50 protein-coding genes and 1 tRNA gene (1 of these 51 running past the window's edge) are annotated in these 57671 nt (G+C 63.6%); 18 read left to right on the forward strand and 33 right to left on the reverse strand.

The window, feature by feature from the left end; genetic code table 11:
• Positions 1-1291 precede the first annotated feature (1291 nt).
• From KBZ19_RS09185 to KBZ19_RS09200, 4 genes are all read right to left on the reverse strand, one after another.
• A complete protein-coding gene (locus tag KBZ19_RS09185) occupies positions 1292-1756 on the reverse strand; it encodes an RNA polymerase subunit sigma-70 (protein ID WP_255100727.1) in 465 nt (154 codons plus the stop codon).
• A gap of 571 nt (positions 1757-2327) precedes the next feature.
• On the reverse strand, positions 2328-5006 hold the full coding sequence (locus KBZ19_RS09190) for a tetratricopeptide repeat protein (RefSeq protein ID WP_255100728.1): 2679 nt from the start codon (positions 5004-5006) through the stop codon (positions 2328-2330).
• A 254-nt stretch (positions 5007-5260) separates the two neighbouring features.
• The gene (locus KBZ19_RS09195) at positions 5261-5869 is read right to left on the reverse strand and encodes a GIY-YIG nuclease family protein (RefSeq protein ID WP_255100729.1); all 609 of its coding nucleotides are present in this window, start codon (positions 5867-5869) and stop codon (positions 5261-5263) included.
• A gap of 1777 nt (positions 5870-7646) precedes the next feature.
• Entirely contained in the window at positions 7647-8705 is a 1059-nt protein-coding gene (locus KBZ19_RS09200; protein ID WP_255100730.1) for a hypothetical protein, read from the reverse strand.
• Between the two features lie 168 nt (positions 8706-8873).
• Here KBZ19_RS09200 and KBZ19_RS09205 point away from each other — a divergent pair, with 168 nt between their 5' ends.
• Complete coding sequence (locus tag KBZ19_RS09205; protein ID WP_255100731.1) at positions 8874-9185, forward strand: EamA family transporter; 312 nt, start codon at positions 8874-8876, stop codon at positions 9183-9185.
• Between the two features lie 36 nt (positions 9186-9221).
• Here KBZ19_RS09205 and KBZ19_RS09210 read toward each other — a convergent pair whose 3' ends face one another.
• The 5 genes from KBZ19_RS09210 to pgmB form a co-directional block, all read right to left on the reverse strand.
• Complete coding sequence (locus KBZ19_RS09210; RefSeq protein ID WP_255100732.1) at positions 9222-10343, reverse strand: ABC transporter permease; 1122 nt, start codon at positions 10341-10343, stop codon at positions 9222-9224.
• Positions 10344-10346: 3 nt separating this feature from the next.
• A complete protein-coding gene (locus KBZ19_RS15110; protein ID WP_399220131.1) occupies positions 10347-10940 on the reverse strand; it encodes an ABC transporter permease in 594 nt (197 codons plus the stop codon).
• A complete protein-coding gene (rbbA, locus tag KBZ19_RS09215; protein WP_315856342.1) occupies positions 10898-13087 on the reverse strand; it encodes a ribosome-associated ATPase/putative transporter RbbA in 2190 nt (729 codons plus the stop codon). Before rbbA ends, KBZ19_RS15110 begins: the two co-directional genes overlap by 43 nt.
• Positions 13084-14127 (reverse strand): HlyD family secretion protein, encoded by a 1044-nt coding sequence (locus KBZ19_RS09220; RefSeq protein WP_255100733.1) that lies wholly within the window; start codon positions 14125-14127, stop codon positions 13084-13086. Before KBZ19_RS09220 ends, rbbA begins: the two co-directional genes overlap by 4 nt.
• A 586-nt stretch (positions 14128-14713) precedes the next feature.
• The gene (gene pgmB / locus KBZ19_RS09225; RefSeq protein WP_255100734.1) at positions 14714-17587 is read right to left on the reverse strand and encodes a beta-phosphoglucomutase; all 2874 of its coding nucleotides are present in this window, start codon (positions 17585-17587) and stop codon (positions 14714-14716) included.
• A gap of 511 nt (positions 17588-18098) precedes the next feature.
• Between pgmB and KBZ19_RS09230 the strand changes: the two genes are divergently transcribed.
• Positions 18099-18329, forward strand: coding sequence for a hypothetical protein (locus KBZ19_RS09230; RefSeq protein WP_255100735.1), 231 nt, complete (start codon positions 18099-18101; stop codon positions 18327-18329).
• Between the two features lie 259 nt (positions 18330-18588).
• Here KBZ19_RS09230 and KBZ19_RS09235 read toward each other — a convergent pair whose 3' ends face one another.
• From KBZ19_RS09235 to KBZ19_RS09265, 7 genes are all read right to left on the reverse strand, one after another.
• On the reverse strand, positions 18589-19005 hold the full coding sequence (locus KBZ19_RS09235; protein WP_255100736.1) for a VOC family protein: 417 nt from the start codon (positions 19003-19005) through the stop codon (positions 18589-18591).
• Positions 19006-19313: 308 nt separating this feature from the next.
• Positions 19314-20084 carry a hypothetical protein gene (locus KBZ19_RS09240; protein WP_255100737.1) on the reverse strand — a complete coding sequence of 257 codons (771 nt, stop codon included), beginning with the start codon at positions 20082-20084 and terminating at the stop codon, positions 19314-19316.
• Positions 20085-20464: 380 nt separating this feature from the next.
• Positions 20465-21040: a hypothetical protein gene (locus KBZ19_RS09245; RefSeq protein WP_255100738.1), complete on the reverse strand. Its 576-nt coding sequence runs from the start codon at positions 21038-21040 to the stop codon at positions 20465-20467.
• A gap of 48 nt (positions 21041-21088) precedes the next feature.
• Entirely contained in the window at positions 21089-22102 is a 1014-nt protein-coding gene (locus KBZ19_RS09250) for a DUF4331 family protein (protein WP_255100739.1), read from the reverse strand.
• Between the two features lie 2800 nt (positions 22103-24902).
• The gene (locus tag KBZ19_RS09255; protein ID WP_255100740.1) at positions 24903-25802 is read right to left on the reverse strand and encodes a DUF4365 domain-containing protein; all 900 of its coding nucleotides are present in this window, start codon (positions 25800-25802) and stop codon (positions 24903-24905) included.
• Positions 25803-25862: 60 nt separating this feature from the next.
• Positions 25863-26642, reverse strand: a complete 780-nt coding sequence (locus KBZ19_RS09260) for a hypothetical protein (RefSeq protein WP_255100741.1) — start codon at positions 26640-26642, stop codon at positions 25863-25865.
• A gap of 592 nt (positions 26643-27234) precedes the next feature.
• A complete protein-coding gene (locus KBZ19_RS09265) occupies positions 27235-27693 on the reverse strand; it encodes a hypothetical protein (RefSeq protein ID WP_255100742.1) in 459 nt (152 codons plus the stop codon).
• A 22-nt stretch (positions 27694-27715) separates the two neighbouring features.
• Here KBZ19_RS09265 and ruvA point away from each other — a divergent pair, with 22 nt between their 5' ends.
• From ruvA to KBZ19_RS09295, 6 genes are all read left to right on the forward strand, one after another.
• Entirely contained in the window at positions 27716-28378 is a 663-nt protein-coding gene (gene ruvA, locus KBZ19_RS09270; RefSeq protein ID WP_255100966.1) for a Holliday junction branch migration protein RuvA, read from the forward strand.
• 71 nt (positions 28379-28449) lie between these two features.
• Entirely contained in the window at positions 28450-28719 is a 270-nt protein-coding gene (rpsO, locus tag KBZ19_RS09275) for a 30S ribosomal protein S15 (protein WP_094513390.1), read from the forward strand.
• An 8-nt stretch (positions 28720-28727) separates the two neighbouring features.
• Positions 28728-29162, forward strand: a complete 435-nt coding sequence (locus tag KBZ19_RS09280; protein WP_255100743.1) for a PAM68 family protein — start codon at positions 28728-28730, stop codon at positions 29160-29162.
• Between the two features lie 246 nt (positions 29163-29408).
• Positions 29409-29657, forward strand: a complete 249-nt coding sequence (locus KBZ19_RS09285) for a CsbD family protein (RefSeq protein ID WP_255100744.1) — start codon at positions 29409-29411, stop codon at positions 29655-29657.
• Positions 29658-30023: 366 nt separating this feature from the next.
• Positions 30024-30170 carry a lmo0937 family membrane protein gene (locus KBZ19_RS09290; RefSeq protein ID WP_144037023.1) on the forward strand — a complete coding sequence of 49 codons (147 nt, stop codon included), beginning with the start codon at positions 30024-30026 and terminating at the stop codon, positions 30168-30170.
• Positions 30171-30219: 49 nt separating this feature from the next.
• On the forward strand, positions 30220-30516 hold the full coding sequence (locus tag KBZ19_RS09295; RefSeq protein ID WP_255100745.1) for a hypothetical protein: 297 nt from the start codon (positions 30220-30222) through the stop codon (positions 30514-30516).
• Positions 30517-30578: 62 nt separating this feature from the next.
• Here KBZ19_RS09295 and KBZ19_RS09300 read toward each other — a convergent pair whose 3' ends face one another.
• The 9 genes from KBZ19_RS09300 to KBZ19_RS09340 all read right to left on the reverse strand — a co-directional run bounded on the left by KBZ19_RS09300 (position 30579) and on the right by KBZ19_RS09340 (position 41830).
• Positions 30579-34121 (reverse strand): DNA polymerase III subunit alpha, encoded by a 3543-nt coding sequence (locus KBZ19_RS09300; RefSeq protein ID WP_255100746.1) that lies wholly within the window; start codon positions 34119-34121, stop codon positions 30579-30581.
• Positions 34122-34214: 93 nt separating this feature from the next.
• Positions 34215-35675: an Asp-tRNA(Asn)/Glu-tRNA(Gln) amidotransferase subunit GatA gene (gatA, locus tag KBZ19_RS09305; RefSeq protein ID WP_255100747.1), complete on the reverse strand. Its 1461-nt coding sequence runs from the start codon at positions 35673-35675 to the stop codon at positions 34215-34217.
• A gap of 30 nt (positions 35676-35705) precedes the next feature.
• Entirely contained in the window at positions 35706-35954 is a 249-nt protein-coding gene (locus tag KBZ19_RS09310) for a DUF1816 domain-containing protein (protein WP_094513405.1), read from the reverse strand.
• An 82-nt stretch (positions 35955-36036) separates the two neighbouring features.
• On the reverse strand, positions 36037-38259 hold the full coding sequence (rlmB, locus tag KBZ19_RS09315; protein ID WP_255100748.1) for a 23S rRNA (guanosine(2251)-2'-O)-methyltransferase RlmB: 2223 nt from the start codon (positions 38257-38259) through the stop codon (positions 36037-36039).
• Positions 38260-38277: 18 nt separating this feature from the next.
• Positions 38278-38658 carry a ribonuclease III domain-containing protein gene (locus KBZ19_RS09320; RefSeq protein WP_255100749.1) on the reverse strand — a complete coding sequence of 127 codons (381 nt, stop codon included), beginning with the start codon at positions 38656-38658 and terminating at the stop codon, positions 38278-38280.
• A 22-nt stretch (positions 38659-38680) separates the two neighbouring features.
• Positions 38681-39031, reverse strand: coding sequence for an STAS domain-containing protein (locus KBZ19_RS09325; RefSeq protein WP_094513062.1), 351 nt, complete (start codon positions 39029-39031; stop codon positions 38681-38683).
• A gap of 115 nt (positions 39032-39146) precedes the next feature.
• Positions 39147-40283, reverse strand: coding sequence for a glutamine-hydrolyzing carbamoyl-phosphate synthase small subunit (carA, locus tag KBZ19_RS09330; protein WP_255100750.1), 1137 nt, complete (start codon positions 40281-40283; stop codon positions 39147-39149).
• Positions 40280-41344 carry an anthranilate phosphoribosyltransferase gene (trpD, locus tag KBZ19_RS09335; protein ID WP_255100751.1) on the reverse strand — a complete coding sequence of 355 codons (1065 nt, stop codon included), beginning with the start codon at positions 41342-41344 and terminating at the stop codon, positions 40280-40282. The genes carA and trpD overlap by 4 nt, the downstream gene beginning before the upstream one ends.
• Positions 41345-41506: 162 nt before the next feature.
• Complete coding sequence (locus KBZ19_RS09340; protein ID WP_094513003.1) at positions 41507-41830, reverse strand: DUF3288 family protein; 324 nt, start codon at positions 41828-41830, stop codon at positions 41507-41509.
• A 149-nt stretch (positions 41831-41979) separates the two neighbouring features.
• Here KBZ19_RS09340 and KBZ19_RS09345 point away from each other — a divergent pair, with 149 nt between their 5' ends.
• The 7 genes from KBZ19_RS09345 to KBZ19_RS09375 all read left to right on the forward strand — a co-directional run bounded on the left by KBZ19_RS09345 (position 41980) and on the right by KBZ19_RS09375 (position 45991).
• On the forward strand, positions 41980-43728 hold the full coding sequence (locus KBZ19_RS09345) for an ABC transporter ATP-binding protein (protein WP_255100752.1): 1749 nt from the start codon (positions 41980-41982) through the stop codon (positions 43726-43728).
• A 123-nt stretch (positions 43729-43851) separates the two neighbouring features.
• Complete coding sequence (locus KBZ19_RS09350) at positions 43852-44115, forward strand: hypothetical protein (protein WP_094513001.1); 264 nt, start codon at positions 43852-43854, stop codon at positions 44113-44115.
• Between the two features lie 25 nt (positions 44116-44140).
• Complete coding sequence (gene msrA, locus KBZ19_RS09355) at positions 44141-44899, forward strand: peptide-methionine (S)-S-oxide reductase MsrA (protein WP_261346436.1); 759 nt, start codon at positions 44141-44143, stop codon at positions 44897-44899.
• 72 nt (positions 44900-44971) lie between these two features.
• A complete protein-coding gene (locus KBZ19_RS09360) occupies positions 44972-45328 on the forward strand; it encodes an MliC family protein (protein WP_233133014.1) in 357 nt (118 codons plus the stop codon).
• A gap of 5 nt (positions 45329-45333) precedes the next feature.
• Entirely contained in the window at positions 45334-45534 is a 201-nt protein-coding gene (locus KBZ19_RS09365) for a hypothetical protein (RefSeq protein WP_094512999.1), read from the forward strand.
• A 2-nt stretch (positions 45535-45536) separates the two neighbouring features.
• On the forward strand, positions 45537-45902 hold the full coding sequence (locus KBZ19_RS09370) for a hypothetical protein (protein WP_255100753.1): 366 nt from the start codon (positions 45537-45539) through the stop codon (positions 45900-45902).
• 15 nt (positions 45903-45917) lie between these two features.
• A tRNA-Pro gene (locus KBZ19_RS09375) sits at positions 45918-45991 on the forward strand.
• A 202-nt stretch (positions 45992-46193) separates the two neighbouring features.
• Here the strand turns inward: KBZ19_RS09375 and KBZ19_RS09380 are convergent.
• From KBZ19_RS09380 to KBZ19_RS09400, 5 genes are all read right to left on the reverse strand, one after another.
• Positions 46194-47267 (reverse strand): CHAD domain-containing protein, encoded by a 1074-nt coding sequence (locus KBZ19_RS09380; RefSeq protein ID WP_255100754.1) that lies wholly within the window; start codon positions 47265-47267, stop codon positions 46194-46196.
• A gap of 21 nt (positions 47268-47288) precedes the next feature.
• Positions 47289-48392 (reverse strand): magnesium/cobalt transporter CorA, encoded by a 1104-nt coding sequence (corA, locus tag KBZ19_RS09385; protein ID WP_255100755.1) that lies wholly within the window; start codon positions 48390-48392, stop codon positions 47289-47291.
• 271 nt (positions 48393-48663) lie between these two features.
• Positions 48664-49695, reverse strand: a complete 1032-nt coding sequence (locus KBZ19_RS09390) for a PstS family phosphate ABC transporter substrate-binding protein (protein ID WP_255100756.1) — start codon at positions 49693-49695, stop codon at positions 48664-48666.
• Positions 49696-49913: 218 nt separating this feature from the next.
• On the reverse strand, positions 49914-50168 hold the full coding sequence (locus KBZ19_RS09395; RefSeq protein ID WP_094512991.1) for a hypothetical protein: 255 nt from the start codon (positions 50166-50168) through the stop codon (positions 49914-49916).
• A gap of 109 nt (positions 50169-50277) precedes the next feature.
• Complete coding sequence (locus KBZ19_RS09400; protein ID WP_399220145.1) at positions 50278-51270, reverse strand: 3'-5' exonuclease; 993 nt, start codon at positions 51268-51270, stop codon at positions 50278-50280.
• Between the two features lie 180 nt (positions 51271-51450).
• Between KBZ19_RS09400 and KBZ19_RS09405 the strand changes: the two genes are divergently transcribed.
• Both KBZ19_RS09405 and KBZ19_RS09410 read left to right on the forward strand, forming a co-directional pair.
• On the forward strand, positions 51451-51918 hold the full coding sequence (locus KBZ19_RS09405) for a peroxiredoxin (RefSeq protein ID WP_094513059.1): 468 nt from the start codon (positions 51451-51453) through the stop codon (positions 51916-51918).
• Positions 51919-51953: 35 nt separating this feature from the next.
• Positions 51954-52763, forward strand: coding sequence for a DUF1350 family protein (locus KBZ19_RS09410; protein ID WP_255100758.1), 810 nt, complete (start codon positions 51954-51956; stop codon positions 52761-52763).
• On the opposite strand, the gene KBZ19_RS09415 is transcribed toward KBZ19_RS09410, so the two are convergent.
• A complete protein-coding gene (locus tag KBZ19_RS09415; RefSeq protein WP_255100759.1) occupies positions 52712-53674 on the reverse strand; it encodes a hypothetical protein in 963 nt (320 codons plus the stop codon). The genes KBZ19_RS09410 and KBZ19_RS09415 overlap by 52 nt on opposite strands.
• A 21-nt stretch (positions 53675-53695) precedes the next feature.
• Positions 53696-55660, reverse strand: coding sequence for an acetate--CoA ligase (acs, locus tag KBZ19_RS09420; RefSeq protein WP_255100760.1), 1965 nt, complete (start codon positions 55658-55660; stop codon positions 53696-53698).
• Positions 55661-56042: 382 nt separating this feature from the next.
• Here acs and KBZ19_RS09425 point away from each other — a divergent pair, with 382 nt between their 5' ends.
• Positions 56043-56693, forward strand: a complete 651-nt coding sequence (locus KBZ19_RS09425) for an HAD family phosphatase (protein WP_255100761.1) — start codon at positions 56043-56045, stop codon at positions 56691-56693.
• Positions 56694-56804: 111 nt separating this feature from the next.
• Here the strand turns inward: KBZ19_RS09425 and KBZ19_RS09430 are convergent, their stop codons facing one another.
• Positions 56805-57671, reverse strand: partial view of a hypothetical protein gene (locus KBZ19_RS09430; protein WP_255100762.1) — the 3' portion only. 360 nt of this gene lie beyond the right edge of the window; only the last 867 of its 1227 coding nucleotides appear in the window; its start codon lies off the right edge, out of view; the stop codon is at positions 56805-56807.

Below are 57671 nucleotides of genomic sequence, written 5' to 3' on the forward strand. Positions count from 1 at the left end.
ATCCAGGCGGACTTGAACCGCCAAACAGCAAGACGCCCCCTGGCAGAGACACAGGGGGACGCTCGCTGCGCCTTGCCTGCTACGCGGTGACCTCCAAGAGGTCTGGAAGGCATGCAGGTGGATTGGGCATTTGGATGGTGTTCGTCGGGTGTTCTTGCCCTTCTTTTCAGTCCCATCCGGAGACTGGAAGCCGGTTTTGCACCGCATCCCTGGTGATCCATCTGGTAGAGATGGGAAGAGGGATAGAGATCGCGCTCGATCTCGCTGCGACGGATACACCTGGCCCCAATGGGCATGGGAAGGGCGTAGCGCGTCAGGGCCGCAAGGCCCCGCAGGAGGAAGACTTGGCGTCTATTGATACTGTCCTGCGCATGTATGGGCGCCTGTTGTGTTTTGGCGCAACGCTGGAGAGACTTAGTCACGGGAAGCCTGTTGACCCGCACAACGGTGCGCACCGGCTCGATCCGTCCTTGGGCATCTGCTGCCCTCGTCCTCCCGCTAAACCCCTCCGTCGTTTGGCCGAACGAGTGTCTCTACGGGGCCGCATGCCCTGCGCTGAACGGATTGAATACCGTCAGGCGTCTCGTTTGCACCTACCGGTTGACGGCACCACAACCAGTAAAGGTTGGATTTCGTACGACCTCGGGGGAGCGTTTCTATGTTGTAGCCGCAGCACAAAATGCCGCTAGCAATCATGCATAGGCTTGATGCGTCAGTTGAACTGTTGCAGTGAAAGGATTAGACTGTTTGGCTCTCAGCTTCAAGGCTGCAAGCCTGACCGGTGAGAGTGAGCGACTGCGGCGCAGTCCTGTCTCATCGGTTGAAAGCAACATAAGGGCAAAGCGAGCAGATCGTCAAGCAATTCAGGAGGACTAGATGACTACCGACTGGGCGGTAGTTGAGACACTGAATGAGGTCTAGAGAGGGTAGATAGACTTCTAGCTACTAGTAAATGTATGTGAATGATGGAGGGATGCTAGATGGACCCGGGCGGGGGCTCTTATTGGTTGGAGAGTTGAATAGAGGATGACACTGACTACCGCGACCCTTCTTCCCTTCTCGATGAATCAGCCATGCGAACTCCCGGACACAGAAGACTGGATCCAGCCATCCCGTCAATCACTAAAGCCAAAGGGAAACTAAGCTGGTCATTGGCATGATCGCAAGATGGCGTCATGTCCGTAATCTACGAAATAGTCAAATGGATATTGTCCTGGCCATTCTCATGATCACTCCTCACAGGACAAAAGGATTGAGAATGTGGTCACAAGAAGCACTGCGCAATGAGCATCTATCCCCGATGAGCAATGCTGTGCGCGTCTATCGCCCTTTCGGCAAGGTCCACGTCATGCGCCGAGGCCATGACCTCGCTGCGTGCCAGACGCTTCTCTAAGCCCTCAATCTGCTCCGATAGCTCTGCCCACCGAGTAGCAGACTCACGACGCTCGACCACATGGTTCATGGTGTTAATAATCAGCTTTGCAGCCCCTAAAGCAATGGATTCGGATTGTGACTGCAACAGCTCTCTGGCTTTCTGAACCGCATCTCCGTAGCCCTGCTGCAACTCCTTCGTTGCCTCGGATTCAATGTGCTGCAAGGCCTCATCAACCGCTCGTACATACGCAGGGTTCCGCCCCCATGACAGAAGGGTCGTGTAGCCAACGCCCAGCTGCTGCGCAATTTGACGCAGCTGCATCCCCTCCGCCGTCATCAAAACGGCCTTCCTTTGCCTGGGTTTCAGGGTTGCTGAGGCCATTGCAGCTTCTGTTCGAGCTGGATTTCGTCAGTTTTAGCGGGCCTTCCAGCAGTGGCGGCATCACCTGCGGCCATCTCGTGCCTGCTGCGTCTGCTCACCGCTCCTGCCTCAGCCCACTGGTCTCCCTGCTTGATGGGTGGGTTGGAGGGTCAATCGAGGCAGACATGCCTTGGCTCCAAGCGCTCACTGAACAACAGACGGGCAAGATTCTGTTGCTTAAGGTTAGCTCCTGCCCTGGCGTGCCGCCCTCGGGATAAAGCTTGAAGAGTCGGGATCAGCCGATCAAATGCCTGATCAGCCAGCTTCCATGTGTGCCGCAGGGATGGCCATAGGGAATTCGGTCCTCGGTGGAGACGTAGGAGAACAGAGGACCGGTCAGTTCCTGCTAGCCTCGCATCCGATCAGTGCCATTCAGCCATTCTCCTGCGGCTGGCCTGGTTTATCAGCAGCCTCCTACAAGCAAGATCAAGAACCACGTCTTCATCTCAAATACCCAACGATGACTTCGCCTGGAAGCCGCAACACAGCGGAATGATGGGAATCTTCTGCTTTGAGATGGAGTGCGATGAATTCAGGCATCCAGGTTCAGCTTATCTTGACACCGCTTCAGGTTCCCTTGTACCTTGATCGTAGTTGGATGATCGACTCCGAGAACGCCTAGTAACGTCTCAAGCGACCGTTCATAAAGAGGGATGGCTTCTTGGAAAATGCCTTGCTCTTCCTTAGATTTCGCCAGATTGTTCAAGCTGATAGCCACGACAGGGTCATCATGGCCGTAGGCCGCTTCATCTAACGCCAGAGCACGGCAGAAGAGCGGCTCGGCTTCCTCATGGCGCCCAAGGATGCGCAGCAAGTTCGCCAGGTAGTTCAAGGTGGAGGTTACCGATAGGTGATCAGGGGCGTAGACCGCCTCAAAGATCGCTAGAGCACGGCGGCAGAGCGGCTCGGCTTCCTCGGTGCGCGCAAGAGTTTCCAGCAATCCAGCCAAGTTGTTCAAGGTGGAGGCCACCAATGGGTGATCACGGCCGTAGGTCGTCTCAAAGATTGCCAGAGCACTGCTGTAGAGCCGCTCGGCCTCCTCGGTGCGTGTAAGGATTTCTAGCAATTTCGCCAGGTTATTTAAGGTAATGGCCACCGATGGGTGATCAGCGCCATAGGCAGCCTCCTCAATTGCCAAGGCACGGCGGAAAAGCGACTCGGCTTCCTCGATACAAGAAAGTGTGGTCAGCAAAGATGCCAGGTTGTTCAAGGTGGTCGCCACCTCCAGTTGATCGTCGGCCTCTTCATTGATCGACAATGCTCGGCGTAGAAGCGGCTCAGCTTGCTCGTTGTGTGAAAGCGTGCGTAGCAAGCTGGCCAGGTTATTCAAGGTAATAGCCACTTCGGGGTGATCAGGACCGTAGGCCGCCTCATGGATCGCCAATGCTCGGCGGAGAAGCAGTTCGGCTTCCTCAGTATGCGAAAGCGTGCGTAGCAATCCTGCCAAGTTGTTCAATGTATTGGCTACCGAAGGGTGATCAGGGCCGTAAGCAGCCTCAAAAATCGCTATAGAACGGCGGAAAAACTGCTCGGCTTCCTCATAGCGCGCAAGAGTGCGCAGCAACCTCGCATGGTTATTCAAGGTGCTGGCTACCTCAGGGTGATCAGGGCCGAACAATTCCTCCGCCCATCGCTGGTGGTCTTCCAACACAGGAAGCAGCACACGCCAGATCGTCCCGTCTGACAGATGTTCGATCCGCTCGTTGAACCAGCCGCACAACTCCTCGGGCTCCTGGATGTGGCGAGCATGGGCCAACGCGCGAAAGAGCCGCTCGCCATCGACTGAAGTGATGTCTTTAACCTTCCGCACTGCCAGAGGCCCATCGAAACGCTCGAATCCCCAGCGGTGCCAGTCACGGAAGGTGTCTGGGCGGGTGCGTCGATCGTGCTGCTGTAGATGCAGCACCATCTCGTTGTGCAGCTGCCACTGGCCCGGCGCTGGTTGTTCGATCGACCAGCCCTGCGCGAAGCGCTCGCAGGCACTGGGGGGATAGCCGGTCCCGAAGTGCTGGATGGCGTCACGGAACAGCGCCGCGTCCCAGGTCCCGAAGCTGGCCATCAGGTGCATGGTTTCGGCTTCTGAGATCTCCAGGTGGCTGAGCAGCCGCTCGATCACCAGCTGATGGGTCCCTCCAAAGGCTTCAGGGAGGCGCTGTTCGGGCGGAAGTTTGTCGTGGAGCTGGGTTTCCAGCTCCAGGTAGAAGGGCACCCCAGCCGCATGCTCAAGGATCGTGGCCACCAGGGCTGGATCGCTGATGCCGCGCTTTGCCAGAAAGGAGGTGGCATCCCCATCGGAGAGGCTGCCCACCAGGTGTTGCTCGCAGCACGCCTCCCAGGCGGGGTCGTAGGGCTGCCAGTTCAGCCGGTTGCGACCGGTGATCACCCACAGCACCTGGGGCAGTTCCCCCACCAGGCTCACCAGCCATTCCTCGCGCAACTGCCGGTGCTCCCCCTGGCGCCCGAGGCCGCCGTGCCACAGGGCCTCGTAGGTATCGAGAAAGATCACCGGAGCAGGCACCCGCCAGGCCATGGAATCGTGATAAAGCCCATCGCTGCTGATGGAAGCCACCAGACCATCACGGAAGTCCTGGGCCCAGAGCTGGGGCAGCAGCTCAATCAGCTCCTGTTGGGTCTTGCCGGATAGATTGCGCAGCAGGGGTTCAGCGCGATGGAGATACCAACTCCTGAGGATCTGCGAGGTATCGGTGACGCTCTTGATGACATTGAGGGTGAGGCCGATCAGCGGCGTATCCTTGGCCACATCGAGAGCCTTTTCAAGCACCTTGTCGAGCACATCGGCGTAGGACCCGGCGCGATCGAGCAGCGGGGCAGGTTGGGTGATGACGGGAGCCTCGGGGTGGAAGCGACCGGCGTAGTGAATCAGCGCAAGGGTGAAGGTGGGGAACGGAATCTCGGGAAAACACTGCCTGAGCCGAAACAGGGCCGTATCGGGTTCGGTTGTGCCAGGAGAGGCAAAGTCGAGCCGGGCACCGGCGTGTTCGCTGTGCTGTTGGCTGAGGAGTTGTTGGAGTTTCTGGGAAAGGGTGGTTTTGCCGATGCCACCTTCCCCATAGAACACGAGAACATTGTTCTCCTGGGGTTGTTTCGCTGCTAGGAGGCGCTCAAACGAATCAATCAAGCCCGTACGATCGGTGAAGACATCCAGGGCATTGGGCCGTGCTGGATCTGGTCGCCTGGAGACCTTGGGCATGGTTCAGGGCGCTGCCGGGCAGCCAGGTGCTCGTGAACCGATGCTAAGTGGCAAAGGCGCATAGAGACTTGGCGGGCTGGAGGTTAGGTAAAGATGTGTATCCAAAGCCAAGGCTTTCCGAAGTACACCATAGGGATTAAGTGATCTGGTATGCCTAACGCTCAAGATCAGCGGCGAGCATTAGTTGTATGTTTGTGCAAAGTGAATATGGCTCCCGTCCGCTGGATCTTGATGTTAGGCGCCGGTTGATGGAACTAGTCCGCCTTGCCATAAGTCTCCTCATAGATCTCGCTGAGCGATCGGCCGTTGAATGTCCAGTGCGGGCATGGTGCTACTTGGTATTCAATTCCGAGTGCCTTGCTGGTTGCGGTCGTAAGGAATAGCTCGTCGTCGCCCGATTGGACCTTTCGGGGAGCGATGACGGTCACAGTAGTTTCGTTGTGGGTGGACTGAAGGATGGAGCCGACCGGAATACCCATCTCGATGAAGTTTATGCTTGGGCGTCGCTTGCGAAGTAGCTCGGTGGCGACGAGAGACTGCTGATCGACGCCGGTGGGTTGCTGGCTGACCTCGTGGGTGGCGTCCTCGGTATGAAGGAGTCGGAGAATCGCGATCGCTTGTTCCGGATCGATGCGGAAAAACTCTCTCTTGGGATTGATTCGGTTGGGGTCGAAGGCGGTGTGAAGGGCTTGTTCGACGTCCTCGGCGTTCTCGACTTTGCATGCGAATTGGAGCTCGAACGGAACTGGAACCCCCGTCGTGTAGAGCTGGCCGATACGCACGTTGGCGTCTTCCTGCGTGGTGTACCCGATCTTCACGAGACCGGGCATTGCCGGGTTGGTCAGGACGTAAACGACTTTCATGACATAGAGGGCGCTGAGGGGTCTAACTCTGATTGGGCGGATCCAGTGAATGGCGCTGTGTGCCTACCCAGTGAAGCCTAAGAGCGGTTGGGCCTGAAGTGAAATTAGCTCAAACCCACGGCAGACCAATGATGTCAGGCTCACCCAGCTAGAGGCCCCACGTTTTTGGCGGACCCGTGGAAGACAGTCCGGTAGATTACAGAAGAACAGGACGGCCGTCCGTTTACTCGCCAATGGGCCATGGATGTTCTGCCGGTCGCGCCTGCAAGATCAAGGCCAACGACCCCTGCACCCCTGAATCAGCAAAACCTGCTGTTTGATCTGCCGTGCCGGTGGCGGGGGGCGCTGAGATGCTAGTAAAGGGTGCGTGTCAGTCGTGTTGAGATTCACATCACATTGCCCCAGCGCACTTGGCCTGCACTGACAATTCACCTCTTGTCAGAGCCAACTGATTGGGCCCTTTGTCACCTCTCCAGCAAACCCTTTCAACTTCCTTGCCCCCCTTTAGACCGACGCCCTTGTTCCAATGCATCCTTGTTCTTACCCCACCATTTGCCCCTAACACTGTTTAAACTTGGAAGCCTGGAAAGTAATCCTTACGTCCACTCCCGCTTCACCACTACATACCACATATTGGCATACCGGTCCATCCACCCCACCAGTTTCCCTCCCATCGCTTGGCCTAAACCGCGTACCCTTGCTCACGTCTCACCACATCCATCCCTCCACAAGCCACAGCCCCACGCCCTGCGCAAACCGCTCAATCGCTGATGTGGCCTCCGTTACTGGTTCAGTGCTTCTGAGCGTTGGCGTTAGATCGTTGTGACAGATTTAGGTTACTGCAGATATCAGCAACTGTCTAGTCCTGATTGATAAGCTACTCAGCGATGCGCTGCGTGCAGATTATCTACTCGGGGTGTGGCGTTTTCATTTTATGAGACTTGTTGGGGCCAAGACTGGCCGGCATGGAATCTCTAACAAGATCTGTTCAGCTTTAGAAGTCTACACCAAGCTAGTCCTGAGCTTAGAGAGTGCGAAGTGTTAGTACTATTTGTCGATTGACTCAGATCAAAAAATCCCGACTATGTCGTGAAGGCGATCGCCTGATCGTGGAGCGTGACGCCGACTTTGCGTACTCGGTGCGGGACTTCACTCCCACCGAGCGCAGGTGCGGTGAAGACGGGGAGGGGAGGCCCACGCCCAACACCATGGCCCTGAGGATCGTCAGAGACGGCTGCAAAGGGCTGTCAGCGGGCTCGGGGGGCAATTACGGCTTCAGACCCCGTTCACGAGCGGCTTGAGGAGGAGCTGGCGGGCCAGGGGCGTGCCCAGGAAATCCCGGTCCTGCGGTCGGTGTAGCGCTGGCTGAACCGGTGGATGGAAGACGGTGTTCTCGCTCTCGGGGGGAAAGTCCAGTTGGAGGGGGTGAAGCAGCCTCTGATCAGCTACTGCATTCCCTCTCTCGTACGCGCACTTGTGCGGGATGTTACCTCCGGTGGTCATTTGTCCATTGCCCCATCAGATCCCTTGGTACGACAGGGAATAGCAATGGACAACCCTTTGGACACTGATGAGGCTTGTCCATTGCTCTATGTGGAACCCCCGAGCACGGAGAGCAATGGACAAGCCCCCGCAGCATCGGACAGCGTGTCCATTGCTCCTTCCTGTCATATCAATGAGTCTCATAGGGCAATGGACAACGGACAGCCCGAGGTGTCACTACGTACACGTGCGCGCGCGCGGGCTTCGAGTGCCGAGAGAGGGTCAGCCCCAACCTCTACAGGTTGGTGAAACGCTCCATAGCCTTGCTGATGCGATCCGCCTCAAGCCACCGCTTGTAGCACTGTTCGTGCATTTGTAGGCTGTGTCCCATGAGTCTTGCTCCCAGTTCAGGGGGCACACCTCTATCCATGAGTCGTAACGCATAGGCGTGACGCAGTGCATATGCTCTAAACGGCACACGGGCTCGTTTCAGCGCAGCGCATAAAACCTGCGCGATGGAGCTTGTTGACTGAGTCGGGCGCGGCAGATCTTTCAGTTTGAATCGTTCGACCCAGTCACCAGGGCAGGCCCGTACACGACGCCCGCCGGTCTTTGTGTTATCCGCCACCTGGACCCAATCATCCGGTAACCACTGCAATTCAACGCACTCGTGGGGTCTGAGTCCGAAGGTCGCGCACATCCCGAAGGTCCAGCGCCAGTGCGGCAGCCGTATCGCCTCCCAGGCCCCCTCGATCGCACCATCGCTGGGGATGTCCCGCTCCGTGAGCTGGGCGGCCCCGTAGCCCCGGCAGGCGGCCTGCAGCGGCGCTGAGTCCATCCCGAGGGATCGGGCCACCTGGGCAAGCAGAGAGCCCTGGTCGTGGCGTGCAGCGCTGCCAGCGGGCATCAGGCAGACCACCCGGAGCAGCACCGCCGAGGTGATCACCCCCGAGGCCGGGAGCTTCCGCAGGGCCGGTGCCCATTTCTTCTCCCAGGCGTTGACGCCGCGCTCGGGGGATCCCCGGTACTTGCTGGCGTGCAAGCGCTGGGCGGCGGCGCGGAACTCGGCTGCGGTGATCTCGGACTGTGTCTCTTGGGTCCAGTCAGCCCAGTCGAAGGTTCCTTGGCGCAGGGTCATCCCCAGGCGGACCGCTGCGGCCTCCGCTGCCGGGAGGGAGGCGTAGTCGGCGGGCAGTCCGAGGGCCAGGCGCTGGCGCTTCCGGGTGCTGGGATCCGATCGGTCCACCAGGGTGGCCCGCAGCACCAGGCTGGCCTTGCGGCGCTCCACGCAGCATCGGTGGTGACCGGCCTTGAGCCTGGCGTTCAGCTCGGAGAGGGCGGCATCGAGGGACATGGGTGGACCGAAAGGTGGACCGAATCTGTCGCCTGTTTGGGCCTACATAGGCCGACTTGCACCTAAACAGGCGAATGCGTCTTCAGTCAAAAGGCTTGCTATGACTGAGATCTGCTGCGGTGACTGCATTTCAGCGGTTTGGCTTTGCCGTAGTTCTAACACCCCCTGGTGGTGGTGTTCTATTTCCCGCTGCTGGCGCTGCCGCTCAGCCTGCCGCTGGTGCTGCTGCATCCGGTGATGCCCACCGTCGCGGAGTGGGGCTGGCTGCTGGGGGTGGGGGTGTTCACGCAGCTGGGCCAGCTGGCCCTGACCCGCGGCCTGATGACGATGCCGGCCGCCCGCGCCACCGCACTCAGCTACGTGCAGGTGCCGCTCGCGGCCCTCTGGGGGCTGCTGTGGTTCGGCGAAACCCTCGACCCCGACATCCTCACCGCCGCCGGCCTCGTGCTCGGCTCCACCCTCCTGAGCCTGGGTCGCTGAGGGGTCACGCCAGCGGCCTTGCTCAGGCCATCACGATCAGGCCATCGCCGTGATCGCGCTGCGGAAGCGGGCGTGGGCCACGCCGAAAAACACCGAACCGATCAGCAGCAGGGCCAGGAACTGGGGCCACACCACCGAGAGCGTGGCCCCACGGAAGAGGATGCCCTGGGCGAGCATCACGAAGTGGGTGTTCGGCGCCGCCAGCATCACGGTGCGCACCAGCTCGGGCATGCTTTCGCGCGGGGTGACCCCACCCGAGAGCATCTGCAGCGGCAGCAGCACCATCATCAGCAACAGGCCGAACTGAGCCATCGAACGGGCGAAGGTGCCCAGGAAGATGCCCAGCGAGGTGGAGGCGAACAGGTAGAGCGTCGCCCCGGCGGTGAACAGCGGCAGCGAACCGGCCAGGGGCACCTTGAGCAGATCCTGCACCACGAACATCAGGGACAGCAGGCCGGACAGAAGCACCACCAGACCCATCGACCACACCTTGCTGGCCATGATCTCGAAGGGCGTCACCGGCATCACCAGCAGGTGCTCGATCGTGCCCCGCTCCCGCTCCCGGATCAACGCGGCGCCGGTTAACACGATTGAAAGCAGAGTGATGTTGTCGATCACCTTGTTCACGGCACCGAACCAGGTCTTGGTGAGCTCGGGGTTGAAGCGCATGCGCGTCACCAGCTGCAGCGCGGGCTCCGCAGTTGCCTGGCTGTTCTGCACAAAGGTCTGCACCTCGGTGCTGATGATCGACTGGACATAGCCGCTGCCCGTGAGCGCCTGGCTGACGCGGGTGGCGTCCACGTTGAGCTGAACAGCCGGTGAACGGCCGGCCAGCACATCGCGCTGGAAGCCGCTGGGAATCACCAGGGCGAAGGTGTCGAGCCCCGCATCCATGCGCTGGTCCATCCGGGCCTGCTGGATCAACTCCGGCAGCTGGAAGTAGGGCGGCTCGAACGCAACGATGATCCGCTCGGAGAGCAGCGAATGGTCTTCATCCACGATCGCGATCGGGGCCGTGTGCAGCGTTTCGGGAAGCAGCGTGGCACCGGTGTAGACCGACACTGTGAAGACGAAGACGATCAGCAGCAGCATGATCGGGTCACGGGCCAGGCTCCACAGCTCCTTGAGACCCAGATGCAGAACATTGGCGGCGCGCATGGTTCAGCCCTCCTGTTTCTTCAGGAAGAGAACGGACAATCCGAGCAGGACGGGCACGGCCAGCAGCAGCGCGGCGAAGGCGCCGGATAGATCTGCGAAGCCCAGGCCCTTGGAGAAGGTGCCGGTGGAGATGGTCAGGTAGTGGGCCGTGGGATAGATCGCTCCGATCACCGCTCCGGCGCCCTGCAGGGACGACACCGGATCGAGCAAGCCGCAGAAGGAGGTGGCCGGCAGGATCGTCAGCACCGCGGTGCCGAACAGGGCGGCGATCTGGGTGCGCACCAGGGTGGAGATCATCAACCCCAGGGAGGTGGCACAGATCACGTAGAGCAGGGCGCCGCTGGCCTGGGCCAGCACGCTGCCGGTGAGAGGCACGGCGAACAGGGTGACCGCCAGCAGGGTGAGCAGCACATAGTTCACCATCGCCAGGGCCACGTAAGGCACTTGCTTGCCCAGTAGGAACTCCAGGCGGGTGACGGGGGTGGCGTAGAAGTTGACGATCGTGCCCAGTTCCTTTTCGCGCACCACCGAGAGCGCCGCCAGGATCGCCGGGATCAGCAGCAGCAGGATCGGAATCGTGGCCGGCACCATGGCCACCAGGCTGCTGATGTCGGGGTTGTAGCGGAAGCGTGTCTCGATGCTGGCGGGGGGAGCGGGCTGGTTTGACCCAACACGCGCCGTGCCCTGTCCTCCTGCCATTGGCCATGCAGGCCCTGCACATAGGCGCGCACCGTCTCGGCCCGCATCGGCATCGATCCGTCGATCCAGGCGCCGATCTGCACGGGGTTGCCGCGCTCGAGATCACGCCCGAAGCCCGGTGGCAGTTCGATCGCCACGCTCAGCTCCCCCGAGCGCATGCGCCGATCGAGGGCGTCATAGCCGTCCAGTGGCGGATGTTCGATGAAATAGCGCGACCCGGCCAGATTGAGGGCGTAGTCGCGGCTTGTTGTGGTGCCGTCGCGGTCGAGCACGGCATAGGGCAGATTCTCCACATCCATGCTCATGCCGAAGGCCATCACCACCATCAGGAACAGGCTGCCGAGCACGGCCGTGCTGATGCGGATCGGGTCGCGGCTCAGTTCCAGGGCCTCGCGCCGGGTGTAGCTCCCCAGCCGTTGCAGGCTGAATCCCTGCTGCTGCCTGGGCGCTCCCTGCCTGGGTGGCGCTGCTGCCGGGGGAGCCTGGAGCGCTGCGGTTGTGGTGGTGGGGTCGCTGTCGCCGCTCGCCTCCTCCAGGTAGCCGATGAACGCCTGCTCGAGCGTGGCCGCGCCGCGCCGCGTCACCAGGCCGGCGGGGGTGTCGCTGACCAGCACCCGGCCGGCATGCATCAGGGAGAGGCGGTCGCAGCGCTGCGCTTCGTTGATGAAATGGGTCGAGAGGAAAATCGTGACCTGTTCCTGGCGCGACAGGTCGATCAAGTTCTGCCAGAACGTGTCCCGCGCGATCGGATCGACGCCCGACGTGGGCTCATCGAGGATGAGCAGGTCGGGCCGATGCACCAGTGCCACCGCCAGTGACAGCCGCTGGCGCACCCCCAGCGGCAGGGCAGCGGGGAGGGCCTCTTCCAGACCCGCCAAGCCGAACTGCTGCACCAGCTCCGCGACACGCCCGGGGATCTCCGCCTCCGGCATCTGAAACAAGCGGGCGTGCAGCACCAGGTTCTGCCGCACCGTCAGCTCGCTGTAGAGCGAGAACGCCTGCGACATGTAGCCCACCCGCCGCCGGGTGCTGAGGTCATCGGCGTCCAGGGGCTGGTGGAAAAGGAGGACCTGGCCGGAGCTGGCCGGCAGCAGCCCGGCCAGCATTTTCATCGTGGTGGTCTTGCCGCAACCGTTGGAGCCGAGGAAGCCGAAGATCTCGCCGCGCTCGATGCGCACGTTGACCCGATCGACCGCCAGAAACGTGCCGAACCGTTTGCTCAGATCCATGGCCTCGATCGCCACCTGGCCGTCGCCCGGCGGGCGCGCTGGAATCGTCACCGGATGGTGCTCCCGTCGCCTCGCCTCGGGCAGCAGGGCGATGAAGGCGTCCTCCGCAGTGCTGGTGCCGGTGCGCCGCCGCAGCTCCGCCGGGCTGCCGGTGCTGAGCACGCGACCGCCATCCATGGCCACCAGCCAGTCGAAGCTGGCGGCCTCGTCCATCGAGGCGGTCGCCACCAGCACGGTCATGGCTGGGTGCTCGCGCCGGATGCTGCTGATCAGGTCCCAGAACTGGCGGCGCGAGAGGGGATCGACCCCGGTGGTGGGTTCATCGAGGATCAGCAGACCGGGGTCGTGGATCAGGGCGCAGCACAGGCCGAGCTTCTGCTTCATGCCCCCCGAGAGCTGGCCGGCCGGGCGAGTGCCGAAGGCCGCGAGTCCGGTGCGCTCCAGCAGCTCGGCGCGGCGGCTACGGCGCTCGGCGCGGCCCTGGCCGAACAGACGCGCGAAGAAGTCGATGTTCTCGATCACCGTGAGCGTGGGCGACAGGTTGTTGCCCAGGCCCTGGGGCATGTAGGCGATGCGGGGGCAGACCTCGCGGCGATGGCGTGGATCGGCCATGTCACCCCCCAGCACCTGCACGCGGCCCTTCTGCCTGCGGCGGATCCCGGCGACCAGGGCCAGCAGGCTGGATTTCCCCACCCCGTCCGGACCGACCAGACCGGTGAGGCCACCGCCGCCCACATCGAGGCTGACGCCGGCGAGGGCACGGGTCGCGCCGAACTGCAGCTGCACATCCCGGAGCTGAACGACCGCTGGCGTCAATCCGGAACCCTCACCGTCAACGCCGCCGGCCAGGCGGCCTTGGGGTCGAGTCGGACGTAGGCCATGCCCGGCAGTCCGGTCTTGACGCTGCGGATGTGGCGTTTCAGCAGGGCGGGATCAATGCGGGCCTTGATCCGGAACATCAGTTTCTGGCGCTCCACGGCCGTCTCCACCGTTTTGGGGGTGAACTGGGCCACATCGGCCACGAAGGTGACCCGCGCCGGAATCACCAGCTGAGGAGCGGCGTCCAGCACCAGGTGCACATCAGCCCCCATGCGCACCTTGCCGGCCTGGGCCGTGGGCAGAAAGAACGTCATCGAAACGTCGGAAAGGTCGACCATGTTCAGCACCTTCCCGCCGGCGCTCAACACTTCGCCGGGCTGGGCCACGCGGTACTGCACCCGCCCATCCCTGGGGGCCTGGAGCTGGCTGTCAGCGATGTTCGCCTTGATCCCCTCGATCCGGGCCTGGGCGGCCGCCACCGAGGCCTTCGCCTCGATCACCAGCGAGCTTGCGGTGGTGATGGCGGCGCGGCTGGCCGCCACGGTGGCCTGGGCGGAGGCGACGATCGCATCAGCGCCATAGAAACCGGCGCGGGCATCGTCGAGGCTCTCCGCTGAAACGGCGCCACTGACGAACAACTGCTCCGTGCGGCGGCGATGGCGGCGGGCGTCTTCACGCTCTGCGCTGTGCTGCAGCACGATGGCTTCCGCAGCCGTTCGCTCACTGCGCCGCTGGGCCACACTGCTCTGCGCCGTCTCCACAGCGTTGCTGGCCTTGCGCAGATCCGCCTGGGCTTCACGGAGTTGGGCGTGAAGCACATCGGTGTCCATGCGGGCCAGCACCTGCCCGCGAACAACGAAGTCCCCCTCCTTTCCCAGCACTTGCTTGAGCCGGCCCGCTGACTTGGCCGCCACATCGATTTCTACGGCCTCAATGCGTCCGTTGCTGCTGGCGAACCCCGGCGCCAAACCCTTCGGCTGGTTGGCGCGCCAGAGCCAGCCTGCCCCTGCACCGGCCACCGCAAGGGCCGTGATCAACAAGAGCCAATGCTGCCGGGTCATGATCTGGCTGCGGTTGGAATCAGCTCGACCCAAGCCCATCCCTGAGCAGCCTGGAGATTGGGGCAGGCGATGGTCAACAGGGCGGCCAGCTTGTTTGTCTGATCGATGTCACACCTGGATGGCAGTTGATTCACCGAAAACAAAGCCGTTCTCGCTTCTCCCTTGCGTTCAAGCCGGGGTTGTTTCGTTCAATGACCCGGACGATCCTGTTCCCCTTGCTGGTAGGCCCGTGGCAGACCCCTGTCTAGCCAGGCCGTTCACCGGCGCCGGCTGAAGGGTGTACCGAATCGGTGGCAGAAGTGCAGCACATCTGTGCGAGATGCGCGGAAGTCTGGCGCATTGCCTTGATCAGTAGAAGGCAGGGGCCTGAAGCGAAAGATGCTCAAGATCACCATGATCTGGGGATAGTGGGTGCCGCCATAGCCGCCTGGAATGGCAGTATCAGGTTGCGGTTGTCCGCAGGGATGATGGTGAGATGATGAACACATTCTTGGCTTCCTTTGTACAGTTGGCCATCCCCCACCTCACCAACAACACGTTCGTGATGAGGAGCGTGGATCGCTCACCATTGCATGCCGAGATCGCTCAGGCGAACACCATCCAGATCTGGGAGCACGATGTTGGCGGCACCAACACGCTCCTGAGGTCCGATGCCAACCGACCACATCCCTGCAGCGATGGCTGCTTCAATGCCAACGGCGGCATCTTCAATCACCACACAGTTGGCAGGAGCAAGGTTTAATTGAGCGGCAGCACATTGAAAGATGTCGGGTGCTGGCTTTGGACGTTGAACGCTGTCGCCGTCTGCGATTGCATCAATGAACGCTCCGATCCCAAGCCTGTCGATGACAGTGCGTGCATTCTTGCTGGCGGAGCCAATCGCGATTTTCATCTTTGCTTGTCTGAGCTCCTGCAAAAACTCAATGGCCCCTGGAAGCATGTCCTGGGGGGTGATGGTTTGGATGTCTTCAAGGTAGTAGCGATTTTTGCGCTCCATCATGTCCTGAAGTGCAGATTCGGAGTATTGTCGCTCGCCGATGATCTGCAGAAGCGATCCGCGTCTGGACACACCACGAAGGGCCTCATTGGCCTTGCGATCGAAGGGTAGCTTTTCCTCATCCGCTAATCTCTGCCAAGCGCGGTAATGAGATTCGGAGGTGTTCGTCAACACCCCATCCACATCGAAGATGAAGCCCTTGATGTCTGGACCTGGACCTGGACCTGGACCTTGAGTTTGAGGTGGACCTTGCGCTGGAGGTGGTGCTGGCTGTGACAGATCAAAACTGTGCCAGGTACCGCGCCATTGCAGCTTGAATCTGAGCCGCTTCCAGGTTGGCGGCAGATGGGGAATCGCCATTGGGCTGTTTCCTTTCATGTGAATACCGGCGAAGCCGAACACCACGGCTTGCCATACGCCACCTGCTGATGCCGCATGAATCCCATCTGCTGTGTTGCCGCGGCTATCTTCGAGATCAACGGTTGCTGCCTGCATGAAGTAGTGATAGGCTTCTTCTTCCTTGCCCAGCTTTGCGGCCAGGATCGAGAGAATGGCAGGGCAGAGCGACGATCCGTACGTGGTGTCCGTGCGGGGAGTGTAGTAGTTCCAGTTCTTTTCGAGAACATCAGGGTAGGAAAGGCATGTGTTGGTGTCTCGCATGAGATAGAGGAGCATCAGGACGTCAGGTTGCTTCAGTACCTGAGACTGATTGGTCATGTCCATTCCCAGAACGTCCTGCATGGAGCGATGTCGGGGCTCGTAGTCATTCAGGTGAATGTCTCGTAATTCGAAGAACTGATCAAACTGTTCAATCAGCCCGGTTTTTGTATCGTATGGGGTGTACAGCTGTGCGATGGCGGCTTGGAGCTGGCGCAGCCTGTCTGCATTGAGTTGTAGCTTTTGAGCGAGCACAGCGGCGTGGCCCGGAAACTGCTGCTGCAGCCATCCGTAAACGGAGACGGCTGTCTCCAGATTCCACTTCGCCATCCAATTGGTATAGGCGTTGTTGTTCACCTGTTCGTGGTATTCATCAGCGCCTATCACTCCATCCAGTTCAAACCGTTCCCGCTCCGGCTTCCACTCCAGCCGGCTCATCCAGAAGATGGCAGTGTCCAGAATGACTTCGGCTCCGTAGTCTCGTAGCCAGATGTCATCGCCTGTTGTCTGCCAGTAGTGCCAGGCCGCATAGGCAATATCGGCACTGATATGAATTTCGCGATCACGGCACCAAATGCGTATCGCTTTCGAGTATGGGTCGGTCTGAATGGACCATCGGGGCGTCATCTCGTCACCCGTGGCTGCACTCTCCCAGGCAAACATCGCACCGTGATAGCCACTATGGGAAGCTTTTCGCCGTGCACCACTCAGGGTGTGATAGCGGTAGGTCAGTAAGCTCTTGGCAATCTCAGGCTGCGTCAAGGTGAACAGTGGCAAGATGAAAATATCCGTATCCCAGAACACGTGTCCTCGATACCCAAATCCCGATAACGTTCTGGCCGGAACGCTGACGCGGCTGCTGTCAGCGCATTCACCTGCGATGTGCGAACAAGCGCCAATAAACAATTGGAAGATGTTGTAGCGCACGGCCACTTGTGCGTTGGTATCTCCTTCAATCTCTATATCGCTTTGCTGCCAAAACTCGTTCCATGCGTTCTGATGCGCCCTCAGCAGAACGGGATAGGCCGGCAGGTTGGCCAGTTTGGCCACAGCCGCCTGGGCGGGATGGTCCACATCTTGTGATGTGATCAAGGTGACAACTTTCTCTACGCCTACGGTTCTTCCCTTGGCCGCGAGAAAGGTGATCGCGATGGTGGGGCAATCAACAGGGCTCGTTGTTCGTATTGGTAGATCGTTGTTGATCGGTGTCATTCTGGCTGCCATGCCGAGTTCAACATGAGAACTGCGGGTGCGAACATGCAGCCAGATGGCTTGATCATTCGTTCCCCGGTCAAGCTGCTGCCAATGATCAAAGCCTTGGTTGTTGGCAAAGTCGTGAAGGCTGGTCTGAATTTCAATCGCTCCAGTGAAATCAACAGGAGTGATCTGGCAGCTCAGCCCGAATACGGGATGATCTGCCAAGCTCGCAAAGCGCTCAAAGCGAAGATCCACGGTGTTCCCCGTTGGGCTCCGCCAGCGCAGTGCACGGCTAAGGATCCCGTTGCGTAGATCCAGTGTTCGTTCGTAGTGGAGGATGGTGCCATGATCCAGTCGGAATCGATCGCCGTTGATCACGATCGCCAGTTCCAGCCAATCTGGACAATTTGCGAGCTCGGTATAGGCTCCAGGAATGTCGTCATAGACACCATGCACCAGTGTGGCTGGCATTGCATTGAAATACCCTTCTTCAAAGCTTCCCCGCGTACCCATGTACCCGTTGCCGATCGTAAATACTGTTTCTCTGGAGCGTATCTTTGCTGGATCGAAGTGATGCTCGCTCACGCTCCAGTCTGTGTATGTCAGTTCATGAGAATCACATGAAGGATGCAGTGAGCTTGTGAGTTCTGTGGAAGTCATCGGCCCTGGTTGTCTGGGGGTGTAAGCGTATGCAGCTATGGTGTCTTCGTTCAGTTAATGCCTGAAACTCAACCTTCAAGTCTGGTTGTACGTCGATGGGGTAGAGGTGATGTTGCCTTGGTTTGGGGCAGCAACCATCCCATTGCTTCGGTGTAATCCTGGACGAGTGACTTCAGCCATCCTTTTGGCTTCAGGGTCGATGCCGTGGCCCATGGGATGGTGTTGCTCCATGTCTTGAGCCAGTGCGGCTGGGGGAAGTGATCAAACGCCAGCCCGTAGCCTGTCTTCATGATGATGCGCACGACTCAGGCGTGGTCGCTGTGCGGCAGATCTGAGGTGCCGCGACCGGTCTTGAGGGGCTGAAGGTGACATGGACCCCGGAACGCCGATCCCAAGGCGTACGTAGCCCGACCGCTCTGCTGCTCTTAGCTCAGGCGTGCTTCTGCGTTGCATTGTCCATCGACTCAGGCTGGCCCGGGGCCAGGACAATGCAACGGCCTGTGCTGGGGAGCTTGGCCTGATCAACCAGAACCAGGTCACCGTTGAAGAGACCAACCCCGCCGATGGCATCACCCACCACGACCAGTGGCTCAGTACTCACCAGGGGAAGCACCAGCTCGCGGTTCAGGTCGCGGCGGACCTCAATGGAGTCGTTGGCAGGTTGTGACGTTGAGCCCATGCAGGCCAAGCTCCCCGGCGCTACTGGCTGTGCTTGAGCCGGAGGCGGTTGCAGCAGCAGGCATGAAGTGGACTGAGCACTCACGGCTTGGTGGATCGGGGCTTCTGAGTAGGGACAGCACCATCTGGCGGCGGGGTTGTTGTGCCAGTGCCCCGACCAACCAGCGGGGGGGCTTGCAAAGGGCGCTGCCAGTGATTCTGCTGCCTCGTGGCGTGGAAAACGCCTGGGAAGAACGATGAATCGCGATCTAGCTTTCCTGCGTGACGGTTAGACCAATCTCTTGGCCGTAGGACAGTTCCAGCGTATGACCGTCAGGATCTCGCAAGAATGCCCAATAGCCAATCGGATAGCCCGAATCCTTGGGCTCTTCAAGCAATAGCCCAGCCTGTCGAGCCTTGTCGCACAACATGTCCACGGCTTCCCGGCTCTTACAGCCAATACCAAGATGGGCTAGGGGAGAGAGAACTGGCTGCACAATGGTGGCTTGAATCAAAACAATCACAAACGGTCGCGTATGGTCAGACAACCAGACAACTTCAGATCCTGTTTCCCTGTCATTGCGCCGATGCACAACTTGCATGTCAGCATAGGTAGCATAGAATTCAACACTGCGTCCAATATCGGAAGCGGGTAAGGCGACGTGGGTAAGTCCAAGATCAAGCATGGTCAGCTCCTCTGGCTGTGTTAATCACAGTGTAATACTGGAAGCAATGATGGGGAAGTTGCCTTTGTCCGGCGCTGACGAATGGTTGTCTTGGGAGGCGGCGGCCTTTGGAGTGTTGGGGTGGGCTGGGATCCCAATACCCAGCAGTTTTTGATGCACCACCCCTCCGGAGAAGCCGATCTGGTGGCAGGAGGGTGTACGCGCTCACAACAGGGAGCTGCCGCATGACCACAGCCACCCACTCTCATCAGCCCTTGACCGATCAAGGGGGTCAGGTCATTGATGTTGGGCTGTCCCTTCCCTCAGTGCTAGGGCCACTCCAAGGTCAGTTCCAGCTTGCGGCTGGCTGTTGCCGAGCTCTTCCTTGAAAAGGGTTGGGCCACTGGGGCCATTGATTCGGTTTGGATCCATGCCTCCAGACTCACCAGTTGTCGCTTAGGGCTGGAGATCAGAAAGCGTTGCGGCAGGAGCCACTTGCCACTCCGGGGACGGAACCAACCTGGACCAATCGTGCGGTGAAGCGCGTCGTCATTGCCGGGATTCCCGACCATCGACACCCAACCTCCGGCGGCATCAGGAATCTGCTCCGAACGGGCAATGGAGAGACGCATGGGGCCGGCAAGATCGTTCCAGGTGAAGGCCGCAGCTGGAGGGGATGAAGGGATTCTGACAAAGCCGAATTGGTCCAGGGACACTGCTATGGGGGTTTTCAGTGTCGTCAGTTGATGACTGGATCCATCGGGCATCACCAGCACAAAGTTGTAATCTTTCTGTGGCAATATACTGATGCCTTCGTGTGCATCATTGGCGATGTAGTAATAGGGGTGGCGATCGTAATAGTTTCCTTGCCAGACCTTGAACTGCATCCTGGTTCCATTGACTTTGATCTGGAGATCTTCCCGTTCAATCACCGTGCCTTCACTGGTGGCAAGCACGGCACGAATGGTATCGCGGGAGACTCGAGTACTGCTGTTCTGTTCAAGCTCTATCGTCACGACTACGTCACTGAGATTCTTCGGCAGCTCACGGCTGGTGCGCGTGCAGCCTGCGATTGCCAGTGAAAGGGTGGAAATGGCCAAGGCTGCTCGTTGCCACATGTCAAAGATCTGTGGTTGAGGGTTGTTACCATTATCCACGCGCCCCTTGTTCCATGATGGCTAGATGCTCAGCCCATGGGTAAAACGACGTGCCGTGTTGGAAGAATCGAGGCGCCTATCTGGCAAATGGATCCCCAGCTTGACGCCTGCCGATCGACTCGTGGTGCTGGGAATGCTGCTCCATGCCATTGACCTCCGTTTGGGGGGATTGAGCCGAACGTAAACGTCACGGGCTGCTGAAGACGGTCCCGTGGGCGTAATGGCAGTTCCTTTTTGTGTGGGTGGTTGAACAAACGTCTGAAGCAGACCCCTTGGATTCAGCGGTCACGCTGCCCAACGCTTGCTGGATGGGGTTGTCGGATTCACAGTCCACAGATCTGCTGATCCGGCGGGATCAGGCCAGATGAACGGGGGACGCCGGCTTCAGAGCGCAAAGCCACGCGCAAACCGCAGCAGCAGCCGTGGGTTTCCCCGCAGGCGGATGCGGCCGGTGAGCAGGGCCAGCAGCAGGTTGCGCGGGAGGGCTCCGCGCCGCTGAACGCGAAGTGGTACGTGGCGGTGAGGTTGCGGGCCTGCCCGGGCTGAAAGGTCATCGACAACCCGTTGCGGAACCCCTCGACCGAGATCGGTGTGAGGCTGCTGCGCACCCGCTTCACCGTCTTGTGGGGGAAATGTTTCGCCACATGGGCCTCGGCATCCGAGCCCGGCACTACAGACACCGTTTCGAGCTTCTCCTGCAGCGGTTGCACCACCTCGCGCACGAAGGCCTTGCGCTCGTCATCCCTGGCCGAGCGGCTTTCGGCGAGGTTCTTCGCCCAGTCGCTGAAGCCCCCCAGGAACTCCCGGTCGTTGTGGGTGTAGCAGGCCGAGACGTTGAAGCGGCCATCGTTGCCGATCGCCATTGGGGCCCGCTCCCGGTGTTGGATGCTCTCGGGCACAACACATGCCCGCTGAGGCCTTATGGATACAGCCGTGTTGGCCTGGCGTTAGCTTGTCTTCTGATGGGGCGTGCCGATGTACGGGAACTCCTTGAGAATGTCAGTGTGCGGGCTGAGGCCGGTTGGGGGAATATCACCCTTAGAAAGGAAGGCGAGGCGATGATTGATGACGTCGTCGGTAAAGACGCGGCCGTTGGGATACGTCGCAGGCTTAGATGGATTGAAACACAGCATGTCGGGCAAAATGCGGTCGGCGTCGATCGCGGCGATGGCTTCTTCTCGGGTGTAATTGCCCGTATGCCCCATCAGGTGGACGAACTGATCCGTCCATCGCTTGCGATCGTTAACTGGCTCGCTGGCATTGTATTCCAACTTGGTGTCATCGGTGTTGAAGAAGCTGCTGACACTCGGGTGGCCGGCGCGATCAACATGAAGCAGTTTGCCGTCCTCACGCACGCTGCATCGCCCCCAGATGCGGATCTCCGGCTCGGCGTCGAGCTCGCTCGTGGGTAGCTCGATCACCATCGAGAAGACGTTGGCTTCCGTGTTTGAATCCACGCCGGTCCACGGAGACTTGCCGCCCAGGTGGGGGGCGGTGAAGTTTCTGCCGCCTGAGGTATCGAAGAGATTCTTGATGCCGTCGAAGTCGAAAAAGAAAGCGTCGCTGCGAGCACCGGCGAAGAACGTGTAGGCGCCGGACTTGATGATGTTGGGTTCGGCACCGAAGGAGACCTCGGCATCGACGATGATCTTTGTTCCAACAGCTTCAACGGAGCGGGATTCCTCGCCTTTTGCAACGAACACGGTTACGGTTTGCTTTCCTTCGTTCGGCGGCGAGAACACGTAGCTGATGGCGATGTCTGTCAGACAATCGCCATCGTTGTCGATGTTAACGCGGTAGATGGCATCGGGATGGAGCGCGTCGGCCGTCGGATTGGCATTGAGGATGATCACGGTCCTCGACGGGTCCTTGGGCGACTGGAACGCATAGAGGTCACAGAGGTCGAGGCGTTGGTCCCCGAGAGGAGGACCGAGGTTCAGTCCAGTGAAATGGTTCGACACTGCTGTTCTCCTTTGAGCCGAGGTTCACAATTATGGACCGGTTGCGGCTCCTGTGGCGGTGCGCACCGAGCCGCGCGCGCAGCCCTCAAGAAACGACAGGAGCCTTCACGGGTGCGACGAGCGCTGCGGGGGGCTGGAACGAGTGGGGTATCTGCGTCATGATCATGAATCAATACAGCGCGGGAGAGCTGCTTACAGGCGAGGACGCCGTGGTACGCCTCGTGGGTCTCCTGGGCCAAGGCGATGCACGTCGTGTGCTGCACTCCCATCTCTAGGGGGTCCCTCGCCCCTGTGGCGCCTAACGCTCAAGATCACCTGCGCACAAGTCTTTTTTGCAATCCTCATCTCTCTTCAGGATGCGTGACAGATGGATCTTGATGTTTGGCTCTCGCTTTTAAAGTTTATCAATCTCTAAAATGCGCCCAGATGTCTGTCCATCAGAGTCCAAGATGCATATGCCGCAAGGACAAGGGAAGTTCTGTGCAACCGCTCAGCGACCCAAGCACTCCCTTGCGACCCCTGCGATTTCTGCGCCCGAGCCGTTCTGTCAGCATGTTTCCAGCGCTTCTTAAGCCTTAATTGAGTTATCGAAATGGTGCAATCAGCAAAAGCACTTATAGGCATTGCCTGCGATGGCTACTTCCGTCCAAACTTGCTCTGCAACAGCAGTTGGTTTGCGATCTCGTCAATTTCCTGCTGATCCAGCAAGCATCTTCCATCCCGAATGTCGCTTTGATCCAGCATAATGTTGATCTATCTATTATTTGTGGGATTGAGAATACCTACCCAGTTCTGCCTATCAAAGTCTTTGCAAATAAAGCGCACGACACAGGTGGGAAAAGTTCTCTTTAAGTGATCAAAAAATGGTTCCAGCGGACTAGGGACATCTCTGGTGCCAAGATTTAAGTACTGCATAGCCAGGAAACTCTTGTTGACAGAAAACTAGTAACTTCCGTCCCATGTCGGAAGTGTCCGTGATGGATTGGGTCCATTGATGATAACCCCAGTACCACTTCGGATTGAACCATCAGGATAGAGATAGCGCTGATTCGTAGGGAGATTGTTTGGCGCTAGCATGCGTGAGGGATTTGGTCCTGACTGGATGACACCATACGAATTGCGAATGCTTCCGTCTGGATAGAGATATTGCGCCTTGAGGCATGGGGTACCAGCAAACGAGGTCACCGCAAAGATCGAAATAAAGCCTAAAGAATTTCGGCTCGGCATTTGATAACCTGTCTAAACTATCTTGAGTGTTATAATTTGTACGTTTCCTGTCAAGCGTCTAGTTGTAATTCGTAAAGACTAATTTTGCGGCTTGAGGAGCCTAGCGCTCCAGATCAAAAGCGGAAGTCAACCTCGGCACAGACATTATTCCTTGCTCCCGTCTTCTGCATCTGGATGTTAGACCGATTTAAGGACAGCTTTAATCATAGAGAATTCAAGAACTACAATCTGCTTGAGAGCCTATCTCTGCCTCAAATGAGCTTATGCAGACACTTACTAGATTCACAATAAATGCTGGCCCGAATCCCAGCCGCAGGTTCAGCGAGTAAACATGACTTAGGTATGATGGCTGTGTCTCGCTTAGATGCAGAGCAAAGCCATGCGTGTGAAGACCACGGCGGCCTTCATGTATATATGGACATCGCAGTATCTTGTATGCTACTGATCCATATCTAGAACGGCTGATCCAAGTGCAAAGCGCTTCAGTTGGTCGACTTGCGAAGTGGCTTATGAGATCATCGCAGATCTGGCTCAAAGTCCGATCCATTGAAATCTGTCGAGTTTGGCGCTCCTCAGGTACTGATGGAGATTTCCAATAATAGGACCGTAGAAAGCTGCATTGTTCCAATGATGGCTGATAACCTTTCTGCTTTTCACTCGCATGGGGTTCTTTGAGAATGCTTTCGCACCTAGCCCACAAGTCCGGAAGGCTAACGAGAGAAAAGACTGAGCCACCATGAGCTGCAAGAAACGTATCAAAGACGCGCCGTTTCTGTTTGCAGAACTGACCGCACTGACTGTAGCCGCTTGTATTCGCCCAGCTCAGGGAAAGAGCCTCTAGCGCAGACCAACATAGAATATTAATCTCATGCTCATGGTCCATGGGAGACAAGCCCATGATAAAGGCTAAACGCAGTTTCCAGTAATCAAAGAAGCTTTTTGGGTCCTGTAGGTGGCTCTGAGATGACATGAAAGCAGAGAATACCTTCTAAGAATGCTACACACTATTCTCGGGCTAGCATGCGACGAGGCATTCCTCAATGTTACGTTTTGCCACAGGTTCATTGCAATGGTGGTTGGGCCATATTTATGGTTTTAATAGCCCTCTTTTAAGTTCCCACAAGTTCCCACGTTGCATCATCAAGGTTAAGCATGAGGAAGCCGTTACCGCTAATGCTTTTCGCTGGGGTCTTGCCATTGATTTTTCTCGTTACGGGCAAAGCGATCGCCCGCGACTGCTCAACTTATGGCAATGATGCAGGAACAACAGCATGGATGGGATGCATCGAGGCGGTCTATATAAACCGTAGCAACAGGTTTAGGAGAACTATCTACTATACTAATAATAACACTCCGGATACTGCAATCATTGATTGCGCCTCTAATAGCGTCCACTGGCCAGATACAGGGAAAACAGGGAGATTTTCTGCTGGAACAATCTTTCGCAAAGCTTGCACTGATTATAACTGATCTAGATTCGGCCTAACGCCCAAGATCAGAAGCGGGTGGCAACCTTGGCAGAGAAAGGCACCTCTGCTCCCGTCTTCTGTATCTTGATGTTAGTTCGCGCTCATTAGTAGGCCGAAAGAGCATCATTTTCCAAAACAGAATTCTCAACCATATTCATCCCGGTCATGCTTTGTGCGAGCATCTCGAAATTATGCTCCTCTGGAGGTTGAGTACCGCGTCCTTCCGGCGTATCAAGGCCAATGATGTACTGGATCAATGCATCAACGCTCTGCCTATTGATGCAGCATTCATTGCGCGTAAGGAGCACATCGAGCCTTCGGGCACGATTTGCACGATTCTTGAGATTTGATATCACATCCTCGTTGACGTCGTGCATGCCAGCGCGAATAGCTCCAATTGTGTTTCCAATATCCCCGTAAATCTCGGAGAACTCCGCAAGCTCCTCCAAGTACTTCGGGCGAAATGCAATTCCTTCAAGTTTATCTATTCCGTCTGATAGCTTATTTTCTGGAGGAATGCGAACTATTATCGATTTTTGCTTGTCCTCACGCCACATCGGCGTCTCTCGGTCCATGACATCCTTGATGTAACGCTGAATCCAAAGGAAATAAATCTTCTGCGGTTCTGCGACGCTCACACGGAACAGGAAGAACGGGATACTGAATTTTTCCACATATGAGAGCGAGTTCTTGTCGATGCAGTAGTTGATTGTTCCCGCTCGGACCGGCTTAAGGGCCTCTTCGGTACCCTTGATCTGAATATGAAACACAGATCCAGTCGCGGCAAAAGCATCTTTGCCCTTCGCATCTTTCAAGCCCGGCGCAAAGATTTCCACTATCAGATCGATGCCATAGTCGCGTTCGGTGAGTTCTCGCACCACCCAGTGATGCGGCAAATGCGCCATGACGGCCTTGACGGCCCTGGAATCAACGATGTGTGTTTGAGTTCTCATAGAAGAAGCTAACGCTGCTCCTGAGTGGCAGGCGAGGAGTGAGCGGTGCACAGCCGATGGATCATGGGGGCCTGGCCACTCAAGGGGCTTGTTGTGCGGTAGCTGTGAGCTCTACTCAGGTATCTTTCCGTCACGCTGAAGTCTCAGAAGGTTCTTCAAGCCCGGCGTCGAATCATAGCGCGTGCTCTTTATCAATAACGGCTTGTTCGGTCTTACTCGAAAGAACTCAATCTCTCTGCCTATCGGTGCATCATTTGTTTGATGAAACCAGCCATATCTGGGGACTCGAAAATGGTAGATTCTTGCCTCATCTATATCGGCGCGCAACGGCGATATCATAACTTCACTAAACGGCCCCTCGTATCTTACGGCCATCACTGGAAATTCTTCGGATGCTCCAGGATTGCCTTCTAGTAGCATCCTCCGAATCTTCTCCTCGCTACCCTGGATGTCAACCTGATCAAAGAACTCTTGCTCAGTTACTGCGGAGCGCCATAGAACCGACAAGAAGAATAGCTTCAGTCGTGAATAGTCGAAACTGTCGACACAGTAGAATGCTGGGATCCGCATAGAGGTTGCGAGCTGCTTAGGAAAGCTGCGAAGGAAAAGTTCTTGAGCATACTTATCCCAAGGTCCAATCACCTTCTGATCACAGTCGGCGCATAACATATTTGAATCAAATATCCCGCTCTGGCACTGTTTTGGCTTCCGGTTGCTTCCAGCAGCATAGATTCTAGGCACGAGTTCGCCGGCACCAAATCCAATGCCACTATTTCGAATTGAATGGTAAAAATGTCTTGGAATGATATGAGCTTCAACGAGATTCTTCTCGGCATGGCATAGGCGGCAGGGCTTTGGCCGCCGTTCTTTCCGTCCCACTTGGTTAAGCATCTCAGCCTTAGGCCATCAAGATAGCGTCCGCACAACGCCGAATGGGCGGATCCGCATAAAACGCCCTTCAGGCCTCTTTTGCAGCATAAGCGGGGAAGCCCCTGACGCAACTTGACCAGACTCCAGTCTTGGACTGGTCTTTCTGATTCCCCTGCAGGCCCTTGTCGACTTAGCCGGGTCCGTATAACCCTGTTCAATGCGATGCAACTTGTGAGACTTCACTCCTCCCTCTGACAACCTGGAATTGTGACCCAATGGTCTTCAAGTGGCCTTGTTGGTCTGCAAACTTCTAGATATGACCTCGTCTTTCCACGCGATTGCCTGGGCGATTGTCCAGAGATGCTCATTGCCACTTGGGGTGGAGGCTCCCTATGCGGCCCGGCAATCTCCATCACATCGTGCTGAGGATGCAGGAGACCACAAACTGCCCTGCCTGGAAACTCCCGAGCCTTCGAACTCCATAATCAGCGGTTCCCAGGCGATGGCGAGGTGCACGTCTCACAGGTCCGCCAGGTAGCGGGAGCGTTGCCACGCGCACCCGATCACCGCCCTCACCGCCCGGCCAGTCAGCACCTCGCCATGCTCAGCGCGCTTACCCCTTCAGCGGCAACGGATCGGTCACCCAGCCGGGACGGTCGCCCTCTGCGCTGGGCCGCGCCAGGCGCCAGCTCTGCCCCTTCTCACCGCGCAGCAGGTACAGCTCGAAGGGGCTGTCCACTCGGTAGGGATCGTTGGCGAGCCGCCAGTCGAACTGGCCGCTGAGGTGAAGCCCCTGGCGATCGCCGATGGGGACCTTCTCCTGATGGCTGACGCGCACCCGGCTCACCTGGGGCGCTCCGGGGGGATCGAGCGCGAGCGCCGACGCGATCGAGCGCTGGGTGAGGGCGATCTGCAGCTCCAGGGCATCGAGCAGCACCTGCTGCGACGGCTGGCCCACCCCCTGGCAGCCGCTGAGCGCCAGCAGCAGCCCGAGCGCCAGGGCGATCAGGCAGGCGCCCAGCGTTGGCAGCGCAGACCGCCCACTGGCGGTGAGAAGGGAACCGGGCAGCATGGGGGCGCCTCAAGATGTGCCCATGATCGGCTGGCTGCAGGGCGCTGTGGCGGAACGGTGGCAGCAGGGACACCGCTGCGGCCTGCTGCTCTGCTGCCAGGGGGTGGGCTACGAGGTGCAGCTCACCCGCCGCCACTGGGAACGGCTGCCGGGTGAAGGCGCCGTGCTCACCCTGCATATCCATCAGTCGATCCGCGAAGACGGCTGGACCCTGTTCGGTTTCGGCGGGCGGCAGGAGCGGGACCTGTTCCGCTTGCTGGTGGCGGTCAGCGGCGTGGGCCCCCAGCTGGCGCTGGCCCTGCTGGGCGCCCATCCGCCCGAGGAACTGGTGCGCGCGATCGTTCAGGCCGATCTGCGCAAGCTCTGCCAGGCGCCGGGCGTGGGCAAGCGCACCGCCGAGCGCCTGGCGGTGGAGCTGCGCGGCAAGCTGGCCGAGACCGACGGCGGGGCGGCCGCGCTGGCTGGCGGGGCCTTCGGCCTCGATGACGCCGGCGTTGACGGCGGCACCACCCCCCTGGCCGCCACCCGCGACGAGGTGCAGATCACGCTGGAGGCGCTCGGCTACGCGCCGCTGGAGATCAACCGGGCCCTGCACGCCGTGGGACGCGGCGGCCTGGAGCCGGCCGAAGGCCCCGACGCCTGGCTGCGCGAAAGCCTGCGCTGGCTGGCCCAGCAGGCCGCCTGACTCCCTCCGGCCCAGGGGGCGCCCACGGGGCGGTAAGTTGTCTGTTTGCACCGTCAGGGCCCGACGCCGGCATGCCGCTCGACACCACCAAGAAACAGGAACTGATCAACAGCCACCAAACCCACGGCACCGATACCGGTTCCGTCGAGGTGCAGGTGGCGATGCTGAGCGAGCGTGTCTCCCAGCTCACCGGTCACCTGCAACAGAACAAGCACGATTTCTCCTCCCGCCAGGGTCTGCTGAAGATGATCGGGCGCCGCAAGCGCCTGCTCGGCTATCTCCGCGCCCAGAGCGAAGACCGCTACGCCCAGCTGATCGCCAAGCTCGGCATCCGGGGCTGAGCGGATCCATGGCGGCCAAGCGCAAGCCCCGCCCGAAGGCCTCCGGTCTTGCCCCCTCTGCCACGGCGGGAGCGGGCAAATCTGGCGGCGACGCTGCCGCCAAGGCCAGTGGGGCGAAAGTGATTCCGCCTGCTGTGGCCAACCGCATGGCACGCCGCATCGCCCTGGCCACGGGGGTTCCCTCCGTGCTGGGCATGTCCGCGTTCGTGGTCAGCTACCTGCTGGTGAGCCGCAACATCTACGACGTCCCCCCGGTGCTCACCCTCGCGGTTTCCGGTGGCCTGTTCCTGCTGGGTGTGCTGGGGCTCAGCTATGGCGTGCTCTCGGCCAGCTGGGAAGAAGCGGCCGGCAGCCTGCTGGGCTTCGAGCAGATCGGTGTGAACATCAGCCGCGTGCGTGCCTCCATCCGGGCGATGCGCCAGGGCAGCAACGCGCCCGGCTGACTCACCGCCACTTCAGCAGTGCTCCTGAAAGTGCTGCAGATCTGCCCTGGAATGAATCCATGCTGGCCCGTTCATGGTGCGTTCGTGGCCGCTTGGGGGAGCGCTGGCTAGCTGTTGGGGGTGCCCATGCAGACCTAGCCAATGAAACGAATGGATCGGAGGTTCCCGATTTCCCTGATTCTCGCCGTGGTCGTGATGATCGCCTCTTGCGTGTTTCAGCCCCCTGCAATGGCCTCGACCAGCTTCGTGACCACCACCCCCTTTGCCGCCAGAATCATGTCCAAAGATCTCTCCGCCTCCGCCAAGCAAGCGGAAGGCCGGCTTGAAGCTGCCCACGGCGAACTCACCGGTGACACCGGCGAAAAGCTCAAAGGGCAGGCCAAACAGGTGCAGGCTGCAGCGATGCAGGCCGGCTCCGACCTCAAACAGAGCGTGAAGTCGACCGCTAACAAGGTGAGCGATGCCACCTCCAAGGCCGCCGACAAGATCAACTGACCAGGACCAAGCGCTCACCGTCCTGATGCTCCCAGGTTGATGGGCAGCATTCACCCTGTGGCCTCCCGGCAGGATTGAAGCAGGGTGTGCTCCGCTCCGCCTGATGGTTGTGCGGGGTTTCCCTTGAAGCACTGCCACTGCGAAACACTGCCACTGCGAAACACTTCCACTGAGGCTTTTGCATGGAACAGTGGTTCTCGCGTGGCGCGTTGAAGCACCGGGTCTATTCTTCCGCCCGCCCGATCAAGGCGTCCTTCCATGTCGCCTGACCAGGCGCACGGATTCAAGGAACATGCCTCCCTTTCGCTCGTTTTTGCCAGCTTTTATCGACGTTAACGACAATTGAGTTGTTCAGGAGAACCTCCCATGCTGGAAACCGTGGCCGTCGTGCTGCTTGTGTTGTGGCTGCTGGGTCTTGTCAGTTCGTTCACCCTGGGTGGGTTGATTCATCTGTTTCTCGTTGTGGCTGTTGTCATTCTTGTGCTGCGGCTGCTTCAACGGACGAGAGTCTGATCGCACCCCGATCCCTTGTTGCAAGGCGGATCCCATTGCTTCTGGCCCCATGACCCGTCTGCTTGCACCCTTCAGGCTTCAGCTGGCCTTGGCATTGGCTTTGCCTGTCGTGGTGCCGGCGCTGCCGGCGGCAGTTAGGGCGCAGAGCCTCAATGCTCGCAATCTGGCCATGCACTTCTGCCAGCTTGCCGTGAGCGATGAAGTGCGGCGTTCGGGTCAGAACGTGCCGGAAGGCTTGACGCAATCCACCTGCCAATGTTTTCTCAGGCAGTTTGATTTCAACAGCAATCTCAAGGCGGCTGAACGCACCTGCCGGCAGGAAACGCTGCGCAGATACGGGCTCTGATGGCGCCCGCGCCACTGCTCCATCTGAGCAATCCAGAGGGGCCCATCGGCATCAGCCAGGCCTCAGGCCAGCTGCAGGGGTGAGTGCAGCCGGGCGGTGAAGGCGGCGGCGTGGAGGGTGTCCACGGCGGCCACGCCATCGCGTACGCAGAACTGGTGGCCGAAGCGCACGTAGCGGGTCTGGTCGTGCAGCTTCACCAGTGCCACCACCGGCACCCGCACCCCCGCTTCATCTTGCTCCGGTCGGTGCCGCACCAGGCACTCGCGCAGCTGATGCTGCACGGCGATGTCGGCGGCCTGCTCGGCCTCCAGTTCCACCAGCAGCAGCTGCAGATCATCGATGGCGCGGCAATCGTCCACGATCAGCTGCACCCGGTCGTCGCGGCGATCCACCGACGCCCAGATCAGCAGCCGTGCATCCACCATCAGGTGATCGCAGAGCCGGGCGAAGGTTTTGGGAAACACCACCGCTTCGGCGGTGCCGGTGAGGTCTTCGATCTGCAGCACCGCCATGCGATCACCTTTGCGGGTGGTGACATTGCGGATCTCCGGCACCATCGCCACCACACTCACGCGCGCCTTGTCGGCCTGCTCCTCGAGCGTGGCCAGGCCGATCGGTGAGAGCAGCCGGATCGGCTGCGCGAGCTGCCGCAGCGGGTGATCGGAGAGATAGAAGCCCACCAGTTCCTTCTCCAGCCGCAACTTTTCCTTCGGCGGATAGTCGGCCACAGGGGCAGCTTTCGGCGCCATGCTGTGATCAGCGCCCCCAGCGCCGCCGCCTGCTTTGCCGCCGCCATCGGCGGGTGGGGCGGCGAACAGATCGAACAGGTTGCCCTGGCCGCTGGCGCGGTCGCGGGCGCGTGAGCCTGCCCAATCCAGCACCAGATCGAGATCAGCCATCAGCTGAGCGCGGTTGGCGTTGGGCTCCAGCGCATCGAGGGCGCCGCAGTGGATCAGCGATTCGAGTGCCCGCCTGTTCATCAGGTTGGTGGGGATGCGATCGCAGAGATCCGCGAGCGAGGCAAAGGGCCCATCCGCCTGGCGGGCCTCCAGCAGCTGACGGATGGCGCCATCGCCGAGATTGCGCACCGCCGAGAGCCCGAACAGGATGCGATCGCCGGTGGGGGTGAAGTCGATGCCCGAGGCATTCACATCGGGCGGCATCACCTCGATGCCCATCGATTGGCAGTTGGCGATGTAACGCTGCACCTTGTCGGTGCTGCTGGCGTTGACGGTGAGCAGGGCGGCCATGTAGGCCACCGGGTAATGCGCTTTGAGATAGGCGGTTTGATACGTCACCGCCCCGTAGGCGGTGGAATGGCTCTTGTTGAAGCAGTATTCAGCGAACAGCACCATCTGCTCGAACAGCTTTTCCGCCACCGCACTGTTCACGCCGCGGGCCGTGGCCCCCTCCACGAACTGGCTGCTGTGCTTCTGCATCTCCGACACCTTCTTCTTGCCCATGGCGCGCCGCAGCAGATCCGCTTCCCCCAGCGAATAGCCGGCCAGATCCTGCGCGATGCGCATGATCTGCTCCTGATACACCATGATCCCGTAGGTTTCCTTCAGGATCGGCTCCAGGGCCGGGCAGGCGAAGTCGATCGCTTCGCGGCCGTGCTTGCGGTTGATGAATTTGGGGATCAGGCCGGCATCCAGCGGGCCGGGGCGGTAGAGCGCCAGGATCGAGGAGATGTCTTCCAGGGAAGAGGGTTTGAGATCGCGCACGATCTGACGCATGCCGCTCGATTCCAGCTGAAAGATGCCTTCCAGATCACCGCGGGCCAGCAGCTCATAGGTGCCGGGGTCATTGGCCGGCAGGGCATCGGGGTCGATGCGTTCACCGCTGCCCCGCTCCACCAGATCCACCGTCTTTTCGATCATGGTGAGGTTCTTGAGGCCGAGGAAGTCCATCTTCAGCAGCCCCATCGCCTCCACGTCTTCCATGAAGTACTGGGTGATCACCTGGCCGTCGTTGTTGCGCTGCAGCGGCACCAGCGAATCAAGCGGTTCGGCGGCGATCACCACACCGGCGGCATGCACACCGAAGGTTTTGTTGGTGCCTTCGATGCGGCGGGCCATGTCCACCCAGCGGCGCACATTGGCGTCGTTTTCATACTTTTCGCGGAACTCCGGCGCCGGTGACTCCGGCCCGATCATCTCGGCGAGCTTGGCCGGTTTGCCCCTCACCACCGGAATCAACTTGGCCAGCCGGTCGGCGTCGCCGTAGGGGATGTCGAGCACGCGCGCCACATCCTTCAGCACCGCCTTGGAGGTCATGCGGTTGAAGGTGATGATCTGTGCCACCTTGTCGTCGCCATAGCGCCGGGTGACGTACTCGATCACCTCGCCGCGCCGCTCGATGCAGAAGTCGGTGTCGATGTCCGGCATCGACTTGCGCTCGGGGTTGAGGAAGCGCTCGAACAGCAAGCCGTGTTCCACCGGATCGAGCGCCGTGATGCCAAGCGCATAGGCCACCAGCGAGCCGGCCGCCGAGCCCCGGCCCGGACCCACCGGGATGCCCTGCTCACGGGCGTAGCGGATGTAATCCCACACCACCAGGAAGTAGGTGGGGAAGCCCATCTGCTCCATCACCTGCAGCTCGAAAGCCAGCCGCTCGCCATAGAGCGCCGTGAACGGCTCGGCGGCCGAGAGCCCCAGCCGCTGACGCAGCCCCTGCTCACTCACCTCGCGCAGATAGCTCACTGCCGTGTGGCCATCGGGGATCGGGAAGCACGGCATCTGTTGGCGGCCGAGGATGTCGTAGGCCTCCACCTTCTCGGCCACCACGGCGGTGTTGGCGATGGCGCGGGCCACCACGGCGGCATCGAGATGATCGGCGAACAGGCGGCCCATTTCCGCCTCGCTCTTGATGTATTCGGTGCCGGTGTACCGCAGGCGCTTTTCGTCGGTGACCAGCTTGCCGGTGAGCACGCAGAGCAGGGCGTCGTGCGCTTCCACGTCACCGCTGGTGAGGTAGTGGGCGTCGTTGGTGGCGATCAGCTCGATGCCGAGTTCGGCGGCGATGCGCACGATCTCCACATTCACGATCCGGTCTTCCGGGGAGCCGTGATCCTGGATTTCCAGGTAGAAATCCTCCCCGAACAGCTCCTGATACCAACGGGCCACATCCCGCGCCACATCCGGGCGGCCGCGCAGAATCGCCTGGGGGATCTCACCGCCGAGGCAGGCGGTGGCCACAATCAGGCCTTCGCTGTACTGCTGCAGCAATTGTTTGTCGATGCAGGCGCGCGCAAAGATGCCCCGGCCACGCATGCCGCGCAGGTGGCTGATGCTGGTGAGCTTCACCAGGTTGCGGTAGCCGGTGTCGTTCTTGGCGAGCACCACCAGGTGGTAGCGGCGTTCTTTCTTCGGCTGCGGATCCTCGATCGAGCCGTTGATCACATACATCTCATTGCCGATGATCGGCTTGATGCCGGCCTTGCGGCACAGCTTCAGCAGTTCGATCGCGCCATACATCACGCCGTGGTCGGTGAGGGCGAGGGCCGGCATGCCCAGCTCCACCGCGCGCTCCACCATCTGCGGCAACTGGCTGGCCCCGTCCAGCAGGCTGTAGTCGCTGTGGTTGTGGAGCGGAACGAAAGCCAAGGGCGTGCGGTGGCTGAACCACTACGGGGTGTGCTTACCCTACGGGCACACCACTAGATCTGGCGTTCAGTTCCCTTTTCAGGCATCGCCGGCTCAGGCCACCAGGGCCGCCTCAGGACGGCTGTCCATCACCCGCGCCGCCTGTTCGTAGTGGTGAGCCACCTGCAGCAGGCGCGGCTCCTCCAGCACGCCGGTGATCAGCTGCAGACCGATCGGCAGGCCGTCGGCGTTGAAGCCGCAGGGCAAGGAGATCGCCGGCAGGCCCGCCATGTTGGCCGGAATCGTGAGCAGGTCGGCCAGGTACATCGCCAACGGGTCGTCGGCGTGGGCGCCGAAGCGGAAGGCGGTGGTGGGTGAGGTGGGGGTGAGCAGCACGTCCACCTGGCCGAAGGCGGCGTCGAAGTCGCGGCGGATCAGGGTGCGCACCTGCTGGGCCTTCTTGTAAAAGGCATCCACGTAGCCGGCGGAGAGGGCGTAGGTGCCGATCAGGATGCGGCGCTGCACCTCGTCGCCGAAGCCCTCGGCGCGGCTGCGGGCGGTCATCTCCGCCAGGCTGCCGGCCTGCTCGGAACGGAAGCCGTACTTCACACCGTCGTAGCGGGCCAGGTTCGCCGACGCCTCCGACGGGGCGATCACGTAATAGGTGGCGATGCCGTCGTTGAAGCGGGGGCAGCTCACCTCCACCAGCTCGCAGCCGAGGGCCTCCAGCTGGGCGGCGGCCGCCAGCACCGACGCCTTCACCTGGGGATCCAGCCCCTCCTGTTCAAAGCATTCGCGTACGAGACCCACGCGCAGACCGGCGATGGGTTGCCGCAGCGCGGCCCGGTAATCCGGCACGGGGGCCTGCAGGCAGGTGCCATCGCGGGGGTCGGCGCCGGCGATCACCTGCAGCAGCTCGGCGGCATCGGCCACGCTGGTGCTGAACGGACCCACCTGGTCGAGCGAGCTGGCGAAGGCCACCAGCCCCCAGCGGCTCACCCGGCCGTAGGTGGGCTTGAGCCCCACCACGCCGCAGAAGGCGGCGGGCTGGCGGATCGAGCCGCCGGTGTCGGAGCCGAGGGCCGCCATCGCTTCACCGGCGGCCACAGCCGCAGCGCTGCCGCCGGAGCTGCCGCCCGGCACCCGTTCGGGGTCCCAGGGGTTGCGGCTCGGGCCGAAGGCGGAGGTTTCGGTCGAGCTGCCCATGGCGAACTCGTCGAGGTTCGTTTTGCCCAGCAACACCGCGCCGGCCTGCCACAGCCGCTCGGTGACGGTGGATTCGTAGGGCGGCACGAAGTGCTCCAGCATGCGGCTGGAGCAGGTGGTGGCGATGCCCTTGGTGCAGAGGTTGTCCTTGATCGCCAGGGGGATGCCGGCCAGCGGCGGCAGCGTCTCACCGGCGGCACGGGCGGCGTCGATGCGATCGGCATCGGCGCGGGCCCGATCCGCCGTCACCTCCAGGTAGGCATGCACGGTGGGATCCACCGCGTCGATGCGGGCCAGGTGGTGATCGGTGAGCTCACGGGCAGACACATCTCCGCTCTGCAGCCGCTCACGCCATTCGGCGATCCCCATCCCAAGCCCATCGTTGCTGGTGGGACGCTATCAGCCGGGCTCCTGGACGTCGGTGAGGGGTTCGCCCCGGTGGGTGCGGAGGATTTCATGGCTCAGCCCGCCGGGCGCCTCTGCCTGAAGATCGGCGAGAAAGTGCTCCAGCTCCACTTCCAGCTCCTGGCGCCGCATGAACGGGCCGAACCAATAGATGACGTTGGGATCGTGGGTTTCCACCCGCGCCCACCATGCCATCCCCAGACCGTTCGCCAGGCTGCGCAAAGGCCGGATCAGGGCGTCCATTCAGGCTTTTCGTACCGACCCATTGTGCCCTCGCATGGGGCCGTCCATAGCCGTTTTTCCCGAATGGTGTGCACCGTCGGACTCAGAGCTGGATGTCCCCCTGAAAGCCCGTGGGGCTGGCCGGCGAGAGCTCCAGGGTGAGTTCCAGAGGCGCTGAGGGAGCTGCCGGGGGTGCCGTGCCAGCGGCCGCCTCGCTGGTGCTCTCAGGCGACGGGGGAGCGGCGGACTCCGTTGCTTCTGCTTGCCCCACCGGTTCCGGTTCGACGCCGGTGTGGAACTCCTCAGCAGCCGCTGCCTCCTCCTCCAGCTCCTCATCCAGGAGCCTCTCCCCGCTCGCGGAACGTTCCCGATCGGCGAGCGCCTCTGCATCGGCTGTGAAGTCCCCATCCGCGAGCTGCTCGGCAACGGCGCGCTGCTCTTCAACGACGAGAACGTCCGCATCAACCAACAGCTCTTCAACCACAAGGCCCCCCCCCTCAACGGCGAGCAGCTCCTCAGCAGCGACGAGGAGCTCCTCCGCAACGGCCAGCAGCCCAGCAACAGGCTGCTCCTCTTCAAGGGCCAGCCGCTCCTCATCGGCCGAAAACACAGCGTCCGGGTCGTCAGCAACGGCTGCCGAATGGTCAACCGCCGCTGCGGCCTCTGCACCTACGTTGGCTGCCGCTGGCGCGGCTGCGCTGGTGCTGGCTGCCGCCTTGCTCGGCAGCTGCGGACGCACGATGCGTGGAGCCGGGGCATTGCCGGTGATCGCCTGCATCCAGCCGCGGCGGGCTACCTCATAGAGCAGCAGGGCCGTGGCCACCGAGGCGTTCAGGCTGGGCGTGGCGCCCCGCAGCGGAATGCGGATGAGCTGGTCGCAGTGCTTGCGGGTGAGCATCGAAAGCCCCTGGCTCTCCGAGCCGGTGACCACCACCAGCGGGCCGTCGAGATCGGCTTCCGTGAGGCTTACCGTGCCTTCTTCAGCCAGGCCCACCACCCGGTAGCCCTCCTCCTTGAGCTGTTCCAGCGAGCGGTTCAGGTTCACCACCCGGGCCACGGGCAGGTGCTCCAGGGCGCCGGCGGCCACCTTGGCCACCGAGCCGGTGAGGCCCGCATTGCGGCGCTGAGGCAGCACCAGGCCATGGGCGCCAAGGGCTTCGGCGCTGCGCACGATCGCGCCGAGGTTGTGGGGATCGGTGAGTCCGTCCACCGCCATCAGCAGGGGCGGTTCGCCGATGCCGCGGCAACCGTCGATCAAGGTGCCGAGATCGAGGGTCTCGGCGGCAGCGACCTGCAGCACGATCCCCTGGTGCACCGCTCCACCGGTGAGCTGGCCGAGGCGGGCCCAGGTGACCTCCTCCACCAGCACCCCACCGGCCTTGGCTTCGCGCAGCAGCTGCAGGAAGCGGGGAGCGAAGCGCAGCTCAGGGGTGCACCAGATGCGGTGAATCGGCCGGTCGCTCTCCAGGGCGGCCTGGGCGGGATGGCGTCCCCAGATCAGATCATCGGCCGGTTCGGCGCCGAAGCGTTCCGATTCGCCCGTTGCTGGCGGCTCGCTGGCACCACGGTCGACGAACAACCCGCCGGAAGCGCCGGGGCCATCAGGCCGGGGGGCGGAGAAGGGGGGCTTGCGGAAGGGCGGCCGGCCCGTGGGGCGGCCGCCGAAGGAAGGACGGCCGCCGAAAGAGGGACGGCCACCAAAGGAGGGACGACCTTCCGGCCTGCGATCGCCGAAGCGGCGCTCACTGAACGGGCGGGCGCCCGAGGGCCGATCGCCGCCAGGGCGGTCGCTGGAGGGGCGATCGCCGGCTGGGCGGTCCACGGAGGGCCGATCACCTGCAGGCCGCTCCCCACCGGGCCGCTCGCCAAAGCGCCGCTCACCCCCGGCGCGATCTTCCGTGCCACGACGGGGGCCGAAGCGGGCACCACCACCAAAGCGGGCGCCGCCACCAGCGCCACCGAAGCGCGCACCGCCGCCGGCACCACTGCCGCCGCCGAACCGTGCACCACCGCCACCGAAGCGGGCGCCGCCGCCCTCGGCCGGTGCCGCTCCAGCTTCCGGCCGGCGACCGGCGGGACGTGAGCTGATCACCCGGGCCGGGCGGCCTTCGCCGGCGGGGCGCTGGACGCGCTCGCGGCGCTGCTTGCGCCATTCCTCACCGCCCCGGTCGGGGGCTTCGCGACCGCCACGCTCCGGCGCCGGACCGCGGCGCTCAGGCCGCCCTTCGCCCGGACGGGCCGGCCGTGCGCCGCGCGGCCCGGTGCCGGGCCGATCGCTGCCCCCGCCTGCGCCATTGGGCCGGCGGCGCTCGAAACGTTGGTTCATGGGTACGGAGGCAAGGGGTCAGGGGTCGGTCTGTTCCAGATGATCCAGCAGCTGGGCGAGCCGTCCGGGATTCCGTAAAAAGAGCCAGCCCACCATTGTCTCAAACCCTGTGGCCTGTCCGTAGCGTCCCGGATCTCCCCGGCGAGGACCACGGCCGGCTTTGTTGCGGCCACGCCGCACCCATTCCCGCTCTTCCGGCTCCAGCAGCGGCTCGAGCCGCTCCAGCGCCCGCGCCTGGGCATCGGCACGCACTTCCTCCACCACGGCCCGGTGCAGCACATCGCTGCGGCCGGGGCTGCGGCAGTGGCGCAGACGTTGATGCAGTTCCCACACCGCATCGCCCAGCCAGGCGAGCTGGAGGGGCCCCAGCGCCTCGGCTTCCGCCGGTTGCAGGCGCATCAGCCAGCGGACGGCCTCGGAATCAGGCGGTGGCAAGGGCACCCAGTGCCGTTTCCAGATCGGGCTGCAGGTGCAGGAAGCTTTCCAGGCGCACCAGTTTCACGGTCTGGATGACGCGGGCGTTGCCCACCACCACGAACTGGATGTTGGCTTCGGTGCACTGCTTCGCCAGCTGCACCAGCACGCCGAGGCCGGAGGAATCGATGAAATCGATGTGGGTGAGATCCAGCAGCAGCGGCAGCTTGTTGCTGCCCATCTGTTCGGTGATGAACTCCTTGAACTGCTTGTCGGAATAGGCGTCGAGCTGGCCAGTGAAACTGCACAGCAGGCAGTTTTCGCGACGCTCACAGCCGCCCCGTAAGGAAACGGTCAGTCGATGCAGTTCTGGAATCGCCCCAGCCCTCGATGCGAAACGAGCGACCGAAGTGTAATGAGCGATGGCAAGGCCCAGACCGCTCGCACACAAAACCGGAACACCCGCCGGTCGATCAGGCGCGGCGTTCAGCCATCAGGGCCACGAAGCGGCCGAAGTGGTGGTCGGCGTCGTGGGGGCCAGGACTGGCTTCCGGGTGGTACTGCACGCCGAACACGGGCCGGTGGCGATGGCGCAGGGCCGCCACCGTGTTGTCGTTGAGGTTGGTATGGGTGATCTCCACCTGTGCCGCATCCAGCGAGGCGGCCGCCAGGGCGAAGCCGTGGTTCTGGCTGGTGATTTCCACCACCCCATGGCCGCCGCAGGGATGGTTGAGGCCGCGGTGGCCGTAGCCGAGCTTGTAGGTGCTGCCCCCGAGGGCCAGGCCGAGGATCTGGTGGCCCAGACAGATGCCGAACACCGGCAGGCTGGGTTGCTCGATCAGCCCCGCCGCCAGCCGGATGCCGCTCTGCACGGCGGCCGGATCTCCGGGCCCGTTGGAGAGGAACACCCCCTCCGGCTCCTGGGCCAGCACCTCGTCAAGGTTGGCGCCCGCCGGAAGCACCGTGACCGTGCAGCCGTGGGCGCTGAGCCGCTCCAGGATCGCCCGCTTGATGCCGAAGTCGATCGCTACCACCCGGTAGGGCTCAGCCGGCGCCACCTGCTGGCGCTGATCGAAGCCGGCGCCGCAGAGCTGCTGCCACACGTAGCTGGTGGGGGTGCTGACGGTTTCCGCCAGGTTCAGGCCTTCCATCGAGGGGCTCCGGCGCACCTGCTCCAGCAGGGCGGCGGCGGCGGTGCCATCGCTGCTGATCGCGCCGTTCATGGCACCCCGCTCCCGCAGGTGGCGCACCAGCGCGCGGGTGTCCACGCCGGCGATGCCCACCACACCGTGTTCCGCCAGCCAGTCGGCCAGCAGGCCTTCAGAGCGCCAGCTGCTGGCCACCGGCGCCAGCTGGCGGGCGATCACGCCGCGCACCTGCGGGGTATCGGCCTCACGGTCGTCGGCGTTCACGCCGGTGTTGCCGAGCTCCGGGTAGGTGAAGGTGACCAGCTGGCCCGCGTAGCTGGGGTCGGTGATCACCTCCTGATAGCCGGTCATGCCGGTGTTGAACACCACCTCACCGATGGTGGTGCCCACCGCACCGAAGGCCGTGCCCCGCAGCACGGTGCCATCGGCGAGCACGAGCAGGGCGGCGGAGGGGGCGGTCAAGGGGCAGGGGTAGCGCTGGTCTGATCATCCTCCTGCGCCAGGACTGCACGCAGGTCCTCGAGCCGCTGCCACGGGGCCGGGCCCGCCAGCGCCGCCAGCGCCTGCGCCAGGCCGTCCTCCACGCTCTCGGCCCTGGCAGCGGCCCAGAGCACCAGCGCCGTGTTCAGCGCCACCACGTCGCGCTGGGCGCTGCTGCCCTCCCCCTGCAACACCGCCGCCAGGATGCGCTGGTTGGTTGCCACATCGCCGCCGGCCAGCGCCTCGATCGGCGCTTCGGCCAGCCCCAGGGCGGTGGGATCGAGGCGGAGCGAGCGGATCTGCCCCTGCTCCACCAGGCGCAGCTCGCTCGGACCGGACAGCGAGGCCTCATCGAGACCGCCATGGCCGTGCACCACCACCGCCCGCTCCAGGCCGAGGCGGCAGAGGGCATCGGCCATCGGATCGAGCAGGTCGGCGCGGGCCACGCCCAGCACCTGGGCTTCCGGCCGCAGCGGATTCACCAGCGGGCCGAGCAGGTTGAACACCGTGCGCACGCCCAGACGGCGGCGGATCGGTGCCAGCCCCACCAGGGCCGGATGCCAGCCGGGCGCGAACAGAAAGGTGACACCGCTCTGCGGCAGTGCCCCCACCACGGTGGCGGCCGACGCCTTGAGGTTGAGCCCCAGCGCCTCCAGCACATCGGCGGAGCCCACCTTGCCGCTGGCGCTGCGGTTGCCGTGCTTGGCCACGGTGGCACCGCAGGCCGCCGCCACGAAGGCGACCGCCGTGGAGATGTTGAAGCTGTCGGCCCCATCCCCGCCGGTGCCGCAGGTATCCACCAGGGGAAGATCGGGGCGGGGGCAGGGCAGGGGTGCCGCCTCGCGCAGCACCGCGGCCATGGCCGCCAGTTCCCCGCCGCTGACCCCCTTGCTGCGCAGGGCCGCCAGCAGCGCACCGGTGAGTTCCGGTTCGATCGCCGCGGCGATCCAGCCCTCCATCAGGGCGGTGGCATCGGCATCGGCCAGCGGCTGGCCCTGCAGCAGGGTTTCGAGCAGCTGGGGCCAGGAAAGGGTGGAACGCATCGAGCCTGAGACGTGGTGGCCTTGTTGCGGGGAAAGGGCGCCCGGCCAGAAAAAAGCCCGGGTGCAGGACACGCCGGGCCAGGTGATGGGGACGCTCCCACTATCACCTGAGAAACGCGAATCCGCTGATCATCGGAGCACACTGAGACCGATTCCCGTCGTTCAGGGCGTGTCCTGCGCGGCGGTGTCGAAGCCGCTGCCCACCGCCTGGCCCTCGGCGGCCGCAACCGGGCCGGGCCGGTAGCCGCCTTCCCACAACGCCCGCGTGCGGCGGTGCAGCTCCTCGCGGTTGAGGCCCCAGTGGGCCAGGGTCTTGGTGAGATCGGCGCGCAGATCCTCGGCGCCGGGAAAGCCGTCGTAGCGGTTCAGCAGGCGGGCCAGATCCACCAGCTGGCCGTCGCCGGGTTGGTCGCTGGCCAGCAGGCCGTCCACCACCTGGCGATCGGTGCCATACAAAGGATGCGACTGGCTCTCGGGTGACGGCATGGGTAGGGGTGTGTTCGGGGCAGGATGAGGCGCTGTGTGCGGCGGTGCGGGCGGGGCGGGGTGCTGATCTCCGCGCGGCCCGGCTCGAAGGCCTGCCACTCTCGCCTGGCCGGCGCGATCCGTAGGTTGGAGCCATTCCACCCCCCGCCATGGCCGCCATCCGCCTGGGTCTGATCTGGCGCTACCTGCGCCCCCACCGGCGGGTGCTGCTCGGCGGTGTGCTGGCCCTGGTGGTGGTGAACCTGCTGAGCGTGGCCATCCCGCTGATGGTGCGCGGGATCATCGACGACCTGCAGGACGGTTTCGCTGTGTCCTACGTGCTGAGGCAGGCCGGCTGGATCGTGCTGCTGGCCTCGTTGATGGGGGTGGCGCGCCTCGTTTCACGCCTGCTGGTGTTCGGCGTGGGGCGCCAGGTGGAGGCCAGCCTGCGCCAGCGGGTGTTCGACCACATGCTGCGCCAGGAGCCCGGCTGGGTGCAGACCACCGGCAGCGGCGAGGTGATCAGCCGCTCCACCAGCGATGTGGAGAACGTGCGACGCCTGCTCGGTTTCGCCGTGCTCAGCCTCACCAACACGGCCCTCGCCTACGCGCTCACCCTGCCGGCGATGCTGATGATCGACCCGCTGCTCACCCTGGCGGCGGTGGGTCTGTACCCCTTGATGCTGATGGTGGTGCGTCTGTTCGGCGGCCGCATGATGCGGCAGCAGCGGCGCCAGCAGGAGTGCCTGGCCAGCCTCAGCGACCTGATCCAGGAAGACCTTTCCGGCATCAGCGCCATCAAGATCTACGGCCAGGAGGTGCACGAGCAGACGGCCTTCGGCGAACGCAACGGCCGCTACCGCGACTCGGCCCTGGCCCTCTCCCGCACCCGCAGCACCCTGTTCCCGCTGTTGGAAGGCATCTCCTCGATCAGCCTGCTGCTGCTGCTGGCGATCGGCAGCGGCCAGCTGGAAAGCGGCCGCCTCAGCATCGGCAACCTGGTGGCCCTGATCCTGTTCGTGGAGCGGCTGGTGTTCCCCACCGCCCTGCTCGGCTTCACCCTCAACACCTTCCAGACCGGCCAGGTGAGCCTGGAGCGGGTGGAGGAACTGCTCGGCCGCCGGCCACGGGTGGAATCCCCGGCCGATCCGGTGCCTCCCGCCCGTGAGCGCCATGGGGCTGTCGAGGCGCGTGGTCTCACGGTCCGCTACGACGACGCCCACCGCGAGGCCTTGAGCGACGTGAGCTTCCGCATCGCCCCCGGCGAACTGGTGGCGGTGGTGGGTCCGGTGGGCTGCGGCAAAACCACCCTGGCCCGGGCCTTAGGCCGCATGGCGGAGGTGCCGTCCGGGCAGCTGTTCATCGATGGCGTCGATGTCACGGCTCTGTCGCTGGCCGACCTGCGCGCCCAGGTGGCCCTGGTGCCCCAGGAGGGCTATCTGTTCACCGCCACCCTGGCCGACAACCTCCGCTACGGCGACCCCGACGCCAGCTTCGAGCAGGTGGAGGAAGCGGCCCGCGAGGCGCGGCTGGAAGGCGACATCCGTGGCTTCCCCGATGGCTACGGCACGCTGGTGGGGGAGCGTGGCATCACCTTGAGCGGTGGCCAGCGCCAACGCGCGGCGCTGGGCCGGGCGCTGCTGGTGGATTGCCCCCTGCTCGTGCTTGATGACGCCCTCGCCAGCGTGGACAACAACACGGCGGCGGCGATCCTGCAGTCGATCCGCGCCCAGCACGGCCGCACGATCGTGATGATCAGTCACCAGCTCTCGGCCGCCGCCGCCTGCGACCGCGTGCTGGTGCTGGAGGACGGGCGGCTGGTGCAGCAGGGCCAGCACGAGGATCTGCTGGCCCTGCCCGGCACCTACCGCCGCCTCTGGGAGCGGCAGCAGGCGGAGGTTCAGCTCCAGTTGGCCTGAACCGAGCCGCTCAGCTGCAGCTGGCTGAACCAAAACGAGTTGTTGAACGGAGCAGACAACCTGCCCCGGGGCGGCTTAGCTGGGGGCCGGGATCTCCCGGCCGCCAACCGTTCCCTCGTCGTCATGGATCCCCTCAAGGGCTACAACCTGCGCTGCACCCTCACCTTCGGCGATATCTACGGGCAGGTGCTGGTGTGGATGCTGGTGATTTTCGTGAGCCTGGCGGCAGGCCTCGCCTTGATGGGCTCCAGCAAGCCGATCTTCGCCCTGGTGGGTGTGGGCGTGATCCTGGTGCTGTCGCTGCCCTTCCTGCTGTTTGCGTTCACCACCACGCTGCTGAACCACATCGCCCTGCTGCCGGCGGCGGACACGGAAACCCCTGCCTAGGCTCCGTTCAGCTTCCAACGACCCGTTGTTCGGACTCTTCACGACCGGCACCAGCAGCCCAAAGCAGCGGATCGTTTCCGCCACGGAGGCCCTACCCGGTCGGACCACGCCGATCCCCACCGCTGAACGCCACGTGGTGCTGGGCACACCGCTGCAGGCACCGCTGCAGGCCCATGAACAGGAAGCCAGCTTCGGCTGCGGCTGTTTCTGGGGCGCGGAAAAGGGCTTCTGGCGCCTGCCCGGCGTGGTCACCACGGCCGTGGGCTACGCCGCCGGCCACACCCCCAACCCCACCTACGAGGAGGTGTGCTCCGGCCGCACCGCCCACACCGAGGTGGTGCGGGTGGTGTGGGACACCCGGCGGGTCGATTTCGCCGATCTGCTCAAGCTCTTCTGGGAATGCCACGACCCCACCCAGGGCCTGGCCCAGGGCAATGACACCGGCAGTCAGTACCGCTCGGCGATTCTCTGCACCACGCCCGAGCAGCTGACGCTGGCCGAGGCCAGCCGCCGCCACTACCAGGAGCAACTCAGCGCCGCCGGCTTCCCGGCGATCACCACCGAGATCCTGATCCACAAGCCCTTCTATTTCGCCGAAACCCACCACCAGCAGTACCTGGCCCGCCCCGGCAGCCGCCCTTACTGCTCCGCCCGCCCCAGCGGTGTGCGGCTCACCGCCTTTGCCGGCGGCAACTTCCTGCTGGCGCCCGAGGTCTGGGCGCAGTACGACTGGTCGGTGCAGCACTGCGTGCTGCGCAGCTCCAACGAGCCGATCCGCCTCTGACCCAGCCTCTGGGCTGGCCCGAGCGGTTCGGCGGCCCTCCTCGACCCTTCGCTTCCACACTGGTTCTTCCCGATGACGACCGGACCCGCTGCCAGATCCGCTGCCAGCCTCCTGGCGGCCGGCCTCAGCGCCACCGTTGTGGTTCCGTTGATGCCGCCGGTTCTGGCGATGAGCTCCCCTTGGTGGGAGCACTACGAGATCCGCGAGAGTTTTCTCTGCCGCGACCAGGGACGCCTCGTGGTGGAGCGCAATGACGCTCAGGCCTCACTGATCAGCGGCGGTTCCCGCGCCACCTTGTTCCGGGAAACCTCGCCGCTGCCGGGGGTGCGCTACGGCGACGACAACCTGCGGTTGATCCTCAGAGGCGATGAGCTCACCGTGGAGCGGCTGCCGCAGCGCTTCTCCTGCTTCCGCACCGATCAGGCCTGACACCGATGGGTTCCCTCTCCGACCGCACAGTGATCGTGTCACTGCTCTGCACCCTGGGCCTGGTGTTTGCCCTGGTGTTCTGGTACGGCAAGCTCAACCCGGCGCCGGAGGCGCCGCTGCTGTGGAAGGAGGCGCCGCCATCGCGAAGCACCCCCGCCCCCGGGCTGGAGCCGCGCGTGCCCCGGGCCAACGGCAGCGTGATCTGAGCGTGGTCGATCCCCCAGGCGAGCCCCAGGGCAAGCGCAAGCTTCACCCCCTCCCCCGCGGCCTCGTGGAGCTCTACGGACTGCTGGCAGTCCTGTTCGTTCTGGTGCCGGAGTGGATGGCCGGGGGAGCGCTGCTGGGCCTGCCTGGGGCCTCGGCTGGCGACCCGATACCCGTGCGGGCCAGCGCCTGGCGGCGGGTGCCGGAGCTGCGGCTTGCCTCCCTCTCCCTGGCGGAACTGCGCCACACGGCGCGCCGGCTGCGGCTGTGGGGCTATGCCGGTGCCCGCCGTGAACAGCTCAACGCCCGGGTGCTGCGGCGGCTCAAACGCACCAAGCACTGGGAGCGCTGGCTGCCACCGGAGCTGTGATAGTTTCCATCTCGCCGGGGCGTAGCGCAGCTTGGTAGCGCACCACTTTGGGGTAGTGGGGGTCGTGGGTTCAAATCCCGCCGCTCCGATCGGTCCACCTCCGTTCTGTCGTTGAACCAGCCTCAGGGCCCACCAACAGCAACACGAACGTTCTTCTACCGCCGGCCATCAGGCCGGCTTTTTTTTGGCCATTCGGCCAGCTTCTCTCTCACGACCGCCAGCTGCGGCCGCTGCCACCGGCTTCAGGCGCAGCCGCCGGTTTGCTTGCTAAGCGAACATCCACCTCTCTCCTCAGGTCGCAGGCAGGCGACTGGCATCGAGCAGGATGGCCTGGAGCTCCTGGCGGGCGGCGGCGCCGTGCAGCGTGCCGGCCAGCTCCCGCCAACCGCGCCATTGTTGCGCCTGTGCCCGCGAGATCTCCGCCTCCAGCCCGGGCAGGCTGATTTCCGGCTGGCCTGGCCGCTGCGGATCGAACAGCCCCTCGCTGAGCACCTGCAGGTCGTGCAGTTCGCCCAGGTGATCCTGGGCCTGACGCAGCAGGGCGATCCAGCGGCTCAGAGACGGCCCCACCAGCTCTTCGAGAGGCTCGAGGGTGTAGCGCAGGGCCTTGAGGCGCTTGCGCAGCTCGTGCAGGGCCGGATCGTGGGGATCGGTGGCGAACCAGCCGTCATGCAGAAACAAGCTGGCGGAGGCCGCTGCCTGCCATTCGAGCAGCCAGCTGCGCAGCGGCTGCTCCCCCAGCGGGGTGAAGCGCGGCTGGGCCTGCCAATGGTGCAGGCGTGCCAGCAGCTTCAGGTAGGGGCCACTGCGCAGCGCCTCCTCCAGCCCCTCGAAGGCCTGCCGGCGCTCCCGCTTCAACCGCTTCAGCACCGGCCGCAGGGCTTTCTGCTCCGCCGCTGGCAAAAGGGGCATCAAGCTGCCGTGCAGCCGCTGCTGCAGCACGTCGAGGTCGCGGGTGAGGCCGGTATGGCGCGCCACCTTGGCAATGCGCCGATCGCTGATCGTGTCGGGCAGCACCAGCGCCGGGGCGAACTGCTGCAGCACCGTGCGCAGGCGCCGGAGGCTCACCCGCAGCTGATGCAGGGGTTCGGGATCGTGGTCGGCGAGCACGTCCGGTTGCAGCTTGCCCAGCCGGCGGGTCTGGCGCTGGATCAGCAGGGCGGCATGGGCGCCACTGCTGCTTAGCGGCTGCACTTCGACAGCAGCACCGTCTGCGTCGGCGGTGTTGTCACGTTCATCCGGCGAGCTGCCGGACTCGTCGTCGGTCGTGGGTCTGTCCGTCCTGTTGTTCTTCATGGTGTTGATCTCGGCATCCATCACGTCACCCATCACGCTCTTCATCACGGTGGTCCTCACGCTGTTCATCACGGGGCGGGAGCTTGCTTGTCAACGCCGGCCGGTTGTCCAGTCCTGGAACCAGCCGCGGCGCCACAGCCAGTAGCTCTGCAAGGCAGCCACCAGCAGCATGAACATCACAACTGCAGCGTAGCCAAAACGCCACTGGAGTTCCGGCATGTTGACAAAGTTCATGCCGTAGATCCCAGCGATGAAGGTGAGCGGAGCAAAGATGGTGGAAACGATGGTGAGAGTTTTCATCACCTGGTTCATGCGGTTGCTGATGCTGGCCATGTAGGCCTCCGTCACGGAGTCGCATTGGCGCCGCACTAATTCACACGCTTCAAAGATCAGCCCCACCCGTTGTTCCATGTCCTGGAAGCCATGCAGGGCATCGGGTCCGAGCAGGCGCTGGTTCTGACGCAGCAGCACCATGATCTGGTGGCGCAGGGGCCACACCTGACCCCGGATGTCACGCAGGGTGTTCCGGGCGGTGTAAGCGCGGTTGAGCAGTGTGGGTTTGGGCCGCATCAATGCCGCTTCCTCCAATTGCTCCAGCAACTCCGAGAGTTGCTCCAACAGCGGAAACAAGGAATCCAGTAACTCGTCGATCAGGAAGTGGAGGATGTCGTCGAGATCTTCCTTGGCTGGAGCGGGATCCAGGCACGACAGCCAGTGCGTGAGTTCTGGAAAGGAGCTGGGCTTGGGCACCTCCTCGATGCTGATCAGCAGTGTGGGCAGCAACAGCAGCCCGATCTGCTCGCCGATCAGGCGGTCGGGCGTGTCGGCAAAGCTGAGGCGGTGCAGCACGGCCAGCACCATGTCGCCGGAGGAGTCGACCCGTGGTCGTTGGGGCAGATCCAGCAATGGCGTTTGAAAGTGCTCCGGCACGCCGAGCCGGTCGAGCACCGAGCGGATCAGGGCCTGGTTGCCCATGCCCTGCACCCGCACCCACAGGGGCAGGCCGCGCTCCAGCAGCACGTTCAGCTCGTCGAGTTGCAGCCCGTCCCGTTCTTCCAGGCCCGAGGGGTGGAAACACAGCACCGACAGGCGCGTCGGCGCCCTGCCGCCATGGATGAATAACTGGCTGGGAAGCTGACCCGGCCGTTCGCCCAGGCGTCTGGAACGCAACCGGCCTGGATCGAGTCGGGTCATCCCTGCGTTCTAGCGGTCGTGGTGCCGCCAGGGAAAGGGGCCGGTGGTTGCAGCCATTGCTCCAGCCCCACCCCCGTGGCGAGCACGGTGGCCTGAATCAGCAGACACCAGCCGACCTGTGCGCGGCGTTCCCAGAGCAAACCGATCATCGGAGCAGCGCAAGGGTTGGCATTTCAGCGGTGATGGCGGCTGGCAACTGCCTGCTGGGCCATGCCCCGGGGCCTGGGGCAGCACGCTGGCCGCCGGCGTTCCGGCGCCAGCGCCCCCGACCTCAGCGGGCCACCGGTTGGCGCAGCTGGCTGAAGCTGCGCGCCAGGGCCTGGCCGATCGTGAGCCCCACCGGCAGGTCTCCACCGAAGGAGGTGCCGAGCACATTGCGGTAGAGCTTGGTTTCCACCAGCCGGTAGGTGGCATCCGGCAATGGCACGAAGCGGGCCTGCTTCACGTATTGCGGGCCTTTCTGCAGGTAGAACTTCACGAAGCGCCGCACATCATCCTGCCCGCGCAACATGCTGTCGTTGATGTAAATGAACAACGGCCGTGACAGCGGGCTGTAGCGCTCGTTCTGTACATTCACCACCGAAGGGCTCACCAGTCCCTTGCGGCCATTCACGGCCAGGGCCCGGAGCTTGTTGGTGTTGGAGGCATACCAGCCGAAGCCGAGGTAGCCGAGGGCTTGGGGATCCTTGGCGATGCAGTTCACCACCACGGCATCATCTTCGCTGCTTGTGTAATCACGGCGAGAATCGCTGGCGTTGCCGTTGATCGCCTTGTTGAAGTAGTCGAAGGTGCCCGAATCCTTGCCGGGTCCACAGAGGCGGATCGGTGTGGCTGGCCAGGCGGCATTCACCTGGTTCCAGCGCATGATCTTGCCTTCGGCGCTGCGGCGCCACAACCGCGACAACTCCGTGGTGCTGATGGCCTTCGCCCAGGTGTTGCGCGGGTTCACCGCCACGGTGAGCGCGTCGAAGGCGATTGGCAGTTCGATGAAGTTGACCCCCCGGGCGGTGCACGTCTTCAGCTCTTCGCTGTTGATCGGCCGGGACGCGTTGCTGATCTGCACCTTGCCGGAGCAGAAATCGCGGAAGCCTGCACTGGTGCCCGTTTCCAGCAGCTCAAAGCGCACATTGGCGCCGGCGCTCGTGCCACGGAAGGCGCGGATCACGCCGCCGGTGATCGGGAAGACCGTGCTGGAGCCGCTGATCCGGATCGTTCCGCCCTTGGGAGGTGAGGGAGCGGAGGCTTCAGCGGAAGGGAGGGTCACGGAGCCTCCCACCAGGGCGGCAAGCAGGCAGAGCGCCATGCCGCTGCGTGCGCCTCTCCCGCCGCTGGTCCCGGAGTGCTGCGCGGGGCGGCAAGGGAGGGTGGATCGCCAGGGCATGGAGAAGGGAACCGAGCGCCTCACTCTGCGCAGAGCGGCACGGGGGGAGGATTAAGCGACGGTTAGGGCTTGGTCATCATCCGCCGCAGTTCTGCCAGGGCCCTGCCGATCCTGTGCTGACACCCTGCTCCTGGCCCGGCTCAGTTCAGGCGGGTGCGGGCCCGGTAGCCCCCCAGCCAGCGGTTCACACGCGGGCGCAGCGAAGGAGGAACTTCATGCAGCAGCTGGTCGAGCTCCAGGGCGCCGAGGCGCCGCAGGTCGCGCACATCCACATGCCAGAGCGCTTCGGCCTCGCGCACCAGCCGGGCCCAGGTGCGGGCCCGTTGCCAGCGGCGCAGTTGCCACCGTTTCGGCACCGGCGGGCCGGCGCCCTCAAGCAACCGGGGAATGGACATCCGATCACAGTGCTCTTTCACCAGCTTGTGTGGGCGTTGGCCTGATTGGGCGAACGCAACAGGAGACTTCCGCTTTGCCACGCACACTGCTCGCCGATTGACTGACCGCTCAGGCGGCGGTGCTGTTGATCGGGTGGGCGATCGGGCTGCCGCTGCTGCTGCCAGCGAGGGGTTCCACGGGTGCCACGGGAAAGCCCAGGCCCGCTGCTTCCCGCTCGCTCAGGCGCCGGGTCCAGGCTTTGGGGATGGGGTCGTTCCAGCGGAAGCCGGCCTGCCGGGCGCGGTGGCGCTGCTCGTAGGGCAGCTGGGCCCGGTACAGACGCCGTGGCTCCAGGCCTGCCAGCAGCAGCTCTTCCAGGTCGTCGCAGCGGGAAAACACCTGGGCCAGGTAGATGCAGTCGGTGAGGGCCCGGTGTGCGGCCCACACCGGCACCCCGTAGGCCAGCGCCAGATCCCGCACCGACGGCGTCGCCCGCAGCTGCCGCTCCGACGGCCAGCGCAGATCCTCCATGCTGCACAGCCAGGGTTTCGCCAGTGCGGGCAACACGCCCCGCCCGAACCACTGGCGGTCGAAGCTGGCGTTGTGGGCCACGATCACATCGGCGGCCTCCACCAACGCGCGGAAGTAGGCGAGCGCGTTGTCCCACGGTTGGCTCAGCCGGGTGACGGCAGCGGGGATCCCGTTGATCGGCGCAGCCGGATTGCTTTCGCAGGGAAGCAGGAAGGAGAGCTGGCTGAGAACGGCGCGGGTGGGGACATGGAAAAGGATGGCTCCGACCTCGATGCAGTGGTCCTGCTGCGGGTCCAGCCCGGTGGTTTCGGTGTCGAGGATCAGCAGCTGGGTGGGGCAGCCTGCCGCAGCACCGGCCGGCCGCTCCGCTGCCGCCAGGGGATCCGTGGTGGCGGCCAGGGGCGGCAGGCTGAGGCGTGGCTTGGCTGTGCTCGTGGGCTCCGCTGCAGGCGGTTCTGCAGCTGCAGGCCTGGCGGGAGCCCTGGGTGCGGCCCCTGCTGCCGGGGCGGCTGCAACGAGATCCAGCAGGCTCACCTGTTCCCAGCAGCCGGGGGCCTGTGGGCCAGCGGCCGGGTCGTGGCTCGACCCCATCGGCGCTGATTCCATCGGCGGTTCTGCCATCGGGAGGGACGCTGCGGGGCGGGTGCCATCGATCGATGGCCTGCGGCGGATGACCCTGGTCATGCCCAGGTTGCTGCCATGTTCCCAGCCCGCAGCCGTCCCGCGCCAGTGGGCCGCGTTCCTAGGGTCGGGCCAGTTGCAATGGCGTGCGTGGCCCGTGCCCTTCAGGTGGGTGATCCGATCCCTTTGATCGCCCTGACCGACCAGGACGGGGTGGAGCGCCGCAGCGACCAGCTCGGCGGCCGGCCGCTGGTGCTGTTCTTCTATCCCAAGGACGACACCCCGGGTTGCACCGCCGAAGCCTGCGCCTTCCGCGACAGCGAGGCCGAACTGGTCGCCCTTGGCGCCGTGGTCTGGGGCGTCAGCGGTGATGACGCCGGCAGCCACAGCCGCTTTGCCGCCCGCCACCGGCTCACCTATCCCCTGCTGGTGGATCAGGGCAATGCCCTGCGCCAGGCCTTCGGTGTGCCCGGCGCCCTGCTCAACCTGCTGCCTGGCCGTGTCACTTACGTGATCGATGGTGATGGCGTGGTGCGGCACATGTTCAACAACCTGCTCGATGGGGCCGCCCATGCCCGTGAGGCCCTCACGGCGCTGCGGCGGCTGACGGTGGCCTGAGTGGACGCGCCCGTGCAGCCTCACCGGGCCGACCCATGAGCCGCTGGCAGCAGCAGGGTCCGCTCTGGAGCCTCGCCCCGCCCACCGCTGAAGCCTTCCCCGGTGGCGCGCAGGTTCCGCCCATCGGCGTGGTGGAGTTCATCGGCGGCACGGTGCTGGCGGCCAGCCCCCAGCTCAGCTACCGCCGCCTGCTGGAGGCGCTGGCGCTGCGGGGGCTGCTGGTGCGCGCCTGGAGCTACGTGCCCGGCTTCGATCACCAGGCGCAGGCCACCGAGGCCTGGCGCTGCTTCCGGGCGGCCCGCAGCATGGCCACTGCTCGTCCCAATCCTGGTGTCGCTCCCTCCGCTACGGCCCCGTTGCCGGTGCTGCGGCTCGGCCACAGCCTGGGCTGCAAGCTGCACCTGCTGGCGCCCGATGGCGGCCGCGGTTGCCGTGGTCTGGCGGCGATGAGCTTCAACAACTTCTCCGCCGATCGCTCCATTCCCCTGCTTGCCGACCTTGCCCCCCGCCTGGGCCTGCGCACCGAATTCAGCCCTTCACCGGAGGAAACCCTGCGGCTGGTGGGCCTGCATTACCGCCAGCCGCGCAACCTGCTGATCCGCTTCGGCACCGATGCACTCGACCAGAGCCGGCGGTTGATCGGCGTGCTGCAGCAGCGGCCTGATGACGCCTCCACCCTGCTGGAGCGGCCTGGCGATCACCTCACACCCGCCAGTGCCGGCCTGCGTCAGAACCTGCTGGGAGCCTGGGCCGATGACCCGGCCCGGCAGCGGCAGATCGATCGGCTGGCCGATCAGCTCACCGACTGGTGGCTGGGCCCGACCAGCCAGGACTCCCGTAGCTGAGCGAGAGGCTGCTCCACCCAGGCCCAGAAGTCCCAGCTCGGAGCAAAGAGATCGAGGGGCATGGCTTCCCCCTGCGCCCAGGCGTGCCAGAACGCCTCAGGATCCAGCGCCCCGTGCGCCGATCGGGCCACGTCGTTGAGCTGGGTGTCGAGATGCCAGGAGAAGATCGCCGGCAGCACATGACCGGAGATCGGATGCCGCGGATGCATCGCGGCGGTGAAGGTGGACACCAGGATTTCGCCGTGGGGCGTGGTGTCGTAGCCGGTGAGCACGTGGCAGGTGTCGTGGGGGGTGGTGAAGCGTTCGTTGAGAGCCCCCGGCTCCCCCGGCATGGCGTAGCCGTTGCGCTGGAAGTGGTCGTGGAAGGCACGCCCGAGCCGGTCGTGCGGGAGTGTGCCCAGTGCCCGGTACCGCGCCGCCAGGGCCGGATCCGCCCCTTCCCCCTGGTACGGCTGCAGCCAGGCGGCGATGTCGGCTTCCGGGCTCCAGGGGGAGCCGGTCAGGGAGCTGAGGTTGTTGCGGGCCATCAGAGCCAGCGCCTCCTGCAGATGCCCCTGGGCGGCAGCGGCGATCTCCTCCATCGAGGCGGTGTGGATGCCGAGAGCCGCCGCGTAGGCGAGCACGCGCTCGATGCGGTCCGGGTCCAGCCGGTCGCCGAGGAAGGCCATCACCGTGAGGAAGCGGATCGCCTCCAGGCGCAGGGCCGCCGGCTGCAGGGCCGCGGCCAGCAGCGCCGGGCTGGTGGGTGGAAGCGGGCCTGGCAGTCCTTCAGCCCCGAGCCGGAAGATCCAGTGGCCGGCCGCCGCCACCGCGGTCGCCGCGGCCGGCGGCAGTTCTCCGCCGCAGCCGCCCACATCCGCCATGGCGGCGAGGATGGCCAGGGATTCCTCCCGGTTGCTGGGGATCCGCATGTCGGGGTTCCGGTGTGGCCCTCAGACCCGCAGGGCATCCAGCACGGAGCGGTCTTCCAGGGTGCTGGTGTCGCCGCTCACTTCTTCGCCGGCCGCCAGAGCGCGCAGGATGCGGCGCATGATCTTGCCGCTGCGGGTCTTGGGCAGGGCATCGGTGAAGCGGATCTCGTCGGGGCGGGCGATCGGGCCGATCTCGGCGCCCACGTGGCGCTTCAGCGCGGCGATCAGGGCCTCGTCGCCGCTGGTGCCCGCATCCAGGGTCACGAAGGCCACGATTCCCTCCCCCTTGAGGTCGTCGGGCCGGCCCACCACGGCGGCTTCGGCCACGGCCGGATGGCTCACCAGGGCGGATTCGATCTCCATCGTGCCCAGCCGGTGCCCAGACACGTTGATCACGTCATCGACGCGGCCCATCACCCAGAAATAACCATCGGCATCGCGGCGAGCGCCGTCCCCGGCGAAGTAGACCCAGCTGCCGTCCGCCGGCCGGATCGCTTCCCAATAGGTTTTGCGGAAGCGTTCCGGATCGCCGTGGATGGTGCGCAGCATCCCTGGCCAGGGGCGCCGCACGGCCAGGTAGCCCCCCTCATCCACATCAGCACTGTTGCCGTCCATGTCCACCACATCGGCCACGATGCCGGGCATGGGCAGGGTGGCGGAACCTGGTTTGGTGGGTGTGGCACCCGGCAGGGGGCTGATCATCACCCCGCCGGTCTCTGTCTGCCACCAGGTGTCCACCACCGGGCAGCGGCCATGGCCGATCACCTCCCGGTACCACATCCAGGCTTCCGGGTTGATCGGTTCGCCCACGGTGCCGAGGATGCGCAGGGAGCTCATGTCGTACTGGTCGGGCACCTCACGGCCGTTCTTCATGAAGGCCCGGATCGCAGTGGGCGCCGTGTAGAAGATCGTGACGCGGTGCTTCTGGATCACTTCCCAGAAGGCGCCGGGCTTGCTGGGCCGTGGTGCGCCTTCGTACATCACCGTGGTGGCACCGGCCGAGAGCGGCCCGTACACGATGTAGCTGTGGCCCGTGATCCAGCCCACGTCGGCGGTGCACCAGTGGATGTCGTCCTCGCGGATGTCGAACATCCACTGGAAGGTGATCTGGGCCCAGAGGTTGTAACCGGCGGTGGTGTGCACGATGCCTTTCGGCTTGCCGGTGGAGCCTGAGGTGTAGAGCACGAACAGGCGGTCTTCGCTGGCCATCGGCTCGGCGATGTGCTCGGCGCTGGCCGGCTCCACCCGGTCGTGCCACCAGTGGTCGCGCCCCTCGGTCATGGCGGTGGGGGTGCCCGTGCGCTTCACCACCAGCACGTGCTCCACGCTGGGGCAGCCTTCGGCGAGGGCCTGGTCGACCGCCGGCTTGAGCGCCACCGGCTTGTCCTTGCGGAAGCCGCCATCGGCGGTGATCACCGCCTTGGCCTGGCCATCGATCAGGCGGTCACGCAGCGCTTCGGCCGAGAAGCCGCCGAACACCACCGAATGGGGAGCGCCGATGCGGGCGCAGGCCAGCATGGCGATGGCCGCTTCCGGCACCATCGGCATGTAGAGCGCCACCAGATCGCCCTTGCCGATGCCGAGGCCCAGCAGGGCATTGGCGGCCTTGCACACCTCGGCGTGCAGTTCGGCGTAGGTGAACCGCCGCTCATCGCCGGGTTCCCCCTCCCAGATCAGTGCCGTCTTGTGGGCGCGGGGGCCATCCAGATGGCGATCGAGGCAGTTGTAGGCCACGTTCGTGGTGCCCCCTTCAAACCAGCGGGCGAAGGGCGGGTCGCTCCAGTCGAGAACGCTCTCGAAGGGCTGGAACCAGTGCAGGGCTCCCCGCGCCTGCTCGGCCCAGAAGGCGTCCGGGTCGGTGTCCGCTGCCTCTGCCAGTTGCCGGTAGGCCGCGAGGCTGCCGACCCGGGCGCTGGCAGCGAGGGCGGCGGGGGGCTCGAACACCCGGCCTTCCTGCAGCACGGATTCGATCGTGACCTCGCTCATCGCCATCGGTACCAGGGCCCCCCATTCAAGCGGCCGCTGGTGGCGTTGCCGCTCTGGCGTCGCACGGGCTGGATTTCAGCAACACGCGGCTGCTGTTCGCCGAACTCTCTATTCGTTGCGCTGGTCGTTGCGCTGGCTTGACTGAAGCTCCACGTTGACTTCAACAAATTCTCGCGTTGAGCCTCGACGTGGCTTCACCTTGCGTCCTCACCAGTTAGGGAAGCTCTGGGCAACACCGAACAGCAAAAAGGAGCGGTGGCGAAGTGTGCAAATTGAACGGTTTTGTGCGTGGCACGTCGTGAATCGGGCAATGTCCGCCTGCGCAGGCCCTGATGCCCCGCCAGCCTGGGCGACTGGTCTTGGTAGCTGGGAAGATGGCGCCATGACCCGTCCCGCGGCCTGCCTGTTCGATCTCGACGGTCTCCTGCTGGACACCGAACCGCTGCATGCCCAGGCCTGGCAGGCCGCCGCCGCCCACTTCGGCCGCAGTCTCCGGCCGGAGGAAGTGCTGGCCCTGCGTGGTCGCCGGCGCCTCGATTGCGCCGATCAGGTGCGCCAGTGGATCCATCAGAGCGGTGGGCCTTCCCTGAGTACCGCTGAGCTGCTGGAGGTGCGCCAGCCGATCGCTGAGGCCCTGTTGCCGCAGGCCGCAGCCATGCCGGGTGCCCAGGCGCTGGTGGAGCGTTGCCATGCCCTGGGCATACCCATGGCCCTGGCCACCAGCAGCTCCCGTGAGGCGGTGACCCTCAAGAGTCAGCCCCATGCCTGGCTGCAGCTGATCGAGCGGCGGGTGCATGGCGATGACCCGGAGCTCCTGGCTGGCAAGCCGGCCCCCGATGTCTTTCTGCTGGCCGCCCGCCGCCTCGGTGTCGACCCCAGTGACTGCTGGGCCTTTGAGGATTCGATCGCCGGTGCTTGCTCGGCCCAGGCGGCAGGCTGCCAGGTGCATGTGCTGTTGCCCGACGATGGGGTCTGCGCCCAGTACCCGCCCGAGGTGATCTGTCTGCAGTCGTTGGCGGAGCTGCGGCTCTGAGCCTGTGGAAACCCGGAGGTGCGGGGACGGTTGAGCGGTGGTGCAAAGGTTGAGCGGTGGTGCAGGTGATGTTGGCGATGCCCGTGGCGCGGCCCCGGGACGGCTCCACGCTCAGGCCGGCGGGGCCGGTGGCCTTTTCTTTTCTGTCTCGATCCGCTCCACCAGCTTGAGCATCCAGGAGCCGGCCCGGCCCGTTTCGCCCAGTCGCTGCTTGAGCTCCAGCAGGGCGGCCGCCCGCTGCTCCTCCCGTTCGCTCTCGGACGGAATCGCATCGCGGTAGGGAATCTGGGTGCGCTGCTGCAGCCACTGGCCAAGGGCGCGTGGATCGGCGGGATCCCTGATCGCACTTTCAAGCGTGAGGGGTTTGCTCTCGGAGCGCAGCCCCTGCAGCTTGTACCAGCGGTCCCCGTCGCTGTCGGTGCTCTCCACCAACTCCAGGGCGTCCAGCTGGGCCACCTCACGCACGGAGCGGCCGAAGCGGCGCTGCACCACCAGCTGGTGGCGCTCCAGGCGCAGCTCTCGCCGGCCCAGCAGCAGCCAGACCGTTCCCCAGCCGCAGCCCAGTGCCGGCAGGGCCAGGAAGGCCACCACTGGCCACAGGGATGGGTCGGCCAGGGCTGACCGGCCCAGCAGGCCCAGCAGCGCCAGCAGCAGCAAGGTGATCACGGCCGTGATGGCCGTCTGACGCCGCCGGACGCGGAGCGTGGGCACCAGCAACGGGGCGTCGCAGAACGCGGCCTCCAGCTCCTGCCATTGACGCGGCAGCTGGGCCGTCAGCGGCTGGGGCAAATCAGTGGCCACCGGATCCGCCGGCGCTGCTGGATCGAGAGCGAAGGCTGCGTTCAATGCGGCGGCGGCCTGCTCTCGTTCGCCAGCGGTGCCCAGCCGCGTGAGTTCGATGACCCGGTTCTCGAGTTCTGCCACCAGCGCACTGGGCTGCTGGTGGCGGCTGCGCACCGCGCAGCGGCGGATCTGGCC

This window comes from Synechococcus sp. L2F, from assembly GCF_024345695.1.
Classification (GTDB): Bacteria; Cyanobacteriota; Cyanobacteriia; order PCC-6307; family Cyanobiaceae; genus MW101C3.

Bases quoted from the DNA above. Each gene is read 5' to 3' on its own strand.
- KBZ19_RS09185 (WP_255100727.1), bottom strand. From the start codon at position 1,756: ATGGCCTCAGCAACCCTGAAACCCAGGCAAAGGAAGGCCGTTTTGATG.
- KBZ19_RS09190 (WP_255100728.1), bottom strand. From the start codon at position 5,006: ATGCCCAAGGTCTCCAGGCGACCAGATCCAGCACGGCCCAATGCCCTG.
- KBZ19_RS09195 (WP_255100729.1), bottom strand. From the start codon at position 5,869: ATGAAAGTCGTTTACGTCCTGACCAACCCGGCAATGCCCGGTCTCGTG.
- KBZ19_RS09200 (WP_255100730.1), bottom strand. From the start codon at position 8,705: ATGTCCCTCGATGCCGCCCTCTCCGAGCTGAACGCCAGGCTCAAGGCC.
- KBZ19_RS09210 (WP_255100732.1), bottom strand. From the start codon at position 10,343: ATGCGCGCCGCCAATGTTCTGCATCTGGGTCTCAAGGAGCTGTGGAGC.
- KBZ19_RS09235 (WP_255100736.1), bottom strand. From the start codon at position 19,005: ATGCTTGATCTTGGACTTACCCACGTCGCCTTACCCGCTTCCGATATT.
- KBZ19_RS09260 (WP_255100741.1), bottom strand. From the start codon at position 26,642: ATGCTTAACCAAGTGGGACGGAAAGAACGGCGGCCAAAGCCCTGCCGC.
- KBZ19_RS09265 (WP_255100742.1), bottom strand. From the start codon at position 27,693: ATGCTGCCCGGTTCCCTTCTCACCGCCAGTGGGCGGTCTGCGCTGCCA.
- ruvA (WP_255100966.1), top strand. From the start codon at position 27,716: ATGATCGGCTGGCTGCAGGGCGCTGTGGCGGAACGGTGGCAGCAGGGA.
- rpsO (WP_094513390.1), top strand. From the start codon at position 28,450: ATGCCGCTCGACACCACCAAGAAACAGGAACTGATCAACAGCCACCAA.
- KBZ19_RS09280 (WP_255100743.1), top strand. From the start codon at position 28,728: ATGGCGGCCAAGCGCAAGCCCCGCCCGAAGGCCTCCGGTCTTGCCCCC.
- KBZ19_RS09290 (WP_144037023.1), top strand. From the start codon at position 30,024: ATGCTGGAAACCGTGGCCGTCGTGCTGCTTGTGTTGTGGCTGCTGGGT.
- KBZ19_RS09295 (WP_255100745.1), top strand. From the start codon at position 30,220: ATGACCCGTCTGCTTGCACCCTTCAGGCTTCAGCTGGCCTTGGCATTG.
- gatA (WP_255100747.1), bottom strand. From the start codon at position 35,675: ATGGGGATCGCCGAATGGCGTGAGCGGCTGCAGAGCGGAGATGTGTCT.
- KBZ19_RS09310 (WP_094513405.1), bottom strand. From the start codon at position 35,954: ATGGACGCCCTGATCCGGCCTTTGCGCAGCCTGGCGAACGGTCTGGGG.
- rlmB (WP_255100748.1), bottom strand. From the start codon at position 38,259: ATGAACCAACGTTTCGAGCGCCGCCGGCCCAATGGCGCAGGCGGGGGC.
- KBZ19_RS09320 (WP_255100749.1), bottom strand. From the start codon at position 38,658: ATGCGCCTGCAACCGGCGGAAGCCGAGGCGCTGGGGCCCCTCCAGCTC.
- trpD (WP_255100751.1), bottom strand. From the start codon at position 41,344: ATGCGTTCCACCCTTTCCTGGCCCCAGCTGCTCGAAACCCTGCTGCAG.
- KBZ19_RS09340 (WP_094513003.1), bottom strand. From the start codon at position 41,830: ATGCCGTCACCCGAGAGCCAGTCGCATCCTTTGTATGGCACCGATCGC.
- KBZ19_RS09345 (WP_255100752.1), top strand. From the start codon at position 41,980: ATGGCCGCCATCCGCCTGGGTCTGATCTGGCGCTACCTGCGCCCCCAC.
- KBZ19_RS09350 (WP_094513001.1), top strand. From the start codon at position 43,852: ATGGATCCCCTCAAGGGCTACAACCTGCGCTGCACCCTCACCTTCGGC.
- KBZ19_RS09360 (WP_233133014.1), top strand. From the start codon at position 44,972: ATGACGACCGGACCCGCTGCCAGATCCGCTGCCAGCCTCCTGGCGGCC.
- KBZ19_RS09365 (WP_094512999.1), top strand. From the start codon at position 45,334: ATGGGTTCCCTCTCCGACCGCACAGTGATCGTGTCACTGCTCTGCACC.
- KBZ19_RS09380 (WP_255100754.1), bottom strand. From the start codon at position 47,267: ATGAACAGCGTGAGGACCACCGTGATGAAGAGCGTGATGGGTGACGTG.
- corA (WP_255100755.1), bottom strand. From the start codon at position 48,392: ATGACCCGACTCGATCCAGGCCGGTTGCGTTCCAGACGCCTGGGCGAA.
- KBZ19_RS09390 (WP_255100756.1), bottom strand. From the start codon at position 49,695: ATGGCGCTCTGCCTGCTTGCCGCCCTGGTGGGAGGCTCCGTGACCCTC.
- KBZ19_RS09395 (WP_094512991.1), bottom strand. From the start codon at position 50,168: ATGTCCATTCCCCGGTTGCTTGAGGGCGCCGGCCCGCCGGTGCCGAAA.
- KBZ19_RS09400 (WP_399220145.1), bottom strand. From the start codon at position 51,270: ATGGGGTCGAGCCACGACCCGGCCGCTGGCCCACAGGCCCCCGGCTGC.
- KBZ19_RS09410 (WP_255100758.1), top strand. From the start codon at position 51,954: ATGAGCCGCTGGCAGCAGCAGGGTCCGCTCTGGAGCCTCGCCCCGCCC.
- KBZ19_RS09415 (WP_255100759.1), bottom strand. From the start codon at position 53,674: ATGCGGATCCCCAGCAACCGGGAGGAATCCCTGGCCATCCTCGCCGCC.
- acs (WP_255100760.1), bottom strand. From the start codon at position 55,660: ATGAGCGAGGTCACGATCGAATCCGTGCTGCAGGAAGGCCGGGTGTTC.
- KBZ19_RS09425 (WP_255100761.1), top strand. From the start codon at position 56,043: ATGACCCGTCCCGCGGCCTGCCTGTTCGATCTCGACGGTCTCCTGCTG.